This window comes from Actinobacillus equuli, assembly GCF_900636745.1.
GTDB classification, from domain to species: Bacteria; Pseudomonadota; Gammaproteobacteria; order Enterobacterales; family Pasteurellaceae; genus Actinobacillus; species Actinobacillus equuli.
The window spans coordinates 1,751,545-1,809,215 of the sequence record NZ_LR134310.1 but is presented as its reverse complement, the minus strand read 5'-3'; the positions used below and the strand labels follow the sequence as shown (position 1 = coordinate 1,809,215).

At 40.0% G+C, this 57,671-nt stretch carries 52 protein-coding genes and 1 riboswitch (2 of these 53 only partly in view); of the genes, 19 read left to right on the top strand and 33 right to left on the bottom strand.

All coding sequences use genetic code 11. The annotated features are described in order from the left end of the window. Positions 1-2,696, top strand: partial view of a YdbH family protein gene (locus tag EL121_RS08540; RefSeq protein WP_039196126.1) — the 3' portion only. The gene continues 34 nt to the left of window position 1, outside the view; the window shows 2,696 of its 2,730 coding nt (coding positions 35-2,730); its start codon lies beyond the left edge, outside the window; it ends in the stop codon at positions 2,694-2,696. Then, a complete protein-coding gene (locus EL121_RS08535; RefSeq protein WP_014991014.1) occupies positions 2,693-2,914 on the top strand; it encodes a YnbE family lipoprotein in 222 nt (73 codons plus the stop codon). Before EL121_RS08540 ends, EL121_RS08535 begins: the two co-directional genes overlap by 4 nt. A gap of 41 nt (positions 2,915-2,955) precedes the next feature. Here EL121_RS08535 and folK read toward each other — a convergent pair whose 3' ends face one another. The 4 genes from folK to thiB all read right to left on the bottom strand — a co-directional run bounded on the left by folK (position 2,956) and on the right by thiB (position 6,779). Continuing rightward, positions 2,956-3,426: a 2-amino-4-hydroxy-6-hydroxymethyldihydropteridine diphosphokinase gene (folK, locus tag EL121_RS08530; protein ID WP_039196124.1), complete on the bottom strand. Its 471-nt coding sequence runs from the start codon at positions 3,424-3,426 to the stop codon at positions 2,956-2,958. Positions 3,427-3,495: 69 nt separating this feature from the next. Next, positions 3,496-5,028, bottom strand: a complete 1,533-nt coding sequence (gene pcnB, locus EL121_RS08525) for a polynucleotide adenylyltransferase PcnB (RefSeq protein ID WP_039196122.1) — start codon at positions 5,026-5,028, stop codon at positions 3,496-3,498. Between the two features lie 131 nt (positions 5,029-5,159). After that, positions 5,160-5,609 (bottom strand): RNA polymerase-binding protein DksA, encoded by a 450-nt coding sequence (gene dksA, locus EL121_RS08520; protein WP_005624430.1) that lies wholly within the window; start codon positions 5,607-5,609, stop codon positions 5,160-5,162. A 210-nt stretch (positions 5,610-5,819) separates the two neighbouring features. Continuing rightward, on the bottom strand, positions 5,820-6,779 hold the full coding sequence (gene thiB, locus EL121_RS08515; RefSeq protein ID WP_039196121.1) for a thiamine ABC transporter substrate binding subunit: 960 nt from the start codon (positions 6,777-6,779) through the stop codon (positions 5,820-5,822). Between the two features lie 70 nt (positions 6,780-6,849). Continuing rightward, positions 6,850-6,942, bottom strand: a riboswitch (TPP riboswitch). A 281-nt stretch (positions 6,943-7,223) separates the two neighbouring features. Between thiB and EL121_RS08510 the strand changes: the two genes are divergently transcribed. Next, on the top strand, positions 7,224-8,210 hold the full coding sequence (locus tag EL121_RS08510) for an amidohydrolase family protein (RefSeq protein ID WP_039196118.1): 987 nt from the start codon (positions 7,224-7,226) through the stop codon (positions 8,208-8,210). A 103-nt stretch (positions 8,211-8,313) separates the two neighbouring features. On the opposite strand, the gene EL121_RS08505 is transcribed toward EL121_RS08510, so the two are convergent. After that, positions 8,314-9,696 (bottom strand): YadA C-terminal domain-containing protein, encoded by a 1,383-nt coding sequence (locus EL121_RS08505; RefSeq protein ID WP_052190371.1) that lies wholly within the window; start codon positions 9,694-9,696, stop codon positions 8,314-8,316. Positions 9,697-10,529: 833 nt separating this feature from the next. Here EL121_RS08505 and aspS point away from each other — a divergent pair. The 6 genes from aspS to ruvC all read left to right on the top strand — a co-directional run bounded on the left by aspS (position 10,530) and on the right by ruvC (position 15,332). Next, positions 10,530-12,299: an aspartate--tRNA ligase gene (gene aspS / locus EL121_RS08500; protein ID WP_039196116.1), complete on the top strand. Its 1,770-nt coding sequence runs from the start codon at positions 10,530-10,532 to the stop codon at positions 12,297-12,299. Next, entirely contained in the window at positions 12,300-12,713 is a 414-nt protein-coding gene (locus EL121_RS08495) for a hypothetical protein (RefSeq protein ID WP_014991009.1), read from the top strand. Beyond that, entirely contained in the window at positions 12,694-13,161 is a 468-nt protein-coding gene (gene nudB / locus EL121_RS08490) for a dihydroneopterin triphosphate diphosphatase (RefSeq protein WP_039196114.1), read from the top strand. The genes EL121_RS08495 and nudB overlap by 20 nt, the downstream gene beginning before the upstream one ends. Before the next feature lie 117 nt (positions 13,162-13,278). Beyond that, positions 13,279-14,019 carry a YebC/PmpR family DNA-binding transcriptional regulator gene (locus tag EL121_RS08485; RefSeq protein ID WP_005624439.1) on the top strand — a complete coding sequence of 247 codons (741 nt, stop codon included), beginning with the start codon at positions 13,279-13,281 and terminating at the stop codon, positions 14,017-14,019. Between the two features lie 126 nt (positions 14,020-14,145). Further along, positions 14,146-14,670, top strand: coding sequence for a hypothetical protein (locus EL121_RS08480; protein ID WP_039196112.1), 525 nt, complete (start codon positions 14,146-14,148; stop codon positions 14,668-14,670). Between the two features lie 83 nt (positions 14,671-14,753). Next, complete coding sequence (gene ruvC, locus EL121_RS08475) at positions 14,754-15,332, top strand: crossover junction endodeoxyribonuclease RuvC (RefSeq protein ID WP_014991005.1); 579 nt, start codon at positions 14,754-14,756, stop codon at positions 15,330-15,332. Positions 15,333-15,421: 89 nt separating this feature from the next. On the opposite strand, the gene EL121_RS08470 is transcribed toward ruvC, so the two are convergent. The 6 genes from EL121_RS08470 to metE all read right to left on the bottom strand — a co-directional run bounded on the left by EL121_RS08470 (position 15,422) and on the right by metE (position 27,877). Next, a complete protein-coding gene (locus EL121_RS08470) occupies positions 15,422-17,092 on the bottom strand; it encodes an ABC transporter ATP-binding protein/permease (RefSeq protein ID WP_039196110.1) in 1,671 nt (556 codons plus the stop codon). 73 nt (positions 17,093-17,165) lie between these two features. Beyond that, the gene (locus EL121_RS08465; RefSeq protein WP_039196108.1) at positions 17,166-19,907 is read right to left on the bottom strand and encodes a M16 family metallopeptidase; all 2,742 of its coding nucleotides are present in this window, start codon (positions 19,905-19,907) and stop codon (positions 17,166-17,168) included. Positions 19,908-20,028: 121 nt separating this feature from the next. Continuing rightward, complete coding sequence (locus EL121_RS08460) at positions 20,029-22,542, bottom strand: TonB-dependent receptor plug domain-containing protein (protein WP_231554681.1); 2,514 nt, start codon at positions 22,540-22,542, stop codon at positions 20,029-20,031. 30 nt (positions 22,543-22,572) lie between these two features. Next, positions 22,573-23,811: a transferrin-binding protein-like solute binding protein gene (locus EL121_RS08455; RefSeq protein ID WP_039196104.1), complete on the bottom strand. Its 1,239-nt coding sequence runs from the start codon at positions 23,809-23,811 to the stop codon at positions 22,573-22,575. 30 nt (positions 23,812-23,841) lie between these two features. Next, a complete protein-coding gene (locus tag EL121_RS08450; protein ID WP_039196102.1) occupies positions 23,842-25,284 on the bottom strand; it encodes a surface lipoprotein assembly modifier in 1,443 nt (480 codons plus the stop codon). Between the two features lie 319 nt (positions 25,285-25,603). Then, complete coding sequence (metE, locus tag EL121_RS08445) at positions 25,604-27,877, bottom strand: 5-methyltetrahydropteroyltriglutamate--homocysteine S-methyltransferase (RefSeq protein ID WP_039196101.1); 2,274 nt, start codon at positions 27,875-27,877, stop codon at positions 25,604-25,606. Between the two features lie 218 nt (positions 27,878-28,095). On the opposite strand from metE, the gene EL121_RS08440 reads away from it, so the two are divergent. Then, positions 28,096-28,497, top strand: a complete 402-nt coding sequence (locus tag EL121_RS08440; RefSeq protein ID WP_014990998.1) for a hypothetical protein — start codon at positions 28,096-28,098, stop codon at positions 28,495-28,497. A 92-nt stretch (positions 28,498-28,589) separates the two neighbouring features. Here EL121_RS08440 and EL121_RS08435 read toward each other — a convergent pair whose 3' ends face one another. Then, positions 28,590-29,132: a Slam-dependent surface lipoprotein gene (locus EL121_RS08435; protein ID WP_039196100.1), complete on the bottom strand. Its 543-nt coding sequence runs from the start codon at positions 29,130-29,132 to the stop codon at positions 28,590-28,592. A 440-nt stretch (positions 29,133-29,572) separates the two neighbouring features. Between EL121_RS08435 and EL121_RS08430 the strand changes: the two genes are divergently transcribed. Continuing rightward, a complete protein-coding gene (locus tag EL121_RS08430; RefSeq protein ID WP_039196098.1) occupies positions 29,573-30,502 on the top strand; it encodes a LysR family transcriptional regulator in 930 nt (309 codons plus the stop codon). A 92-nt stretch (positions 30,503-30,594) separates the two neighbouring features. On the opposite strand, the gene EL121_RS08425 is transcribed toward EL121_RS08430, so the two are convergent. From EL121_RS08425 to EL121_RS08410, 4 genes are all read right to left on the bottom strand, one after another. Then, positions 30,595-31,485 (bottom strand): Slam-dependent surface lipoprotein, encoded by an 891-nt coding sequence (locus EL121_RS08425; RefSeq protein ID WP_039196096.1) that lies wholly within the window; start codon positions 31,483-31,485, stop codon positions 30,595-30,597. Positions 31,486-31,629: 144 nt separating this feature from the next. Next, positions 31,630-32,703, bottom strand: a complete 1,074-nt coding sequence (gene rluB / locus EL121_RS08420; RefSeq protein ID WP_081978347.1) for a 23S rRNA pseudouridine(2605) synthase RluB — start codon at positions 32,701-32,703, stop codon at positions 31,630-31,632. A gap of 84 nt (positions 32,704-32,787) precedes the next feature. After that, complete coding sequence (locus EL121_RS08415) at positions 32,788-33,405, bottom strand: L-threonylcarbamoyladenylate synthase (protein WP_014990994.1); 618 nt, start codon at positions 33,403-33,405, stop codon at positions 32,788-32,790. A gap of 77 nt (positions 33,406-33,482) precedes the next feature. Further along, a complete protein-coding gene (locus tag EL121_RS08410) occupies positions 33,483-34,379 on the bottom strand; it encodes a Dyp-type peroxidase (RefSeq protein ID WP_039196094.1) in 897 nt (298 codons plus the stop codon). Positions 34,380-34,538: 159 nt separating this feature from the next. Between EL121_RS08410 and EL121_RS08405 the strand changes: the two genes are divergently transcribed. The 4 genes from EL121_RS08405 to EL121_RS08390 are packed head-to-tail and all read left to right on the top strand — an operon-like array spanning position 34,539 to position 38,549. Continuing rightward, positions 34,539-36,089 (top strand): anthranilate synthase component 1, encoded by a 1,551-nt coding sequence (locus EL121_RS08405; protein ID WP_039196092.1) that lies wholly within the window; start codon positions 34,539-34,541, stop codon positions 36,087-36,089. Positions 36,090-36,102: 13 nt separating this feature from the next. Further along, complete coding sequence (locus EL121_RS08400; protein ID WP_039196090.1) at positions 36,103-36,690, top strand: aminodeoxychorismate/anthranilate synthase component II; 588 nt, start codon at positions 36,103-36,105, stop codon at positions 36,688-36,690. A gap of 56 nt (positions 36,691-36,746) precedes the next feature. Then, positions 36,747-37,751: an anthranilate phosphoribosyltransferase gene (trpD, locus tag EL121_RS08395; protein ID WP_039196088.1), complete on the top strand. Its 1,005-nt coding sequence runs from the start codon at positions 36,747-36,749 to the stop codon at positions 37,749-37,751. Positions 37,752-37,793: 42 nt separating this feature from the next. Further along, entirely contained in the window at positions 37,794-38,549 is a 756-nt protein-coding gene (locus EL121_RS08390) for a class I SAM-dependent methyltransferase (RefSeq protein WP_039196087.1), read from the top strand. On the opposite strand, the gene EL121_RS08385 is transcribed toward EL121_RS08390, so the two are convergent. Both EL121_RS08385 and EL121_RS08380 read right to left on the bottom strand, forming a co-directional pair. Further along, entirely contained in the window at positions 38,536-39,474 is a 939-nt protein-coding gene (locus EL121_RS08385) for a LacI family DNA-binding transcriptional regulator (RefSeq protein ID WP_039196085.1), read from the bottom strand. The two genes, EL121_RS08390 and EL121_RS08385, sit on opposite strands and share 14 nt — an antisense overlap. Then, a complete protein-coding gene (locus EL121_RS08380; RefSeq protein WP_039196083.1) occupies positions 39,474-40,397 on the bottom strand; it encodes a hypothetical protein in 924 nt (307 codons plus the stop codon). The genes EL121_RS08385 and EL121_RS08380 overlap by 1 nt, the downstream gene beginning before the upstream one ends. A 193-nt stretch (positions 40,398-40,590) precedes the next feature. On the opposite strand from EL121_RS08380, the gene EL121_RS08375 reads away from it, so the two are divergent. Continuing rightward, positions 40,591-40,806: a YdcH family protein gene (locus EL121_RS08375; RefSeq protein ID WP_014990986.1), complete on the top strand. Its 216-nt coding sequence runs from the start codon at positions 40,591-40,593 to the stop codon at positions 40,804-40,806. 116 nt (positions 40,807-40,922) lie between these two features. On the opposite strand, the gene rplI is transcribed toward EL121_RS08375, so the two are convergent. Genes rplI through rpsF form a run of 4 tightly spaced genes read right to left on the bottom strand, consistent with a single transcriptional unit; the run spans position 40,923 to position 42,315 of the window. Further along, positions 40,923-41,372, bottom strand: a complete 450-nt coding sequence (gene rplI, locus EL121_RS08370; RefSeq protein WP_039196081.1) for a 50S ribosomal protein L9 — start codon at positions 41,370-41,372, stop codon at positions 40,923-40,925. Positions 41,373-41,389: 17 nt separating this feature from the next. Next, positions 41,390-41,617 carry a 30S ribosomal protein S18 gene (rpsR, locus tag EL121_RS08365; RefSeq protein ID WP_005598105.1) on the bottom strand — a complete coding sequence of 76 codons (228 nt, stop codon included), beginning with the start codon at positions 41,615-41,617 and terminating at the stop codon, positions 41,390-41,392. Then, positions 41,592-41,966 carry a primosomal replication protein N gene (gene priB, locus EL121_RS08360; protein ID WP_039196079.1) on the bottom strand — a complete coding sequence of 125 codons (375 nt, stop codon included), beginning with the start codon at positions 41,964-41,966 and terminating at the stop codon, positions 41,592-41,594. Before priB ends, rpsR begins: the two co-directional genes overlap by 26 nt. Beyond that, positions 41,941-42,315: a 30S ribosomal protein S6 gene (gene rpsF, locus EL121_RS08355; RefSeq protein ID WP_005598107.1), complete on the bottom strand. Its 375-nt coding sequence runs from the start codon at positions 42,313-42,315 to the stop codon at positions 41,941-41,943. The genes priB and rpsF overlap by 26 nt, the downstream gene beginning before the upstream one ends. Positions 42,316-42,606: 291 nt before the next feature. On the opposite strand from rpsF, the gene purD reads away from it, so the two are divergent. Further along, a complete protein-coding gene (gene purD, locus EL121_RS08350; RefSeq protein ID WP_039196078.1) occupies positions 42,607-43,893 on the top strand; it encodes a phosphoribosylamine--glycine ligase in 1,287 nt (428 codons plus the stop codon). A gap of 91 nt (positions 43,894-43,984) precedes the next feature. Here the strand turns inward: purD and pnuC are convergent, their stop codons facing one another. The 5 genes from pnuC to EL121_RS08325 all read right to left on the bottom strand — a co-directional run bounded on the left by pnuC (position 43,985) and on the right by EL121_RS08325 (position 48,975). Beyond that, positions 43,985-44,677 carry a nicotinamide riboside transporter PnuC gene (pnuC, locus tag EL121_RS08345; protein ID WP_039196076.1) on the bottom strand — a complete coding sequence of 231 codons (693 nt, stop codon included), beginning with the start codon at positions 44,675-44,677 and terminating at the stop codon, positions 43,985-43,987. A gap of 125 nt (positions 44,678-44,802) precedes the next feature. After that, positions 44,803-45,426, bottom strand: coding sequence for a YfgM family protein (locus tag EL121_RS08340; RefSeq protein ID WP_197050940.1), 624 nt, complete (start codon positions 45,424-45,426; stop codon positions 44,803-44,805). Positions 45,427-45,462: 36 nt separating this feature from the next. After that, positions 45,463-46,734: a histidine--tRNA ligase gene (gene hisS / locus EL121_RS08335; protein ID WP_039196072.1), complete on the bottom strand. Its 1,272-nt coding sequence runs from the start codon at positions 46,732-46,734 to the stop codon at positions 45,463-45,465. Positions 46,735-46,863: 129 nt separating this feature from the next. Continuing rightward, a complete protein-coding gene (ispG, locus tag EL121_RS08330) occupies positions 46,864-47,976 on the bottom strand; it encodes a flavodoxin-dependent (E)-4-hydroxy-3-methylbut-2-enyl-diphosphate synthase (protein WP_039196070.1) in 1,113 nt (370 codons plus the stop codon). Between the two features lie 9 nt (positions 47,977-47,985). Next, positions 47,986-48,975 carry a RodZ domain-containing protein gene (locus EL121_RS08325; protein WP_039196068.1) on the bottom strand — a complete coding sequence of 330 codons (990 nt, stop codon included), beginning with the start codon at positions 48,973-48,975 and terminating at the stop codon, positions 47,986-47,988. Between the two features lie 266 nt (positions 48,976-49,241). On the opposite strand from EL121_RS08325, the gene EL121_RS08320 reads away from it, so the two are divergent. Then, positions 49,242-50,798, top strand: a complete 1,557-nt coding sequence (locus EL121_RS08320) for a SulP family inorganic anion transporter (protein ID WP_039198930.1) — start codon at positions 49,242-49,244, stop codon at positions 50,796-50,798. A 147-nt stretch (positions 50,799-50,945) separates the two neighbouring features. On the opposite strand, the gene argH is transcribed toward EL121_RS08320, so the two are convergent. The 5 genes from argH to EL121_RS08295 all read right to left on the bottom strand — a co-directional run bounded on the left by argH (position 50,946) and on the right by EL121_RS08295 (position 56,542). Continuing rightward, entirely contained in the window at positions 50,946-52,322 is a 1,377-nt protein-coding gene (gene argH / locus EL121_RS08315) for an argininosuccinate lyase (RefSeq protein WP_039196066.1), read from the bottom strand. A 275-nt stretch (positions 52,323-52,597) separates the two neighbouring features. Beyond that, entirely contained in the window at positions 52,598-53,941 is a 1,344-nt protein-coding gene (locus EL121_RS08310) for an FAD-dependent oxidoreductase (protein WP_039196064.1), read from the bottom strand. A 131-nt stretch (positions 53,942-54,072) separates the two neighbouring features. Further along, the gene (locus tag EL121_RS08305; RefSeq protein ID WP_039196062.1) at positions 54,073-55,113 is read right to left on the bottom strand and encodes a Gfo/Idh/MocA family oxidoreductase; all 1,041 of its coding nucleotides are present in this window, start codon (positions 55,111-55,113) and stop codon (positions 54,073-54,075) included. Between the two features lie 109 nt (positions 55,114-55,222). Further along, positions 55,223-55,897 (bottom strand): UPF0149 family protein, encoded by a 675-nt coding sequence (locus tag EL121_RS08300; RefSeq protein WP_039196060.1) that lies wholly within the window; start codon positions 55,895-55,897, stop codon positions 55,223-55,225. 81 nt (positions 55,898-55,978) lie between these two features. Next, positions 55,979-56,542, bottom strand: coding sequence for a flavin reductase family protein (locus tag EL121_RS08295; RefSeq protein ID WP_039196059.1), 564 nt, complete (start codon positions 56,540-56,542; stop codon positions 55,979-55,981). A 211-nt stretch (positions 56,543-56,753) separates the two neighbouring features. Between EL121_RS08295 and hxpB the strand changes: the two genes are divergently transcribed. Beyond that, positions 56,754-57,404, top strand: coding sequence for a hexitol phosphatase HxpB (gene hxpB, locus EL121_RS08290; RefSeq protein WP_039196058.1), 651 nt, complete (start codon positions 56,754-56,756; stop codon positions 57,402-57,404). 77 nt (positions 57,405-57,481) lie between these two features. Here hxpB and EL121_RS08285 read toward each other — a convergent pair whose 3' ends face one another. Further along, positions 57,482-57,671, bottom strand: partial view of an ABC transporter ATP-binding protein gene (locus EL121_RS08285; protein WP_039196057.1) — the end only. 1,655 nt of this gene lie beyond the right edge of the window; 190 of the gene's 1,845 nt are visible here — the last part of the coding sequence; its start codon lies beyond the right edge, outside the window; the stop codon is at positions 57,482-57,484.

The window sequence follows — 57,671 nt, the reverse complement described above, 5'->3', positions numbered from 1 at the left end:
TTGTTGCACTGCTGATTGTCGGCGGTGCGACACTGCTTTCAGGTAAGCAACTTGCTACGGTAACGAATTGGTTACTACCGGACGGCTGGCAAATTCAAACGCCCGCCGGCGGTATTCAAGCTAATTTAGAAAATGCAAATTTAGCGAAATTTTCTCTCACCTATCAAAATTGTCCTTTAATTACAGTCGATAACCTTGCTGTACATTGGCACAACCAGCATAGTATCTCAATCGATAAAGCGATTCTTGATTATCAATGTTTAACTCAATTACCAACCTCGGATGATTCATCATCTACGTTCTCTCTTACGCCAATTCTAGCTTTGCTCCCCGAGGGCGAGGCGGAAATTAAAGCGTTACATTGGAGAAATTTACCTGATGATTTACATCCTCGTTTAGCGCAATTACTAACCACGCCGAGTTACAGCAAATTTGCATTTTTTCAGCAAAAATTGACCGTTTTAATCCGCCAACAAGCGGTCGAATTAACTGCAGAATTTACCAATCAAACGCTTTCCGGCAATTTAAGCTATCAACCGAGCGAACAGGAAAAACACAATTTACTGTTTTCCGCCCACGTGAACCCGAAAGATTTGTTCGCCATTCCATCACAATTTGAAGGCGATTATCACTGGATTCTACCGAAAGAAATCGTCGCAAATGAAGTAATTAGAGAAGGAAGCTCTCTACTCAGTTGGCAAACCGATGAACAAAATCAGTTAGTCGGCGATTGGGCTTTCGCTTCTGAAACTGCCCCGAAAAACCGCTTAAACTTCCCATTCCGTTTTGATTCACAAACCCTTGAAATTAAACAGGGTAAATTCTATTGGGATTGGCTGGAAGATTTTCCGCTGCAAGGCTTTATTAATGCAAAACTCACGCCAAACAGTTTTGCGAATGGTGATTATTATCCGATTAAAACCTACTTACGTTTTAACTTGCTATCGCAAAGTAAAAATGCCGGTAAAGGAAATATTGTATTGGAAAGCCGTGACGGTGAATTACAAGCTGACAGTTTAAATATGCCGTTTCAAATTACCGGTAATGTGAAATATGACGATTTCATTCTGTACAGTTCTTTACCGGTAGCATTTAGCGGTAAATTTGAGCATCTGAGTTTTAAATTTCAGCCAAAATCGCTGTTACGTTTGGTCGGGAAACAACGATTACTGGCAATTCATGAATTACGTTTTCCGCTTGCCGGTATTCAGATTAATAAGCATGGTGTAAATGGTCGCTTACATGCAGTATTCAAAGGTGAAAGCCCTGATTTTAAAAACATCAATCTGCATTTAGACGGTTTTGCCAAAAACTTCAAAATGGGACAATTAGACTTTTTTGAAGACGTTGCGGATAAAAATGCGGTACAAGATTTGTGGCAATGGCGAGTTTGGGGCGATACCAATATCCACACAATAGCCAGCAAACTCAATATTAGCGGACAAGGAAATTGGCACCAAAATTTGGTACAACTCAACAAATTAAGTGGTGAATTAGGCAAAATTCACCAGAAAGGCGTGTATATTCCTAAAACTGAATTACGTTTACTGGAACCAATTAAATTTGCTTATGAAAAATGGCAACTTAACGGCGGACTTCAAATCCAATCGCCTGAAATTAGTTTTGATTACGGCGGGAAAATTCCATCGCCGTCCGCAAAATTACAAGTGAACGGTGAAATTGAAAACTTGAACCTAAAAGGCGAACTGCAAGCAGAACAAATCAAACCGCTTCAATTATTCGCCCGCCGTAAACTGACCAAAACCGCAAGCGAACTGATTGGGCGATTATATTGGAAAGAACAACCGGCAAAAGTGTTCCAACCGTTAATTCCGTTTCGTCAACATTGGCTAATCACCAGCGGCACTGTTCGAGGCGAAACCGCTTTCAGCGCCAGTGCGGAAAAAGGTATTATTGCCGGTGGGCATTTTGCCATTCGTAACGCAGCGCTTTCCATGCCGAACGGTGAAGCAAAAGCAATTGAATTTAACCTGCCCTACCGCTTACAGGACAACGAGTTTGACTTTGGTTTGAAGCAGCCTATCGACTTAAAAATCGGGCAATTGAATATTGGTTTACCGATTGAGAATATTCATGTAAAAGTGTTTGGGCATTATCCTTATAGCCGTAAAAAGCCGTTAATGCTCAAACAGCTTTCAATGAATTTATTAGATGGTGCGTTGAGTGTTGAGCAATTTGCCTTGCCACAAACTCAAATTGCTTATTTAAAGCTGGCAAATATCAATTTCGAACGTATCCTCGAATTGGTGCAATATCAGCAAATTGAGCTCAAAGGCAAAGCCAATGCTACCTTGCCGTTTTGGTTGGAAGGTAAACCTTGTTATGTATGTGACGGCTTACTGACCCAAGCTGTGGAATCGAATTTAAAAATTCAGCCCGAATTAATGAAAGCAATTTCACAAACCAGCGGCTATTCCGAGCGACTATTACTCTATTTACTTAACGATACGAAAATTACCGATTTACGTAGCTTGATTAATGTTGGGCCGAATGGTGAAATGGCGTTAGATGCCAAATTAAAAATGCAGCTTAATCAGCAAGAAAAAGCCAAAATTAACTTTAATTATCATCATAAAGAGAATATCTTTAGCCTTTGGCATATGATCAATTCAGGTTCTTATGTCGAACAGAATCTTGAAAATTCTATTTACCAGCAACTAGATAAAAGAAAATGAGAAAAAGCCTACTTTTTGCAATTTTTTGCCTAAATTTGACCGCTTGTACGCCAAAAGTACAGCTTGAAACGCCGGCGGAAGGGATCACGATTAATATGAATGTGGTGGTTGATCACCGTATTGATGTGAAATTTGATGAAAAGTCTCGTGCCGTATTGCAAACCTCAGATAACAAAGCGGCTAAATCAGAAGCGGTGGTAGCAACACCGGCAGAATAGCTCCCATAAAAAAATGCACGGAACATTCCGTGCATTTATAATTAGAACGTCACCATTTGATGATGTTTAAATTGTTGGTAAATTTCCGCTAATTTTTCACCGCTTGGTAGTACCAAATCAGGGTTAAGATCATACATCGGTACAATTACAAATTCTCGATTTTTCATTTCGATATGCGGTACGGTTAAACGTTCGTTTTGAATCTGTTCATCGCCGTATAAGATAATATCCAAATCCAACGTACGTTCGCCCCAGCGGCGAATTCGTACTCGCCCTTGAGCATTTTCAATACTTTGTAGTTTATCAAGCAATGCTAATGCGGTTAAATCCGTCTCAAATTTTGCCACCGCATTTACATAATCCGGTTGATCTTGCGGCCCGACCGGCTTACTGCCGTAGAATGGACTAATTTCAAAATTAATTGCAAATGTTTTTAAAGATTCGACCGCTTGTTTAACTTGCGCAAGCGGATTATCTAAATTGGAACCTAAAGCGATATAAACCGTTTTCATCATAATGTCCGTTTCTGTCAATCTAGCTAAAAGAAAAGGCACAAGTTCTCACTTGCGCCATACTTCAATTTATTCAGCCGTGGCTTTCTTCGCCGGCTTTTTCTTTCTAAATGTCTTACGACGGCGTTTTTTCTTTTCTTCGCCTGCAAAATTCGGCAAATTTCTGACCGCTTTAAGCATTTCCGCACGTTGTGCGTCATTGCTAAATTGGTATTCATGCCACCACGCTGAAAGCTCAACTAAATCACCGCCTTCAATCTCAGCACGCATCACTAATAAATCAAAACCCGCACGGAATTTTACGTGTTCTAGCGTCTGCTGCGGACGTTTGCCCGAACGCTTAGTCATCTGGAATTGTAACGCCCAAATATCACGAATCACAGATGTATGACGGCGATGTAATGCAATTGCTTTACAGCTTTCGGCTAATATATCATTAGCCGCCAGCATCATCGCATCATGACTATTTAAGCCACCTTCATTTTTCAGCACTTCCATTTTCTCACGTAATGGATACCAAAGAAGGGCTGCAAATAAAAATGCTGGATTCACACGTAAATTATCACGAATACGATCATCGGTTGAATTAAGTGCTTTACTTAACATTCGCTCCGCATTCGAATCATTACGTTCGGTAAAAAACGGCACAAGTACTGGGAATAACTGCTCAAATAGCCCATATTGACGCATTAATTGATAAGTTTTAAAGCCTTGCCCTGATTGCAATAATTTCAATGACTCATCAAATAAACGTGCCGCCGGGATATTCTTCAATAAATGGGCTAATTCACGAATCGGCGCATCGGTCGGTTTATCCAAGAACATATCCAATTTCGCCATAAAGCGAACCGCACGTAACATACGCACAGGATCTTCTTGATAGCGCACAACCGGATCACCGATTAAACGTAATTTACCGGCTTTCAGATCCGCAATACCGTCAAAGAAATCAAAAATCAGGTTATGTTTCGGATCGTAATAGAGCGAGTTAACCGTGAAATCGCGACGCTGTGCGTCTTCACGTAGCGTGCCGTACACATTGTCACGTAACAGCATACCTTCTTCGCTGACTTTTGAGATTTTATCGCTGCTATGATTGCTATGATCCGCTCGGAAAGTCGCCACTTCATAAATATCACGCCCGAATACAATATGTGCCAAACGGAAACGGCGCCCGATTAAACGACATTGACGACCAAAGATTTTTTGAATTTCTTCTGGCTTTGCATTAGTTGCAACGTCAAAATCTTTTGGTTTATGTCCCAACAATAAATCTCGAATACAACCACCGACCACGTAGGCTTCAAAACCGGCACGCTGTAATTTTTCAACGATAGCTAGCGCATTTTTCGGAAAGTCTTTCGGCGTAATATCATAATGGCCGGCATTTACTGTAAATTTTTTGTGTAACAGATAAGAAGGCATATTTGTATTATTTGCCTTCTTGGCTTTTTTAGACGAGTGCGTTTTGTTTTCAATCGCTTTCGAAGCAGAGCGTTTAGTACGTGATTCTGCTGCTTTAGCGTTCTTGCCTTGCTTACGTCCTTCCGATTCAAACTCTACAAGCGGTTGCTTTTTAACGTTTTTTCGACGAGTAAACAACGATTTGATATAGTTAAAAATAATACACCTCTGAAATTAACAATCGATAATAGATAATTAAATCATAATAAAAATAATGGACAATATGAGATTGTCCATTATCAATTTCAATTATCCATTTCTAATTAAGCTTATAAGCCCATTTGCTTTTCACGGATTTCTGCAAGCGTTTTACAGTCAATACACATATCTGCCGTCGGGCGAGCTTCTAAACGACGTAGACCAATTTCTACCCCACAAGTTTCGCAATAGCCGTATTCATCTTCGGCAATGCTATTTAGCGTTTGCTCAATTTTTTTAAGCAATTTACGCTCACGGTCACGATTTCTTAATTCAAGACTGAATTCTTCTTCCTGTGTTGCGCGGTCTGCTGGATCGGCAAAATTTGCAACTTCTTCTTGCATTTGGCTTTTGGTGCGCTCAGCTTCTTCCATAATTTGAACATGCCACGCACGAAGAATTTTACGAAAATGCTCTTTTTGCGCATCGCTCATGTATTCTTCGTCTTTTTTAGGTTGGTAAGGTGTAACGCCTGCTAGAGCTAATAAACCTAATGAAGTGGTACCTGCCACTTGAGCCATAATTTCACTCCTTGTTGGATAGTGTTGCCCCTGTTTAGAATAAATTGATATAAAAAATTTTAGGGGATAATTCAAAAGGGCGTATAAATAACAAATGTAATCCCTTTTGGCAATCAGATTTTGCAAAAATTTTTGTAATTTTTACCGCTTAGCAGACAATAAAAACGGCTAAAGATTCCATTAGCCGTTAAAATAACCTAATTATTTCAATTACCAGCTCTGTTGCCAGCTTGCGATCCATTGTCTCACTGTCTCAGGAGACGGCTGTATAAAAGCTAGTTGTTTATATTCAGGTAACGCTTTAAATGCGGGATCTGCTTCTGTACTTATCACCGGTTTCATCACATTATGATAAGAAATCACATTTTGCGCTTGAGCTTGATGTAAAAATTGCAAAAATTGTTTGGCTAATGCTTTTTGCTTACTCACTTTGGTAATCGCAGCAACTTCCGTTTGAACCAAATGGCCTTCTTCAAATTGCGCAGCGACATACTTGTCAGTTTTTTCATGCCATTGATGATAAAGCGGTGAAGTCGCATAACTTAGTACCAAATCAGACTCGCCTTTTAAAAAGGCACCATAAGTTTCAGACCAGCCTTTACCAACAGTTACCGTATGTTTAGCTAAAGTTTTCCAAGCTTCTTCCGCTTTATCAGCGTACACGCTGTTTACCCAAAATAATAAACCTCGACCAACCGTACTGGTACGAGGGTCTTGATAAATCACTTTTAAATCTTGGCGTTCAACTAATTCTTTTAATGATTTCGGCGGCTGCGCTAATTTCTCCTTGTTATAGATAAAAGCATATTCGCTGTAATCATATGGAAAGAATACTTTATTTTGCCAAGGAAAATCCGCAACGGTTAATTCGTGCTCGGTGAAGAATCCCGATTTTTGCGCTTCTTCCATCGTAAAATTATCAATGCCTAGCATCACGTCCGCCTTGGTTTTTTTACCCTCTAAACGAATTCGATTAAACATCGTAATACCGTCTTCAAAGGGCAAAAATCTCACGTCACATTGACATTGTTTTTCAAATAATTCTTCAAGTTTTGGCGCTGGTCCCCACTTTGAAGTGAAAGAATCATAAGTGTAAACCGTCAAGACAGGTGTTTGCGCTACAGCCTGTGCCGCAAAACAGCAAGCCGATAATGCCAAAAGTTTTTTCATTGTCGTATATTCCTTCTAAAAATAAGCTAGAAGGATTTGAGTAAAACTAGCTACCTTAATATATGGTAAGCATAGCAAACGTCTCAAATCCCTACGCTGATACTAATCAGATCAGGTTCTATGGGTAATTTCTCAGCCTTGTAAAGCACCCCAATGAGAACGAGCGAATTGTAAGGTATGTATAAATATAATGCAAATTCAAAAAGCAAACGTTTGCTTTTTGTTCCTTTAGAAGATATACTACAGCCCTAGTGCCAAGAAAGGAACTAGATAGATTCATATGCTAAATTTTACAACATACTTAAACACTCATTTAGCCAAACATCATTTCATTATGGTGCTTGGCTCTTTTTTTGGCATTTCAATATATTTGTAGATCTCTTATTCGGAGATCTTTTTTTTACCTAAAATTCAGCAAAAATAAGTAGAGAGGAAAAGATTAACATGAGCCAATTAATTCGTACGCTCAAAAGCCATATTCGTGATGAAATCATTAAAAAAGGGGGATGGGTTAATGCCCATGCCCATGCAGACCGCGCATTTACGATGACGCCGGAGAAAATTACCATTTATCAAAATGCCAATCTCCAACAAAAATGGGATTTAGTTGACGAAGTAAAACGTAACTCAACAGTTGATGACTACTACCGCCGTTTTTCACAAGCAATCGAATTAATGATTTCACAAGGGGTTACCGCATTCGGTACTTTTGTGGATATTGACGGTGTATGTGAAGATCGTGCAATTATTGCCGCCCACAAAGCACGTGAAGTGTATAAAAGCGATATTACTTTAAAATTTGCCAACCAAACGTTAAAAGGCGTAATTGAGCCGACTGCGAAAAAATGGTTTGATATCGGTTCTGAAATGGTGGATATGATTGGTGGCTTACCATACCGTGACGAATTGGATTTCGGCAAAGGTTTGGAAGCAATGGATATTTTAATGGATAAAGCTAAATCGCTCGGCAAAATGTTGCACGTACACGTAGACCAATTTAATACGCCGAAAGAAAAAGAAACCGAACAATTATGCGATAAAGCAATCGAACACGGCATGCAAGGTCGAGTGGTGGCAATTCACGGTATTTCTATCGGTGCACACCCGAAAGAATATCGCAAAATGCTATACCAAAAAATGCGAGATTCACAAATGATGGTGATTGCCTGCCCAATGGCGTGGATTGATAGCGGTCGTAAAGAAGATTTACAGCCGTTCCACAATGCGCTTACACCGGCGGACGAATTGATTCCGGAAGGCATTACCGTGGCAATCGGTACTGATAACATCTGTGACTATATGGTGCCGTTATGCGAAGGTGATATGTGGCAAGAACTTAGCTTACTCTCTGCCGGCTGTCGCTTTACCAATTTAGAAGAAATGGCGAATATCGCCTCAATCAACGGTAGAAAAGTATTGGGTTTACTCTAATTTCCGGCTATTCACTCATTTTTATACTGATTGAGTACAAACAAGCGGTCAAATTTGCAAAAAAAAGCGGATACAATGTATCCGCTTTTTTATATTCCCCAAATTAGAATTGGTAACCGTAAGCCGCGCCTGCTAATACATCTTTTTTACCAGATACATTTGATGATGCGCTAAGTTTAAGAATATGTTTACCGTTATTACTTAAACGCGAATAACCTACGGCAATTGCTTGTTGTGCACGATAATTTGCTACAGAGGCTGCAAACATTGATTTACCTGAAACGTGCGGTTGTGGTAATAGCCCTATTGCACCAGCAGTTGCAATCCCTCTATCATAACGTTTTTCCATTGAATCAATACGTTGTTCTAAGTTCTGCACGCGGTTGCCTAGTTTTGCAACATCTTTTTCAACTTTACCAACACGTTGATTAGCAGCATTTGCAATGTTTTGCGCTTGATCTGCTTTATTTTCAATCCCTTTTGCTACTGTTACTGCTTCTGTTGCTTTAGTATTCGCTTCTTTAGCATCTTTCTGTGCTTGCTCTGCTTTGCTTTCAATGCCTTTTGCTACTGTTACTGCTTCTGTCGCTTTGGTTGCCGCATCTTTTGCTGTTGTTTCAGCTTTTTCTGCTTTAGTCTCTGCATTTTGAGCTAATTTTTCAGTATCTGTTAATTTTACATTAGCATCTTTTGCTAGAGCATGAGCCTCTAATGTCATTTTTTCCATATTACTTGCTTTAGCATTCATGTCTTTAGCTAATTTTTCCGTATCCATTACTTTTTTATCCATCGATGTTGCTAGAGCAATTGCTTTTTGAGCGGCTTTGTCAGCATCATTTGCTTTTTGTTCTGCTTGAGTAGCTTTATCATTAGCCTTGCTTGCTAGATCAATAGCAGTTTGAGCATTATGATTTGCTGTCTCTGCTTTGTTATCAGCAATTTTTGCTTTTTGTTCTGCTTGAGTAGCTTTATCATTAGCCTTGCTTGCTAGATCAATAGCAGTTTGAGCATTATGATTTGCTGTCTCTGCTTTGTTATCAGCAATTTTTGCTTTGAGTTCTGCTGTTTTTGCTATCTCTTCGGATTTTCGGGCAAACTCCTCAGCTACTGAAGAGTGGTCAGTTGCATCTGATACTGCAGCAAATGCTTTTTTAGCTAATTCCTCAGCCCCCATCGCTTTACCTATAGCATCATTTGCATCATCCTGTGCATCTTTAGCAATTTGTTCAACCTCTGCCAATTCTTTATTTAAATCTTGTACTTTTTTTTCTACATTATTTACTGTACCTTTGAGCGCTTTTGCTTCAGTTGATGCATCATCAGCAAGCCAGCCTACATAGTCTATTTGCTGTTTTAAGTTTTCTACATCCTTATTAAGTTTTTCTACCTCAGGTTGAGATGCATGCGCTGATACCGCTAACACCGCAGGCGAGAAAGATGAAAGAAGGCATAAAGATGCCAATAATTTACTTGCTTGAGTTTTCATTTGATTAATCTCCTTTTAGGGACCGATCTTAATAGAAAGGTCTTTTTTATTTTATGTAAGTTAAATATTAATATTATTGAAAAATTGTCTCAGAACAGAATATGGAAACATACCTTCAAAACGGTTGTTTCTTTTGAAGACATATTCAGGCATTTTCAAATACATTGATGTAACCAATGGAAATTGCCTCTTCAATGGCGTTATTTACAATAACATACCATCATTGACAATTTTATATACCAAGCACACAAATTGTCAATATATGTAAATCAAAAGAAACAAAGAGTATTTTGGTAAATGAAAAATTTTCGTTCGTGAAAAATATTGCTATCAATTTGTATTGACGGATATATGTAACATAATGTTTTTATTGATGTTTTTCATACTCACATAAAATGAAAAGATAAACCAATCGCAGACTGTATGAGAGATTTATCTAAATGCCGAACCCGTTATAGCTACATCACCGACAAATTGTTAAATCTGGTCCTATGAGTTTTACTCTGGCTAAGTAAAACATATAACTCATAGCTATCCTTGCGGTAAATAGATTAGGGTAATAGTGTAGCGCTATTGCAATATGCCGATAAATTTAGGATGGTTTGCTGACTGCTAGTCACATAGAATGACGTATGAACGAAATTCTCCGCTAGACCATAGAAGGAAGGAAACACAAACATTTATGTCAATTTTGTAAAATCAAATCAAAATTAGACCGCTTGTCTGCGTTATTCTCTCCAATTTTTAGTAAAGTTCCGCTATAATCTCTACTATTTTTACTCTGCAATTATTGATTTTGTTGAGTTTCGATTAGTTTTATAAAGGATATTTTTATGATGCGTTCTCATTATTGTGGTGTTTTAAACCGCTCGCACGTTGGTCAAACCGTAACATTAAGCGGTTGGGTTCACCGTGTGCGTAACCTCGGTCGTTTTATTTTTATGCAAATTCGTGACCGTGAAGGTATCGTGCAAGTTTTCTTTGACGAGAAAGACGAAGCGCTTTTCAAAATCGCTTCAAGCCTACGTTCGGAAGCGTGTGTGCAAATTCAAGGTGAGGTGATTGCACGCGATGAATCACAAATCAACAAAGAGATGGCGACCGGTGAAATCGAAGTCTTAGTGAAAAATGTGGTTGTATATAACAACTCGGAAGTTTTACCGCTGGATTTCAACCAAAACAACACAGAAGAACAACGTTTAAAATATCGCTATCTTGATTTACGTCGTCCGGAAATGGCGGAAAAACTTAAAACACGTGCGAAAATCACCAGCTTCGTACGCCGCTATATGGACGACAACGGTTTCCTTGATATCGAAACACCAATGCTAACTAAAGCAACACCGGAAGGCGCGCGTGACTATTTAGTGCCAAGCCGTGTACACAACGGTAAATTCTACGCCTTACCGCAATCACCGCAGCTATTCAAACAGTTGTTAATGATGTCAGGTTTTGACCGTTATTACCAAATCGTAAAATGTTTCCGTGATGAAGATTTACGTGCCGATCGTCAGCCGGAATTTACCCAAATCGATGTGGAAACTTCATTCTTAACCGCTGAAGAAGTACGCGAATTAATGGAAAATATGATTCACGGCTTATGGTTGGATCGCTTAAATGTCGATTTAGGCAAATTCCCAATCATGACATGGCAGGAAGCGATGCAACGTTTCGGTTCAGATAAACCGGATTTACGTAACCCATTAGAATTAGTGGACGTGGCGGACATTTTAAAAGACGTTGAGTTTAAAGTATTTAACGAGCCGGCAAATTCAGCAGACGGTCGTGTAACCGTGCTTCGTGTACCGAACGGTGCAACGCTTACTCGTAAACAAATTGACGAATATACGCAATTTGTCGGTATCTATGGTGCAAAAGGCTTAGCGTGGGCGAAAATCAATGATGTGAATGCCGGCATGGAAGGTATCCAAAGCCCGGTAGCAAAATTCTTAAACGAAGAGGTTTTCAAAGCATTAATCGAGCGTACTAACGCAACTAGCGGCGATATCTTATTCTTCGGTGCGGATAAATGGCAAGTCGTTACCGACTCAATGGGTGCTTTACGTCTGAAAGTTGGTCGTGATTTAGCATTAACCGATCTTTCAGCTTGGAAACCGCTTTGGGTGATTGATTTCCCTATGTTTGAAAAAGACAGCGAAGGTAATCTTTCTGCAATGCACCACCCGTTCACGTCTCCAAAAGGTTTAACGCCGGAAGAATTAGCGGCAAATCCGGTGAATGCGGTTGCAAATGCTTATGATATGGTTATCAACGGCTACGAAGTAGGCGGCGGTTCAGTACGTATTTACGATCCGAAAATGCAACAAACCGTATTCGGTATCCTCGGCATTAACGAACAAGATCAACAAGAAAAATTCGGTTTCTTACTAGACGCATTAAAATTCGGTACACCACCGCACGCCGGTCTTGCATTCGGTTTAGACCGTTTAACCATGCTTATCACCGGTACAGAAAATATTCGTGATGTGATTGCATTCCCGAAAACTACCGCAGCAGCGTGTTTAATGACCGAAGCACCAAGTTTTGCAAACCCGCAAGCATTGGAAGAGCTTGGTATTGCGGTAAAGGAAGTAGCTAAATAAATGAAAAAGCCATTAACAATAATGCTTACGTCATGGCTAATGATGGGTACAGCTGTCTTATTGATAGTAAACCACTTATCTAGTTTATATGGCTCATTTACAATCCCTATTTTACAAGACAACATCTTCTATACTCTTTCAGATGTACTGTTTAATATCAGTAATGCATTCTTCCTTTTACTAGGAAGTATCGCTTTGTTAAAAAAGAAATATTGGGGAAAAATACTGTTATTGGCTTATCTCATTCCAATGGCTCTAAAAAATGGTGTAGGCGTAATTGCAGGAATCCATCACTTAGGCATGACTCCTGAGCTTATTATCCATTTTTCAGTATTTGCATTATTCAGCTTCGTTATTTTTTTATTATTCCGACCTAGTGTGAATAATTATCTAAATGAACTACAAAAATCCTAACTCCGTTTTAGTTGTGATTTATGCAGAAAATTCGGGAAGAGTCTTAATGCTGCAACGCCAAGACGATCCCGAATTTTGGCAATCGGTCACTGGTTCGCTTGAACCAAACGAACAGCCGTTTGAAACGGCAATTCGTGAAGTGAAAGAAGAAATTGGCATTAATATTTTAGCGGAAAAACTGGTGCTGACAGATTGCAACGAATCGGTAGAATTTGAGATTTTTCCGCATTTTCGGTATAAATACGCGCCTGATGTCACGCACTGCTCGGAACATTGGTTTTTACTTGCCTTAACGCAAGAACAACAACCGATATTAAGTGAACATTTAGCGTTTAAATGGGTGAGCGTTGAAGAAGCCACCCAACTAACAAAATCACCGAATAATGCGGCGGCAATTGCAAAATATTTAACTCCCCTCTTTAGAAAAGAGGGGCAGGGGGAGATTTGATAGTAATGTCAAATTCTCTTACGAGTGTAAGGTTATTCTGCCAAATCTCCCCTAACTCCTCTTTGCTAAAGAGGGGGACTTTTTCAAAACATAAATTTAAAAGAAGGAAACAACAGAATGGCAGGTCATAGTAAGTGGGCTAACATTAAACACCGTAAAGCGGCACAAGATGCGCAACGCGGTAAGATCTTTACTAAATTAATCCGTGAATTAGTTACTGCAGCTAAATTAGGCGGCGGTGATGTTTCTGCAAACCCTCGTTTACGTTCTGCAGTAGATAAAGCGTTATCAAACAATATGACTCGTGATACGATCAACCGTGCAATTGAGCGTGGTGTAGGTGGTGGCGATGACACCAATATGGAAACCAAAATCTATGAAGGTTACGGCCCGGGTGGTACAGCGGTGATGGTTGAATGTTTAAGTGATAACGCAAACCGTACCATTTCACAAGTTCGCCCAAGTTTCACTAAATGCGGTGGTAACTTAGGTACAGAAGGTTCTGTTGGTTACTTATTCAGCAAAAAAGGTTTAATTTTAATTGCTTCAGGCGATGAAGACGCTTTAACCGAAGCAGCAATCGAAGCGGGTGCAGACGATATTCAACCGCAAGAAGACGGTTCATTCGAAATCTATACCGCTTGGGAAGATTTAGGTGATGTACGTGACGGCATTGAAAAAGCCGGTTTCAAAATTGAAAATGCGGAAGTTACGATGATTCCATCGACTACGGTTGAACTTGATGCAGAAACTGCACCAAAATTGCTTGATTTAATTAACCGTCTTGAAGATTGTGATGACGTACAAAACGTATATCACAACGGTGAAATCAGCGACGAAGTTGCTGCATTGTTATAAATTACAATATATAGCCAACCTTTTAGGTTGGCTTCTTTTTTACTTAAATTGAACTAACTTCAATAACCAGCATCTAATGGATGCATTTAAAACGTGTGTGTTTATCTCTAACATAAGGAATATAAAATGAAATTAATGAAATTTGCTTCGGCGTTATCTTTAGCGACCCTCTTAGCGGCTTGTTCAACAGCAGGCGATGTAGCTTCAAGCGTAACTGAAGGTGTATCAAATGCCGCTTCAGCGACAACAAATGCGGTAAAAGAAGGTGCGACAGCCGTATCTAACGGCGTTTCAAACACAGTAAATACTGTAAAAAATAAATTAACTGCGTCTTCTAAAACCGTGGTTTATCAATGCCAAAACAGCAAAACTGTGGTTGCAACTTATGATTTCGAAGGTGAAAAAGCAACCGGTTTAACTTTAACTGTGAATGATGTGGCGGTAAAAGAGTTAATGCGTGATGAGAAAAATAAAGACTTTGCTTCATTCGCCTCAAAAACGCACGTATGGAACTTAGATGAAACCTTCTCACTTTCAACCTTTAATAAAACCGAAGCGGGAATGTTATTCAAAAAAGGTAAAAATGCAGATGAAATCCTTGCAAAAAACTGCGAAGTTAATCAAACTGCAACTGCAAAGTTAAATAAATAACAGATTGATTCGTTTAGATAAGCGGGCGGATTTGTAAAATTTTTTGCAAATCTGCCCGCTTGTTTTCATTCATTGGACAAGCTATGCCGATTATTTTAGGAATTGACCCCGGTTCACGGGTTACCGGTTATGGTGTGATTCGTCAAACTGGACGCCATTTAGAATATTTAGGAAGCGGTGCAATTCGCACTTCCGTCGATGATCTACCGACTCGCTTAAAACGCATCTATGCAGGCGTGACCGAAATCATCACCCAATTCCAACCTGATATGTTTGCAATTGAACAAGTGTTTATGGCGAAAAATGCCGATTCCGCACTCAAACTCGGGCAAGCTCGTGGTACAGCGATTGTCGCAGCGGTAAATCACGATTTACCTGTGTTTGAATATGCCGCCCGTTTAGTCAAACAAACCGTAACCGGTATCGGCTCGGCGGATAAAATCCAAGTACAAGATATGGTCACCCGTATGCTTCAACTTTCGTCCAAACCGCAAGCCGATGCCGCCGATGCCCTTGCGATTGCGATTACTCACGCTCACTCGATTCAACATTCGTTAGTGGTTGCAAAACAAAGTAATCAGAAAGTGAGTAGTGACAAGGAACAAATTCTCGCCTTGATGAAAACCCGTTATAGTCGTGGACGATTCCGCCTAAAAGGCTAATTTGCAAAATTTTTGCCATTTTTGACCGCTTGTTGCCCCCATAAAAAAGCCTCTCTTTTCATTGAAAGAGAGGCTTTGGATTCATTGCACTAGGCTTTATATAAAGTTAAATCAATTTCTTGATTAGCAAAATGTGCTAATTCTTGTTGATGAGTTATAAAAATCACCGAAGCGTTCGGAAGCTGCTGCTTAATTAATTTAAACATTTGAGCCGCAGATTCCGCATCTAAGCTACTGGTTGCTTCATCTAAATAAATCACTGCCGGTTTATTCAGTAAGATACGTGCAAAAGCGATACGTTGCTGTTCCCCACCTGAAAAAACATTATGCCAAGCATGAACTTCCATTAGACGATTCTGCCATGCACTTAGCCCTACTAGCTCTAAGACCGTATTAATTTCAATATCGCTATAACAATTTTTGTTCGGATAGCTTAATACGTCCGCTAAAGTGCCTTCGTTTAAATAACTGCGTTGCGGCACAAGCAAACTTGGTTTATTCGGTTGCTTATACTCGCCCTCATAATAATCCCAAATACCGCTTAATACTCGCAATAAAGTCGATTTACCTAAACCGCTTTTACCCTTTAAGCGAATCCATTGGTTATGATCAATTGCCAGAGATAAATCACTAAACAAGCGGTTATTTTCCGGTGTGTAAATGGCAAGCTTTTGCGTATCTAGCGCTTTATCGCTGACGGCAATTTCTGCTTTAACACGCTTTTCCAATTCATCCATTTCTTGCTTTAATTGGGTTAAACGTTTAATCGCCGAACTCCATTCAGGTAAGCGTGAATAAGCGAAAATAAACCAGCTAAACGCATTAATTACGACACTAAAAGCACTGCGGATTTGCATAATGCCACCAAAGGTAATCACTTTCATCATCAACAATGGAATAGAGAACACCACCGGTAATAAGTTCGAAACACGATCGTAGCCCACCGTGAATAACCCTAACTGTAATTCTTTAGTCATCAGGCTACGCCAGTTAGTGACGATAGCTTTAAACTCATTGGCGAGCGTGATTTTTTCCGCTTCTTCCCCTTGGTAAAGTGCAATCTGTTCCGCATTATCTTGCTTGCGAATTAAACTGGTACGGAAATTCGCTTCAAACATTTGTTGTTGATAATTTAAGCCGTGTAACTTACGTCCGATAAAATGGGTAAATAGCGTACCGAATATCGAATACACAACCGCAACCCAGACTAAATAACCTTTCACCACAAAAGTATGCCCGAATAGTGTAAATTCAGGACTACCGGATAAATTCCATAACACCATAAAGAAAGCATATAGCTGAATGATGTTGAAGATAAAAGAAATCGTTAATTCAATGGTCAATTCGATAAATAAGTGAATATCTTCCGCAATCCGTTGATCCGGATTATCCATTTTTTTACGATGTGCCAAGCGATAATAAATTTGCTTAGAAAACCACTGATTCAAAAACTGTTCCGTCATTGCCTGACGCCAACGAATAATCAACAATTTACGTAACCAAGTACGATAGACATTCGCCAAGACGAAAACGGCAACATAAATAAAATATTCACCTAAAAGTGAATAAGCCTTTTCCACCTCAAGCCCTGCAAGCGTATCGTAAAACACTTTTGACCACTCGGTGATTTTAACGTTGATATAAGTAAAACCGGAACCAATACCAATAATAACAATCGCCATCAGCCATGCTTGCCAATTCGATTTGTTAATCCAATACGGCTGACATAATGCGTATAAATTTTTAAAAAATTGCGTCATGAAAATTCCTGAAAATTCCGAGAAAAGCTAAAAAAATAGGCGGAAACTATGCTCCGCCTATCATCTCTTCACACTATTTTTTCGGCGTCGTCACAAACAGCTTTTCACTATTCGGGTTATAAATATTTCCCGCCATTGCTTTTACTTTTTCTACGCTGATTTCATCGGTAAGTTGCTGCATATCCGAGAGATATTGCGGATTACCGAATTGCTCATCGCTTAAAATTAAACGTGAAAGCCATGTTCTTGGTTCATTCAAGCGACCTTTTTCCGCTTGTACGAACATCGCTTTAGCTTGTTGTACATCCTCTTCTGTAATTTGGTTTGCTAGATCGCTTAATACTAAGCGAGCTTGTTCCACCAATTTATCCGTGAGATCCGGATTTGCGACAAAACTTAATTCCGATTCAACTCGCTGCGTTTCCGGATTGAGCGTACTGTCGAAGCGTAAGCTATACACGCCAAGTTGTTGATCACGTAACGTATTCTTCAACTTAGTAGTTGCAATATTGCGTACCAGCGAAACTAACATTGCATCTTTACCCTGCCATTGATGCGGGGTAAAACTCCATAAACGGACATCGTCTTTCGGCTCTAGATTCATTGCAAATTCTGCCTGCGCTTTGCCGTCAACCGGTAAAGTTTGGGTCGAATTCAACCGCTTGTCACGAGGGAGATCCGCTAACAATTCGGCAACTAATTTCTTCACGTCCGCTTCATTCATATCATTCATTAAATAGAATGTTGTCGGCGCACTCACCATTTTCGCCCATTGCTCATTCAGCTCTTTTTCGGTCAGTTGTGCTAATGAAGCCTTATTTGGCAAAGTATCGTCCACTTTTTCAAGATTAAAGCGTAGTTTCGAGATCGCTTTTAAACGTTCGGTTTCATCGCTTTTCTCATTCTGCACATCAATCGTTCTGGCAATAGATTCTTTGGTTTCGTCTAAACCTTCTTTAACCTTAGTTTCCTTTTGGTAAGCGTAATAGAGACGAAGTAATTCCGCTAATTTGCCATTTTCCGCCGAACCGTCAAAACTTAGTTTAGTTGCGGTTTGCTTAATCGATAGATTAATTTTGTTAAGCTCTTTCCAACGTACCAGTTGCTCAATTTCCCAATCAAGCGGTGCGTTTTGCTCAATTAATTGCGAAGCGATTTGGCTTTGCCAAATACCTAAACCTTGCGCTTTAAAGCCGGCTGAACTTTGTGCCATAAATAAGGTGCGATCTTTAGCGAGAGGTGATTTAAGCCACACCACTTTATCACCATTTGAAAGCATCCAATATTTTACTTGTTGCGCATCAAAGCTTTGCTCACTGATGATTGTACCTTTACCGACTACCGTCTCTAATGACATTGGCACAATTTCTTTCTCTTTTTGCGGAGCGGCAATTTCCGATTTCTCTACTTGTGCTTGTAACTCATTCACGATTGCTTCCGTAATCGGGGCAATTTGTGTTTTACGAGGCGGTTGATAATTCACCAAGCGATCTTTCGCATTAAACCAATCTTGAATACGTTGGTTTACTTCTTCTACCGAGATTTTTTTTAACATCGGTTCGGTTAAATTGGCAATTTCCGGCTGAGTCAAAAACGGCTTATCAACTAACACCGTATCTACCATCACTTGCATCCATTTTTGGAAATCACGATTGCCGTCATGTTTTTTCGCATTTTCAATTTGCGCAAAGATCGGTGCTTTTTGCTTATCCAATTCTTCCTGAGAAAGCGGGAAACGCTTAATACGCTCAATCTCTTCGATAATTTGTTTTAAACCAAGCTGATGAGCTGTCGGCTCAACGCTAGCAAAAATCGCAAGTGCGACACTGTTTTTGCCGATATCCGATTTACGAGGAACCACTGCTGATACTCCTTTCGGCAATACATCCGCTTGGTTACGCAAACGTTGAATTAACGAAGAAAGTGCAAGGCGATCTAATAAACGTTGATAACGACCGTCTTCCGTCTGAGCTCGGCTCTTACTTTCGTCAAAACGGAAAATATACGCAATTTGGCTTACCCCACTGCGAGGGTCTTGAATTTTGTTAATTAATAAACGCTCTTTTAAAACCGGCTCAAGATAATCACGCTTAGGTAACGCTTTCGCTTTTACCTCGCCAAAATAGCGCTGAATTTCTGTTTTGGCTTTTTCCGGCTCAACATCGCCTACCACCAATAAGTTCATATTGTTTGGCACATACCAGGTTTGGTAGAACTGCTGTAACTGCGTTGCCGGCATTGATTGAATGCTTTCCTGTGTACCGATCACGCGATGACGAGCATAGCGAGAATCCGCTCTCACCGCAGCAGTACGTTGCTCATTCATTGTTGCGCCAACGCCTAAACCTTGTCGCCATTCTTCCATAATAATTTTGCGCTCATCATCCAAATCTTCTTGAGTCAAATTTGCGTGAAACACCATTTGTGATAAAGAATAGAAACTCTGCTCCAAGCCAGATGTTGCCGGAGGTGTTAATAAATAAGTTGTACTGTCAGTGGTCGTCACCGCATTATAGTTTTTGGCGCGTACCCATTTTTGCTCGTGTAAATAAGGCATCAAACCATTTGGATGTGCGTGAGTCCCTCTAAACACCAAATGTTCTACCATATGCGCCACACCGGCTTGATCATCATTTTCATCCACACCACCTGCATTTACGCGTAAGCGGATTTCTAGATGCCCTTTTTCATCATGTAAAGGGAGAATCGTATATTTCAAACCGTTTTCTAATTGACCTTGAATCGGTTCACTTTTTTCCGCATAGCTTGCGCTCGATGCCATAAATAGGGCGAGCGCCGTTAAAATAAAACGCATTTTTTTAACCTTCTAAAAATGAAAATCCTCTCGCTTAGAAAGCGAGAGGGAGAATAGGTTGCAAGCGGTCAAATTTTAGCAAAAATTTGCAAAATTTTCTGAAAATTTAACCGCTTGTTCACTACCAGTTGTAGCTTACCCCAGCCCAGAAGTTACGTCCTTGCTTATAAACCGAACTTTTCTTACTAGATTTGGATAAAGATTTGCGGTTTAACACATTATTCACATCAAGAGTAAATTCAAGGAATTGGGTCTGTGTGAGTGGCTGTTTATAGATAAAACGCCAATCGAGATTAAATTCATCTCCCATTTCGAGATCTTCATAAATATCTGCATTACCGACATAATTACCACAAATCAAACTTCTTTCACCATCTGAATATTGCCCATTGCAGAGTATCGTCGTATCAACTTCACGAGTTTTACGCCCTTTAGTAAAGCTAAAACGTTGATTCCAATTCAGATTAAGTGTTGGAAATTCCGTATTAACGTTAAGGAATGCACTCCACGGCGTGTTAAAGTCATTTGGTGGCAAGTCATCGGCATCAATTAATTTACCGTTGTAAATAGCTTTCGTTTTTAAACTCACATCATTGTTGTAAGTTTTGTTGCTCGATTTACTACGGCTAATTCGCAGACCTAAATCCCAATTTAATTTTGCATATTGCCATTCGTAACCTTTAACAGGCGCAACGCTTAATGTGAAAGTATCATTTTCACTTCTGCCGTTATTGTTCATTACACGATACATCTCACCCGAGAAATAACGGTTTGCACTCGCAAATTGGTTTTTGCTTTGGCGATTTACCCATTTGAATGTCCAGCGAGTGTCCCAAACACGTTGTGATAACCCCAGCACTTTTTCATCGCTGTAAGGCGTTTTAAGTTTGCGTGGTTGTAAATAGCGGTTTGGCGCAACGCCTCGCCCTTCTGGTGTCCATTCGCCAATCGTACCATCGGCATTAAATTCTCTAACATCTTTGCCGATAACATCTAGCCCTTGTCTTAAGCGAGAGGAAAGCAATGACCCCTTATAATAACGGTTTGCGCCCGCAAAAATGATCGTGCTTTGATCGTCAAATAAATCGTAAGAACCTGATAAGCGGTAATCGATATTCGTGTTATCTAAGAATCGGTTATAACTTAAACGAGAACCAAGAGAGAGTTCTAATCGTTTCCATTTGAGTTGATCTTGCAGGTAAAGTGCAAACTCATCATCTCTTACTTTTACCGTATGCTGATTATAATTTAAACGTTGGTATGCAAACTGATCGCCTTCAAGACAAGCCTCTGCATCGTTACAAACCACATTCGGCGCTTTACGGTAATAGTAAGCATGATAACTGGTATCTCGACCTGATTTCGCTTTGGCGATTTCTGCAATCCAACCAAAACTTAATTTATGCTCCATTCCGGCAAAATCGAATGCATTGCCTTCGTAATCTTGCTTAAGCGTATAAATTTCTTTTTCGAGTGAACGTTTACCATAGCCACCGTATTGAGAATATGTACCGCTAGTCCAATAGAAATTATCCGATGACATATAACGGTGGTAATCATTCACATCATATTCTGTGCGGTTGCCCGTTTTTTTATAGCCAATGTAGGATTTTACTTTCGCCCAATCTAAGGTTTTTTCCCACTCAAGATTTGCTTGTACACCGCCACCGATATTTTCGAAAGCGCCATTTTCAGTGTCAGATTTAAACTGCTTCGCATAATTTGGTGAATACATCACTGTCGCACGCCATAAATCACCATTTTCAGGCAAATAAACCGCACGCAAAATGTAGTTTTCATTGATACGAGATTGTTTTTTCTCAATCGGTGTATTCGGGCTTGCCAGATAACGCATATCAGGGTGAGCGTTTTTCATCGTGGACTGTAAGCGGTCATAAGAGAATAAAATCGCCAAATTATCGCTGAGTTTTTCACTCGCATTTACACCGAATTGGTGCTTCACAAAACGAGGTTGATAATCTAAACGGCGGGCTTTTTCAAACGCATCTTCCTGACCCTCTTGAATATAGAAATGCGTCCAATCATCACGAGTGGTGCGGTAATAGATTTTCCCCGTGCGTCTTTCAAAATTCGGATCTTTTAATTTGGCGTCAAGCACACCACCAGTAAAATTACCGTATTTCGCCGAAACATTGCTGTCAAAAACTTCAAGTGATTCTAATAAACTCGAATCAATCCACATTGACTGAGAAGAACCATTCGGTAAATCATAAGGATTTGCACCAACCGCTTCACCGTTACGCATTTGGTTGCCGATTGGGTTCATATTGTCATTGTTCGACATTCCGTCCAAAATGAAATTATTGTTGTAATATTTTTCGCCGTGGAAAGAAACCTCATTCGGGCGGATCTCGCCTGCGTTGGTAGATAAATCCGCATTATTTGAAAAACGAACATTCGGGTTTGATTTTAGTAAATCGGTAATCCCACCATTTTTTGAGGCTTGGCGTTTAATTTGTTCAGCGGTAATTTTTTGTGTACCGACTTGCTGACTGAATGATTGCCCAACGACAACCACCTCTTCTAACTCAGCGGTTTCTTCAGCATAGGCAGCATTAGTTAATGCCAGCAAGATACTGGAATACAATAAGGAATGTGAAAAGCGTTTCATCATGTGTTCTCTAAAAAAAGCCAAAATTCGTGATTATTTTTTCCCTGCAAAAGCACCTTGCGCCGAAGAGGCTTTTTCTGTGCTATTTGTTTCAAAAGTACCGATCACTTCTTCCGCATTTTTACCTACGAATACACCTTTATAAGTACCTTCTGCATTACTTGCGATCGCACCGAATTTTGCTGAGCCGCTAAAGCCTACTACGCCGTTCTCAACACTGATCTTTCCTTCATTTAACGCCACATTTTCCGTTACTTTTTCCACACCTTTTAAATTAACCGTTTTTTGGAAAACCGAACCGCTTACCTTGTCATTTTCCACTTTTAAGATGAAATCTCGCGTCATTACTGCCGGCACATTTTTTGCACTATAAGACGCTTTACCTGTATAGGTTGCATTTACGACTGCCGCACGATCTGTAGTTAAATCGCTCTCTTTTGCTAACACAATAAAAGCATTATTCGGCTGTGGATTCTCATTATCATAGGTTTCACGAATAACCGCATAACTTGAATAAGCTTGATTGTAATTAACTACGACACTGCCTCTTGCTACCTCTTTATGGCAAGTTGAGGTTTTTGCATTACTACAAGAGGCTGGCGCATTTGAGCCTTGTTTTTGTAATTTTGCTAATAATGCTTCTCGTGCCTCGCTATTACCATAATCATGCACAATAGAATTCACATTGTTATAAGATATTGCAGTGGTAAGTGCTTTATTTATCGCAATTTTCTTTTCTTGTTCGGCTTTTTTTGTCTGTTCTGCTGCTTTCTCTTTTTTGATTAAATCCGCTACCGCCGATTGAATTTGATTAAAGACATTAGCTGCTTCTAAGTTTAAAGTACTAGCCTGATTCGCAATGTTCATTACATTATTCGCCTCGTCTGTGGCGGTAGATAATTGCGTACTTGCACTTGATACACGTGAAGCGGCATCTTTCGCTACTTTTTTTGCATCTTCTGCTGCCCCATTCGCATTTTCTAGCAAACCACTAGCGAGTATTAAGACTTGTTGTGCTTCTGCTGTCGAATTAGCAGCTTGTGCTTTAACTAAAGCTAATTGAAGATCAGCCAATGCCTTTTTTATTACTTCAAGGTGTTCTTGAGCTTGTAATTTATCTTCTAATAAATTTTGTACCGCCACTTGGCTTAAGCGAGTACTTTGATCAATTCCGGGCTGATCACTTCCCCCTGATGAACACGCCGTTACCCCGATAGATAACAAAATTGCCGCAGCTGTATTTAATACTTGCTTATTTAAAATATTTTTCATTGAAAGTACCTATAAAAGTAGAGTTATTAACTAAAATGTTTTTTCCAGTAATACGTTTACACTTTTATCCGAGTAAGAATAAAGGCTTGCGAAATTACTACGTTGTTTTTTCCAGTGATAATTGAGCTTTGGGGTAATCCCCCATAAGTGCCAATCTCGTTTCCAAACGGTTGCATTGATATGATAGATTCGGTCTTCACGCCGTTTGTCGAAATGAAAAGCTGAACCGAGCAAAAGATTATCCTTATACTCTCGCGTAGAAGCTGAAAAGCTTAAACGAGAAGATATTCCCCAACGCCATTCTTGCCCCCAACCGATGCGGGCTGTTTTTAAGTCATAGCCATAATGACGAACTCTTGTACGTTCTTGAGCGTAATCCGTACCTAAATAAAAATAAGAACGAGGGCTAGCGCGCCATAATATGGTTAGTGAAGCAAGTTTACTTTTACCATTTAAACTTGGGCTATTTGAATAGAAATTCCCGGCATATTCCGCAGCCGTTGAGAATTGCCAATTTGACGTTAGCCAACGGTTAAATTCTATTCTGCCACCGTTACTGCGCTTGTATCGATGACCGCCATACCATTGCTGTTCATAAAACGGCAAAATCGCAAAGCGTTGCTGTGAGCCTTTATGTACATAGCCTAACGATAAACGATTAGTAATATCATCATAATCATGCTGATCCCAGTAACTTTTGCCGTATAAACTATTTTCGATATGAAAATAATGGGCATTCCATAAATTGATATCACGCTCTAAACCAAAGTAATAACCGATACCCTGTGCTTTTTGCGGCAACATACTCTCGCCTTTTATAAAGGCGGTATTTTCAATATATCGTTCGCCTGAAACATTATTTACATTGTCTTCACGCAAATAATTAGCGCTTAATGAAAGCTGCCACGCATTACGTTGTTCCAGCGTTTGTAAATAAAGATGAATCAATTGTTCAATATCAATGGGAAGTTGCGGCTCGCTCAGAGCTTTTTCAAACTGCTCTTTAGCCGCCTTGTCCTGTTGAGATTGGAATAACACAATAGCAAGCTGTATACGGACAGGTGTAAGTTCCGGTTTTAGTGCCAATATGTCACGATATAACTTGCTTGCCTTCGTATATTGTTGCTGGGTTTTGGCAATTTGCGCCTGTGCAAAAAGAATTAAAATAGGATCGGTATTCGGAAATTGACGATAAATCGTCAATAAGTATTCAATAGAAGAAAGGTTACCTGTTTCTATTGCACGATTGAGTAATTGTTCGCTCAATAATTTATTTTTGGACAAATCTCGAACAGAAAATTGAATATTTTCTGTCGAATTTATGACGAATTCAGGTAATTTTTGGGATTCTTTAAGTAATTTAGCAATTTCCACATTCTTTTCAGGTGTATTAATTTGTTGCTCAGCATAAGCAACATCAACGCGTGCTAAATAGACTAAAACTGCACATGAAAACGCTAAATTTTTAAACATAGATTAAAGTCATTAAACGCAACATAATGCGTTTATATTTCTGTTCCAATTGAAACCTTATAATTATTCCGATACTAACAATTTTGTCATCGCTATTCAATAAGAACTATTCGTAAATGCATTTAAGTTTGATCCTTTTAAATATCTGTATAATTTATAACCCTAAATATATACATAAAAAATAAAAGGCTTATTATTTTTATTGATTAAAAGCAATTTAATACAACTTATTAATTAATCAAAAGCGGTCTAATTTGCAAAATTTTTTACAAATTAGACCGCTTGTTTTGTTGATAAATTAAATGCTATTTTTGTTGAATTATTCGGCTAATTCCACACGTAATTTTTTCGTTACCTCAACCATTACTTGTAATTGTTCGATAGTTTCTTTCCAACCACGCGTTTTTAAGCCACAATCCGGATTCACCCATAAACGTTCTTTCGGAATTACCTTCAATGCTTTACGTAATAAATGCTCGATTTCGCCGGCTGTCGGTACACGAGGGCTATGAATATCATAAACACCCGGACCGATATCATTCGGATATTTGAAATCGGCAAACGCCGTGAGTAATTCCATATCCGAACGTGAGGTTTCAATCGTGATCACATCCGCATCAAGCCCTGCAATCGCCGGTAAAATATCGTTAAATTCCGAATAACACATATGGGTGTGGATTTGAGTATCGTCTTTTACGCCCATATAACTTAAACGAAACGCTTCTCCCGCCCATTGTAAATAGGCATCCCAATCCGCCCGTTTAAGCGGTAAGCCTTCTCGAATCGCAGGTTCGTCAATCTGAATCACTTTAATACCGGCTTTTTCCAGATCTAATACCTCGTCAGAAAGTGCCACACCAATTTGCTTACATACGGTAGAACGAGGAATATCATTACGTACAAACGACCATTGTAAAATCGTCACCGGGCCGGTTAGCATGCCTTTCATCACTTTATCAGTCAGGCTTTGAGCATATTGCGACCAACGCACCGTCATCGGTTCAGGACGAGTGACATCGCCATAAATCACCGGCGGTTTTACACAACGAGAACCGTAGCTTTGTACCCAACCGAATTTAGTGAAAGCAAAGCCGTCCAGTAACTCACCGAAATATTCCACCATATCGTTACGTTCCGCTTCGCCGTGAACTAATACGTCTAAGTCCAGCTCTTCTTGCTTACGAACCACAAATTCAATCTCTTTTTTCATTGCTGCTTCATAATCGGCAAGAGAAAGTTCACCTTTTTTGAATGCGGCACGGGCGTGGCGAATTTCCAATGTTTGTGGGAAAGAACCGATATTGGTGGTTGGAAGAAGCGGTAAATTTAGCCATTTATTTTGCAATTTAATTCGCTCGGCAAACGGTGACTGGCGCTTATCCGCATTTGCAGGTAAATTCGCTAAACGTTGCGCGACTTCCGCTTTATGAATCACTTTGCTGTTCGCTCTTGCATCTGCTGCTGTTTGGCTATCATTCAGCTGTTCTGCAACCGCTGACCGCCCCGCATTTAATGCCTGTTTTAAAACCTGCAGCTCTGCCACTTTTTGTAATGTAAAAGCTAACCAGCGATACAATTCAGGGTTAGTTTGCTGTAATTGCGTTTCTACCGCTAAATCATAAGGTGTATGCAATAGCGAACAGCTCGGTGCAACCCATAAACGCTGATTAAATTTCGCTTTTAATGGCTCCAACACATCCAATACACGATTTAAATTCGCTCGCCAAATATTACGCCCGTCAATCACACCGGCAGAAAGCACTTTCGGATAATCTTCAAATACACTGAGTTGTTCCGGCGCACGTACCAAATCAAGGTGTAAACCGTCTACCGGCAACGCTTTTAATAAAGCAGCGTGTTCCGCCACCGAGCCGAAATACGTTGCCAATAATAGCTTCGCATTCACTTTAGCTAACTGAGCGTAAACGTCTTGATAAGCCGCAAGCCATTCTGGAGGTAAATCTAATGCCAATGCCGGTTCATCAATTTGAATCCATTCCACACCTTCAGCGGCGAGTGCGGTTAAAATCTCAAAATAAACCGGCACAAGTTGCTTGAGCAAATCAAAGCGGTTAAAGGCTTCACCTTTTTCTTTACCTAGCCATAAAAATGTTAGCGGGCCGACGATCACCGGTTTAACCTGATGTCCGGCAGTTTTCGCTTCACGAATTTGATTCACATAATGCGTAGGATTCGCCTTAAACGTGGTATTTTTCTGAAATTCCGGTACAAGATAGTGATAGTTAGTATCAAACCATTTGGTCATTTCAATCGCAAACTGCTCTTTATTACCACGTGCTAATTGGAAATATTGATCAAGAGTCAAACTTTGGCTGTCAAAACCAAAACGAGCCGGTATCGCACCGGTTGCTACTTGTAGATCTAAAATGTGATCGTAAAACGTAAAATCGCCGACCGTGACAAAATCCGCATCGGCTTGTGCTTGATGCAGCCAATTTTTTTCACGTAACGCTTTTGCCAGATCTAATAAATCTTGTTCGGCTAATTCTTTACGCCAGTAGCGTTCCTGCGCAAATTTTAATTCACGTTTTGCCCCTACACGTGGGAAACCTAAGATATGTAATGTTGTCATACTGCACTCCTGCGATCTGTTTGTTATTCAGCTAACTTAGCGATTAATCCGCTAAGCTGTGTCAAAAATAATGCAAGAACCTTAAACATTATGCAACTTCATAATTTTCAATTTAATTATGAATATTTTTAATAAATAACTAAGTTATAGACTACGCATAAGGTATGCCCTTTATGGTATGCTTAATCATATCTCAAGACATTTTTTAGGGAGGAAAAATGAAAAAATGGCTAGGACTTTGCGCCCTTTTAGCACTTAATACCGCTTATGCTGATGAATGCTTATATTCATTAACAGGGAAAAAACTAAAAAGCGTACAATGTGATGTGGAACGGCTCGAACAAGGGATCGTACATGGTAATCAATATTTCACCGATCAAATTACCATCAATCATAATCGATTCTATGTTTCCGCCTATGAGTTAACATACGAAATTACTGGTGCGGAATACGGGCTAATTAGTAAAAAAATGCCGGACAAAATACCTGAGCCGGATAAAACGAAAACCGTCTTCTTTTCTTTAGATGAAAATATGCAATGGGCGGATCATTACAGTTATTGGAGTTGTTGGCAAAAAGAAATCGGCAAAGAAACGGTTTGCGCAAAAACTACTCAGTAAAAATAAAGCGGTCTAATTTATTTCATTATTTGCAAATCATTTTTGTTGCAAAAAAAGAATAAAATTAGACCGCTTATACATTTAATTAGCTATTATTGGCTAGCGCCAAATACCGCGCCCCAAGAAGTATCACTACCAATGTTAGACACATCTCTAATCATACCGCCAAGCTCTTTAGCATTTTCACCGTAGAATTTGCCTTCTACATTCGCTTTCGTTGGGAAACTATTTGAATTTGCCGCACCGGCAAAGCTATTACCAGAAATATCTGCCGTAATATTCACTGCTTCAAGCGTATCAATATTTAAAGAACCATTCAGTTTTTTCGCACCGAAATCAACGTTAAATTGTGACGTTCCTTTTAACCAATCATGTTCATCAAATTGCACTGTATTACCGGCAATAATTGCATGACCATTATACGTTGCCGTTCCACTTGTCGGCATTGAAGTTGTTGCCGAACCATTATAGAACATATAACTATCTACTTCCGGACCATCACTATCGAGAATACCAAAGCGCACGGCACTATATTTATCACAGCAAGTTTGTAACAGCCCGTCATTTAACCAAGGATCCTGCGAAATGCCTGATCTTTTATAATCAACTTGAATTAATTTACCATCTACATTCAAATATTCAGTATTTGGGTCATTTATCTCTATTTCCTAATGCGGACTTATTCGAATGAATATTATTACTATCACCGCTACTTCCACAAGCACTCAATACCAATCCGGCTAATACAGTTAAACTTAGTTGTGCAATTTTTGCATATATGCTCCTAATATATCCTTATAAGAAATTTTTTAAGTATATAAATCAAGATAAATAAACCAGAAATATGTAAACTATATTTAACTTATTTTAAAATAGTAGGATACAGCTTGAGAATAATAAACAGCCGTTCAGGAAAATGATACAAATATAAGATAGACAAATATAATTTTATTTAGTTTCATAAATTAAATCATTTACCTTTCAATTATAATGAAAAAAATTTACTTATTAAAAACAATAATTTATATTATACTCATCCTACTACTTAATTTTATAAATACTTTCTTAATTGTAAATGAAACCCATATTTCTTGAACTTCGCCATCTAAAAACATTACTTGCCTTAAAAGAAAGCGGGAGTGTCTCGCTTGCAGCCAAACGAGTCCACTTAACACAATCTGCGCTTTCCCACCAAATTAAATTATTAGAAGATCAATATGAACTCACATTATTTGAACGTAAAACACAACCTTTACGTTTTACACCCGCTGGAGATCGTTTAGTAAAATTAGCTCATGAAATTTTACCTAAAGTGGCGGAAGCAGAACTCGATCTTGCTCGAGTAAAACAAGGTGAGGTTGGAGAGTTGAGAATTGCGGTTGAATGCCACACTTGTTTTGACTGGTTAATGCCAGCAATGGATACTTTCCGTCAAAGCTGGCCATTAGTCGAATTAGATATTGTCTCCGGCTTCCATACTGATACTGTCGGTTTATTATTAACACATCGTGCAGATTGGGCTGTTGTCGCGGAAGCGGAAGAAACTGAAGGAATTATTTATCGCCCACTTTTTTCTTATGAAATGGTAGGGATTTGTGCTAAAGATCACCCATTAGCTCAAAAAGATATTTGGGAAGCGGAAGATTTTATTGACGAGACATGGATTACTTATCCGGTTCCAGACGATATGTTAGACTTATTGCGTAAAGTTTTGCGTCCGGCAGGAATTAATCCTACCCGTAGAACCAGCGAATTAACTATTGCGATCATTCAATTGGTGGCAAGTAAACGAGGTATTGCAACCTTACCTTACTGGGCAGTGAAACCTTATTTAGATCGAGGTTATGTTGTTGCCAAAAAGATCACACAACAAGGGCTATACAGCAATCTTTACGGTGCGTACCGAGAAACTGATCAAAATTATGCTTATCTGAATGATTTCCATAATACGGTAAAATCACAAAGTTTTGCCACTTTACCAGGTCTTATGGTTTTAGAAGACTAGCTTTTATTTCATATAAATAAAAAAGCGGTGAAATTTGCAAGATTTTTTACAAATTCCACCGCTTAATATTTACGATAACAAATAATTAAAAACTACTGTTTAACAGCTCCAAATGCACCGCCCCAGCTAGAGCTATTTACCTTATTATCTCTTGTTTCTGGAGAACTCTCAAATACACCCGCTAATTCTTTAGCATTTTCACCATAGAATTTCCCTTCAACTACTGCTTTAGTTTCCTTGTATTTATCAAAGGTTGCCGTCCCCGTAAAACTGTTCCCTAAAATCTGACTATCTACTTTAATATTCTTATGTTCTAATTTGTCAAAAGTTAAAGTACCCGTTAATGTCTTAGCTGCAAAGTCGGCTTCAAATTTTGATGAACCAAAAGCTGTTTTCTCATCAGTAATTGCCGCTAATAAATAAGCATCACCTTCATACTTAAATTTACCAGATGCTGGTATATTAGCTGAAACATTACCATTATAAAACTCATAAGATTTATTTACTCTTCCATCATATACACCAAAACGGACATCACTATATTTTTCACAGCATACAACTAACTCATCGTCTTTTACTTTCCAATTACCTTGAGTTGTTGTAGCCTCAGAAAATTTAATTTCAATATCATCTACCTTAATAGAAGTAAGATTAGGTTCTTCAAGCTTTACTTTAGTTAATACAGGGACTCTCCTTGAAGCACCATCGACAATAAATACGCCACCACTTTCTTTAGTATCCAATTTTAAGGGCATTTCTGCCTTAGGTTGTTCCGCTTTTGGTTCCGTCTTAGGTTTCTCCGCTTTTGGCTCTGCCTTCGGTTTCTCTGCTTTTGGCTCTGCCTTCGGTTTCTCTGCTTTTGGCTGTTCCGCTTTAGGTTTCTCATTTTGCGGTTTAGCCGATGAGCCAGAACCACCACTACTACAAGCACTAATTACGACGCCCGCTAATAATGTCAGCGCCAGTTTTGTCATTTTTTTCATATAAACTCCATAGGTAACTAAAAAAACGAGTATATTATACACAAAAAATTACAAAACAAATAATTTTTACTAAAATCAACTTAAATATAAAAACAAAAACGGTCAGACCTTATCAATCCGACCGTTTCTTTTATCTCTTATTTGTTATGCTTTCGCACGATATTTAGAATGCTGTTTTACCGCTTTACGAATTTGGCGAATATTGGTACGACGGCGATTTTTCGTCACATCTACCTTGGTTTCGGTTTCCGCCGGTAAGCCAACAAGCTCACGTAAATAGTTTACTTGCTCCAAGCCCATTTCTTCCCAACCGCCGCGAGGTAACCCTTTTTCCAATTTGATATTACCGTAACGAATACGAATTAGGCGGCTAACCTCAACACCTTGCGATTCCCATAAACGACGTACTTCACGGTTACGTCCTTCGGTTAAAGTCACATCAAACCATTGGTTCAAACCTGTGCCGCCAACGGTTTTAATCTGTTTAAAGTTTGCCGGACCATCTTCTAACTGAACACCTTTACGTAAACGTTGCAGCATTGCTTCATCAATATTACCAAACACACGCACGGAATATTCACGCTCTACTTCTCGGCTCGGGTGCATTAAACGATTCGCTAACTCACCGTCTGTAGTAAACAGTAATAAACCTGAAGTATTAATATCTAAACGACCGACCGCAATCCAACGTGCACCAGTTAAACGAGGTAAGCGATCAAATACGGTTGCACGGCCTTCCGGATCAGAACGGGTACATAATTCACCTTCCGGTTTGTAATACATCAATACGCGACAAATTTCTTTTTGTGCCGGAATTAGGCTGATCAAATTACCGTCAATACGAATTTTAGTAGCACTGCTTACTTGCACACGATCGCCTAAGCTGGCGATTTTACCGTCAACGCTCACACGCCCCGCTGCAATAATCTCTTCCAACTCGCGACGAGAGCCCTGACCGGCACGCGCTAGAATTTTCTGTAATTTTTCGCCGGCTACTTTCGCTTTTTTCTCTGCTGTCTCAATAACAGAAGCGGTCGGTTTTACTGATTTTTTTACTAATGGTTTAGACGTTGGACGGGTACGTCTTTCAGATTGTTCATCAAATTTTTTAGATGATGAACGCTTGTCTCCGCTACGTTTATCAAAACGCTTTTCGCCTTGCGAATGTTTAAAAGACGTTGAACGTTTATCGGTTTGTTTTTTTTGAAATGTTGTCATTAAAATTCCTTAAATTGTCGCTCTCACGAGCGTCTGAAATATGGATTTCTCCACTTTTCCTATACACGATAGGAGAAAATGCGATTAGTTAAAAGGCGTAATATCGCCCGATCCTTCACGAATAATTCGAGGACTATCTTCGGTTAAATCAATCACGGTTGTCGGCTCTTGACCTAAATAACCGCCGTGGATAATTAAATCCACACGATGCTCTAAATGTTCTCGAATTTCATCCGGATCCGATTCGGTAATTTCCGTATCAGGTAACATTAACGAGCAAGATAAAATCGGCTCACCTAGCGCTGCAATTAATGCCAAAGCGATCGCATTATCCGGTACACGAATCCCAATCGTCTTACGTTTAGTCATTAATCTACGCGGCACATCTTTAGTTGCCGGTAAAATAAAGGTATAAGGATTTGGGGTGTTATTTTTGATTAAGCGATAAGATTGATTAGTGACTAATGCATAAGTGGAAAGCTCTGACAAATCACTACATACCAAGGTAAAATTGTGATTTTCAGGCAATTTACGAATCGCAACAATGCGATCCATTGCGTGTTTTTCACCAATTGCACAGCCTAAAGCATAACCTGAATCTGTCGGATAAATAATAACGCCACCATTTTTAATAATTTCTACCGCTTGATTAATCAAACGTGCCTGAGGGTTATCAGGATGAATATAAAAAAATTGGCTCATAGCGTAATATCCTTCGAAAAAAATGTTGGTGCATTATACACCAACATTCTTATATTCTCTAAAGAATTATACCGTTCTTAGAGTGCTGCTAATTGCTCTAGCGACGGCGCAAAATAATAACTACCGGAAACCGGCTTAGTAAAGCCTAACAAGCGGTCTGTTTTGCCGTCTAATTCACCAAACATACTTTTAAGCTGTTGGTCGATATTGTGTAAACGTTTCGCAAAAGCAATGAAATATAGACCATGCTCGCCGCTCGCTAAACCGTACGGCAAACTGTGGCGTAAAATTTTTAAACCTTTGCCATTTTCTTTTAAATCCACACGCCCTACGTGAGAATTTTCCGGCACATCCTCAAGCTCAACACTGTCCGCTTTTGTTCTGCCGATCACTTGTTCTTGACGCTCCGTGTTCATCTTATGCCATTTTGCCAATTGATGAACATAACGTTGACTCAACACATAACTACCACCGGCATCCTCACCGTCTTCAATTAAAGCGACTTCACGCAGTTTTTCATCGGTTTGCGGATTCTCAGTGCCGTCAATAAAGCCGGTTAAATCACGCTCTTCCACCCAACGAAAACCATGGGTTTCTTCCACAATTTCTGCCACTTCTTTTAATTGTTCCACCACCATCAAAGCGATAGAAAAATTAATATCCGGACGATTAGATTGGATATGCACTAAAAAATCACGTTGGGTTGCCGGCGCATACTCTCGCTCTGCTTTGCCTAGCGCAACAAAATCCTTTAATTCAGTAACGGAATTAACCTTTAGCTGGCTCCAAAGCGCTTTACCAAAAGCAAGGGTAAGCCCTAATGCCTCTGTAGCAAACTGCTGCTGAATTTCTTGAAATTGATGCTGAATGGTATGAATTCTAGAACGAAACGTTTCAATATTTAACACATTCGCTTCAATGAAAATGCCTGATTTACGATGGGTTAATGTAATGCCGGATTGTGGAGTTGCCATAATGTATCTCATAGGTAAGAAATAATCGTTATTGTACAAAAGCAAGTAAATAAAATCAGCCGTTTTAGTCAAATTCCCAGTATTAAAAAAATCACTTGACTTATCATTTTTATACTAGTTTAATAGTACAAAATTAAAAATAAAACAAGGAATCGTGAAATGAATCTAAATACTCAGCAAACACAACTTCCCTATTATGAAGATACAACCGTAGCGTTTTATCACCTATGCGATAATAAACCACATACACTTTTATTAGACTCAGCAGAAATCCACAGTAAAAATAGCTTAAAAAGCCTATTATTCGCCCAATCCGCATTACATATTTATTGCGATGCTCAAACCGTCACTTTTGAGGCGTTAACTGAAAACGGTAAAGCTGTACTTCCCCATATTCAAGCAGCGCTTGCTCAGTTATCTCCGGCTCCAAATTGCAAAGTTTCAACGGAATTTAACCGCTTGTCGGCAACCTTTCCACCCATTGCACAAAATTTAGATGAAGACAGCAAACTTAAAACCAGCACCGTGTTTGACGGTTTACGTTGTGTGAGCCAACTTTTTGCCGATAAAGCGAATCCGATCTATTTAGGCGGTTTATTTAGCTACGATTTGGTTGCCCATTTTATTCCGATGGACGGCATTCAATTACAAGATGATGGCTTACGTTGCCACGATTACAGCTTCTATCTTGCCGAACAATTAGTGTTTATTGACCACCAAAAACAGGAATCAGTGTTGCACACTTTCTGCTTCGATGAAACCCAACAAAGTCGCTTACAGCAACAAGCGGTCGAATTTAGCCAAATTCTTGCAAAATATCAGCCTTGTGAATTGCGTTTACCGATTCAAGCGGCAAGTGGTGAAGTAAAAACTAATATTGAAGATGAAGACTTTAAACAGATCGTTCAAAAACTCAAACATCATATTCATATCGGTGATGTGTTCCAAATTGTGCCTTCACGCCGTTTTAGCTTACCTTGCCCAAATATTTTAGCCGCTTATCGTCAGCTCAAAATCAATAATCCAAGCCCGTATATGTTCTTTATGCAAGGCGAGAACTTTACTTTATTCGGTGCATCGCCCGAAAGTGCGCTGAAATATTCTCAAGCTAATCGCCAATTAGAAATCTATCCGATTGCCGGCTCTCGTCCACGTGGCTTTGATGCTAATGGCAATATCGATCCGGAATTGGATTCACGCTTAGAATTGGAATTGCGTTTAGATCAAAAAGAATTGGCAGAACATTTAATGTTGGTCGATCTGGCTCGTAATGATGTCGCTCGTGTTTGCCAAGCCGGTACACGTAAAGTGGTTGATCTGATGCAAATCGATCGCTATTCACAAATTATGCACCTTGTCTCTCGAGTGGTTGGCACATTGCGTACCGATTTAGATGCACTACATGCTTATCAGGCGTGTATGAATATGGGGACTTTAACCGGTGCGCCTAAAATTAAAGCGATGCAGTTAATCTATCAAGTGGAACAACAAAAACGCCATAGCTACGGCGGTGCGGTCGGTTACTTAACTTCGCACGGCGATTTAGACACCTGTATTGTGATCCGCTCCGCATTCGTACAAAGCGGTATCGCTTACGTACAAGCCGGTTGCGGAGAAGTATTGGATTCGGATCCGCAATCGGAAGCGGATGAAACACGTCACAAAGCGAAAGCCGTATTAAAAGCAATCGCACAAGTGAATACTAAATAAGGACGGATAAGCTATGGCACATATTCTTTTTGTTGATAATTTTGACTCGTTTACCTACAACCTTGTCGATCAATTTCGTGAATTAGGTCATCAAGTGACGATTTTTCGTAATGATTACCCGTTAGAAGACTTTCTAAACAAAGCACAAACTACCGAAAATTGTATTGTGGCACTTTCGCCCGGCCCCGGCACACCGGCAGAAGCCGGCAATATGTTAGCAATTATTAAACAGCTCAAAGGCGTTGTACCGATGATTGGTATTTGTTTGGGTCATCAAGCAATTATCGAAGCATTAGGCGGACGTATCGTGCATACCGGTACCGTTTTACACGGCAAAGTGTCTAAAATTGAACACGATAACCAAGCAATGTTCCACGGCATCAATAACCTGATGCCGGTTGCCCGTTACCATTCATTGATGGGGGATAATCTACCGGATGAATTAGAAATCAATGCTCGCTTTAATAATATCGTGATGGCGGTTCGCCACAAACAATTACCGATTTGCGGTTTTCAATTTCATCCTGAATCCATCCTGACCGTAGAAGGTACCAAATTATTAAAACAATCTGTCGAATGGTTGCTTTCCACACAACATTAAGCAAAAAAATTTAGAAAAATAACCGCTTATCAGCATAACAAAAACAGGATAACACTATGCAACTCGACAACATTCTTAGCCAATTATTTGAAAATAAAATACTCACAAAAGTAGAATCGCAATACTTTTTTGAACAAGTGATTCAAGGTAACCTTTCTAACGAACAACTCGCCGGCGCATTAATTGCGTTAAAAGTACGAGGCGAAACAATCGAGGAAATCACCGGAGCAGTTGAGGCCGCATTCGCCAATGCAACCGCATTCCCAACTCCCGATTATGCTTTTGCCGATATTGTCGGAACCGGTGGTGATGGACAAAACACAATCAATATATCTACCGCCAGTGCGATTGTAGCGGCGACCTTAGGCTATAAGGTAGCAAAACACGGTAGCCGTAGCGTTTCCAGTAAAACCGGCGCCAGCGATGTGCTATCCGCATTAGGGATTAATGTGGCGATTTCACCCCAAACCGCACGCCAAGCGTTAGATGAAAATAATCTCTGTTTCTTATTTGCACCGCTTTACCACGCCGGTTTTAAACACGCCGTACCGGTACGCCAAGCGTTGAAAACTCGCACGCTATTTAATATTTTAGGACCGTTAGTCAATCCGGCGCACGCTAAACGCCAATTACTCGGCGTTTATTCACCGGATGTGTTAAAAATTTATGCGGAAACGGTACGCACCTTAAATCATCAACATTCGATTGTGGTGTACGGTTCCGGTTTAGATGAAGTGGCGGTACACGACGAAACTTTAGTGGCTGAAATTGAACAAGGCGAAATCCATTATTTCACACTGACACCGGAGGATTTTGGGATTCAACGCCATTCAATTGAGGCATTAAAAGGTGGTGAGCCGGCTGAAAATGCAAAAAAAATTACCGCTTTATTACAAGGCAAAGGCGAAGCGGCACATATTGATGCGGTTGCGGTAAATACCGCTATGCTTATACGTACTTTCGGCGAACGAGATTTAAAAGCCAACGTACAACGTGTCAAAGACTTGCTGAGAACAGATAAAGCCTATCAGACCTTGCAAAATCTCGCCCAATACCAGTAACATATCGCCCACATTTGTGGGCTTTTTTATAGGAATAAACAGTTGAAAAAAAGTATTTACGATACCCCGATTTTCTTTGAACGTTATCAACAATTACGTGAAAACCCAATCAGTATGAATGAAGTGGTGGAAAAGCCGACTATGTTTTCACTTTTACCGGATCTTACCAATAAAAAAGTGTTAGATTTGGGCTGCGGTACCGGGGTGCATTTGGCGCATTATTTAGAATTAGGTGCGAGTAAAGTTGTCGGGCTGGATTTATCGGAACTAATGCTAAAACAAGCGGAAAGCTGTTTAGCAAAAAATTGGCAAAAATCGACCGCTTTCTCACTGCACTGCTTGCCAATGGAACAATTAGATAAAATTCCAGAAGATAATTTTGATGTGGTCACCAGCTCGTTTGCGTTCCATTATATTGAGGACTTTGCCGATTTACTTGCAAAAATTTCCGCAAAAATGACCGCTTGCGGTACACTGATTTTTTCCCAAGAACACCCGATTGTCACTTGCTATAAAGACGGCTATCGTTGGGAGAAAAATGAGCAAAAACAACAAGTTGCTTATCGTTTAAATTATTATCGAGATGAGGGTGAGCGAGACAGAAGTTGGTTCCAACAAGCATTCAAAACCTATCATCGCACCATGGCAACAATCTGCAATCAGCTGATTCAAGCCGGTTTTGAAATCGTTCAAATGGAAGAGCCAATGCTGGCGAATCAACCGCAATGGCATACCGAATTTAAAGATCTACAACATCGTCCGCCATTACTGTTTATTAAAGCGGTTAAGAAAGGTTAACCGGTACTTTGCGTTGCTCGGTGGTTGTTTTGCCGCCGAGCTGCGTTAATAACAACTCCACCGCCCATTTTCCCGCCTGGGGATAACCAAAATCCAGCGTAAGCAAGTTGGTTGCAAAACACTGCAATAATACATTTTGCCCGATACAAGCAAGCGGTAAATTTTGCTGATTTTCTTGCAAATATTTTAATGCACTAATCGCTAGCGAGCTGCTGGCGCACAATATCGCTGATACCGGTTTACGCATTAATTTCGGCATCTGCAAATAACCGCTTTCAATCGTCAATTCCGCTTCCACTAAATTAGCGGGAATCTGATGAGAATCACAGAAAGCCAAATAACTACGATTGCGATCATGACCGGTTGTTTCATCTTGATCATTTACGCCTAAATAGGCAATGTTGCGATGCCCCTGCTGATACAATTTCGTCATTAATGCACTAATCGCATTCTCATCATCATAATATACCGCCGGAATATTAGGATAAGCTCGTGCAACTGTCACCAGTGAACCTCGCCATTGCTGAACAATTTCAAGTGAAAGTTGTGAAAAACCAAATAGAATAACACCATCCACCTGACGTTGACGGAATAATTCAAAATGGCGAGTTACTAATTCAGGTTGAAATTGGCTCTCAACAATCAGAGGAGTAATATTTTTAGCGTATAGCTGCTGTAAAATCGTGCTTAAAGTTTGAGATTCAGCAGTGGAGTTAAGGCGTGTAACAATAATACCAACAACGGGAGACGATGCTCCTCGCATTGCTCTGGCGCTTTGATTGGGCTGGAATCCTAATTCATCAATGACTGCTTGCACTCGTTCTCGAGTCTGAACACTCACCTTAGGGTCATTATTCAGCACTCGAGACACAGTGGATTTACCGACATTACAACGTGCGGCAATATCTTTAATCGTTAATTTCATTAGGATACAGGTAGTTGGAAAACAGGAGTAGGATCAGATTCCGGTAAGACTTCCTTCTCCGGATTTTCTAATTCTTCCTTCGTTGGTTCTGTCTTCTGCTCGACCGGCTGAGGTTCTGCTTCTGGCGTTGCTGGTGTTTCAGTTTTTTCTTGAATCGGTTCTACAACTGTTTCGGGAACTGCTACCGCTGTTTTATTTTGTGTTTTTTCAACTTCACTATTTGCCGGTTTAACTTCTGCAACTTTTGCAATATCTACTTTTTTAGTCGATTTCGGTGACTCCAATTTTGTCGATTGTGACTCAGAATCCACCGCTTGCTCGGTTGATGCCGGCTGATCTGTTAATTCAGCTTTGGTTGATAATTTCTGTTGTTTCGGTTCAATTGAAATTTCTTCTAAACTTTGACGATATTCTGCTGACTGGTGTACTTCTTGCTCTGCACCTTCTACTTTCTTAGCGATTAGCTTATAGCTGAACTCAACTTTCGGATCTAACCAAATAGCCAGCATTGCATCATTAAATTCTGCGTTAAAATCCTGCTCAATCACCTGATCATTTAATACAAAATAACCTCGATCAGCTAACGCAATATAGCTTAATGCATCATCCGGTTTTAAATCCGGTAAGATTTTACGAAGACGATCGATCACTTCATCTTGTTCAGGAAGCGTAATACCCAAATTAGCCCATGATTTCGCCACTGAAATCGCAAAATCTCGCCCATCAACCGGCTTACTGTATTTCAATGTCAACATGACCGGACGCTCTGTATTTTTATATTCGCCCGTTTCTGTAAATAGGGAAATATTATAAATTTTGAACGGTCCCCAAGTGTAATCCACATCATTGATTTTTTCCCACTTAGCAACCGCAGTGCTGCTCAATACTGCGAAGAAAAAAGATAAGAGAGCTTTGTAGCGCATTATTATTGTCCCCACTAAACAAAAGAGGCTGTATTATACCTGAGCCAAATATAGAGTAAATTCATCAATCTCTGTTTCACGAAAATTTTGTGATCGACTTCAAAGATTTAAAATAAAGTTATCCCAACTTAGCTAAAAAAGAGTAGTATCAAGTTAAACCTAAGGTTCAACTAAGACATTATAGGAGTTGTATATGTTCCCAGAATTTCGTGAGCTAATCACCAAATTAAAAAATAGCGACGCTCATTTTACTCGCTTATTTGAGAGACATAATGAGCTAGACCAACGTATTAAAAACATGGAGTCAAATATAGAGCTTGCAACCAATGATGAAGTAGAATTACTCAAAAAAGAGAAATTACATATAAAAGATGAGCTTTATGCTATTTTAAAGAAAAAATCAGCTTAATAAATTAATCACAGTGCCCACCTTTAAAAGGTGGGCATTTTAATAGCCATTGAATTTCAATAGTTATCAAAAACAAAAAAACCCAGCCTAAGCTGGGTTTCTCGATAATCAAAAGATTATTCAGCAACTACGTTAACAGTTACAGTTGCATTCACTTCAGCGTGTAAGTGAACTTTAACTTCGTGTTCACCAGTTGTGCGAAGTGGACCTTCACCTAAACGAACTTCTGATTTAGCTACTTCAACGCCTGCTGCTGTTAATGCATCAGCGATATCTTTTGCAGAGATAGAACCGAATAAACGACCATCATCACCTGCTGTTGCAGATACTGATACTGCTGCGATTTCAGCAATTTTAGCTGCACGAGCTTGTGCTGCTGCTAATGCCGCTGCCGCTTTTGCTTCTAATTCAGCACGACGTGCTTCGAAGTGAGCGATGTTTGCTGCTGTTGCCATAACCGCTTTACCTTGTGGGATTAAGAAGTTACGTGCAAAACCTGATTTAACAGTTACTTGGTCGCCCACAGAACCTAAGTGAGCAACTTTATCTAATAAAATAACTTGCATTGTACTCGACCTCTCTATTACTGATGGTTGTCAGTGTATGGAAGTAACGCTAAGTAACGAGCGCGTTTGATTGCGCGAGCTAATTGACGTTGATACTTCGCACGAGTACCAGTGATACGGCTAGGAACAATCTTGCCGCTTTCAGAAATGTAGTTCTTTAATGTAGCGATATCTTTGTAATCGATCTCAACAACATTTTCCGCTGTGAAACGGCAGAACTTACGACGACGGAAATAACGTGCCATTTGGCTTCTCCTGATCTATAAATTCAATATGTTCGGCGTGAACGACTAATTGGCTTAAACCGTTATAGTCTTTGTGAGTATGGATAAATCCGTGAACTCTAATTTTATCGCCGAGCTTTATTTGTTGGGTTATTAAACTAAATTGACTGCCATTTAAAACCACTTGGATTTTACACCACGCTTGACGTTCTAAATTTACTTCAGTCTGGATTGAACGATGTTCAAGCCAAAAACGATAATTCGGAACCCCTAACGGGTTTTGGCTTTGCTTAACCATTGAAGCGACCGAACCGCTCAAAATTAAGCAATTATCAATTGGCGAATTACTCGCCAGCTTCCTCTGATTCAACTTCAGCTACCGCTTCAGCAACTTTGCTTTCTTTCGCTTTCACCATTGGTGAAGCTTCAGTTACTGCCGCTTTAGTGTGAACGATTAAGTTACGAAGAACTGCATCGTTATAACGGAAGTTAGTTTCTAACTCGTCGATTACACTTTGAGGTGCTTCTACATTCATTAACACGTAGTGTGCTTTGTGAAGTTTGTTGATTGGGTATGCTAATTGACGACGACCCCAATCTTCTAAGCGATGAACTTGACCGCCAGCTTCTTTTACAGATGCTGTGTAACGCTCAATCATTGCTGGTACTTGTTCGCTTTGGTCCGGGTGAACCATAAAAACGATTTCGTAGTGACGCATTGACTATCCTTACGGGTTAGCAGCCTCCAACTTTAGCCAGTCACCAACTTGTGGAAGCAAGGATTAAAAAACAAATGTGACTGAACGGCGGAATTATACGTAAACTTGTTGGTTTTGCAAGCAAAATTTATTGTTAATGCTGTCTTTTAAGCATAATTTAATAATGTGATTTATCACTTAAATATGAAAATAGGTTTTATCAGATAAAAATACGAATAATAGTTCAGTATTTTGTGATCTTCTAGTACAATTGCGCAAACGTTTGCTTTTGTTAATTTATAAGGAATCCAAATGAATGTATTAATTATTGGTAACGGTGGTCGTGAACACGCTTTAACTTGGAAAGTTCGTCAATCGCTTTTAGTCAAAAAAGTTTTTGTCGCACCGGGGAATGCCGGTACCGCACTGGAAGAAGGTATCGAAAATGTGGCAATCGCCGCAACCGATGTTCCTGCATTAGTGGCTTTTGCGAAAGAAAACCAAATTGGCTTAACGATTGTTGGACCGGAAGCACCGCTCGTTATCGGTGTAGTTGATGCATTCCGTGCGAACAACTTAAAAATCTTTGGACCTACCCAAGCTGCCGCACAATTAGAAGGTTCAAAAGCATTTACTAAAGATTTCTTAGCCCGTCATCAAATTCCAACTGCTGAATATCAGAACTTCACAGAAGTTGAGCCGGCACTAGCTTATTTAAAACAAAAAGGTGCGCCGATTGTAATTAAAGCGGACGGTTTAGCTGCCGGTAAAGGCGTAATTGTTGCAATGACGCTCGAAGAAGCGGAAGAAGCGGTAAAAGATATGCTGTCAGGCAATGCATTCGGTGACGCCGGTAGCCGTGTGGTTATCGAAGAATTTTTAGACGGTGAAGAAGCAAGCTTTATCGTGATGGTAGACGGTAAAAACGTTGAGCCGATGGCAACCAGTCAAGATCACAAACGTGTTGGCGAAGGTGATAAAGGTTTAAATACCGGTGGTATGGGCGCTTATTCACCGGCACCGGTTGTCACACAAGAAATTCATAATCGTGTTATGCAAGAAGTCATTTACCCAACAGTAAGAGGTATGGCGGCAGAAGGTAATCCATATACCGGTTTCCTCTATGCAGGTTTAATGATTATGCCGAACGGACAACCTAAAGTGATCGAATTCAATTGCCGCTTTGGTGATCCGGAAACACAACCGATTATGATGCGTTTAGAATCGGATCTTGTGCAACTTTGTTTAGCCGCTTGCGATGAGAAACTTGATACGATTAAATCGAAATGGTGTGAACAAGCGGCATTAGGTATCGTGTTAGCTGCTGAAGGCTATCCGGGCGATTATCGTAAAGGTGATGAAATCAGCGGTATTCCAACCCAAGCACAAAAATCACAGAAAGTCTTCCTTGCCGGTGTTGAGCAAAAAGACGGTAAATTAGTGACAAACGGTGGTCGTGTTTTATGTGCAACCGCATTAGGTCATTCTGTATTTGATGCGCAGCAGCAAGCCTTAAAACTTGCCGAACAAATTCAATGGCAAGGTCGTTTCTATCGCCGTGATATTGGCTACCGTGCCGTAGCAAGAGAAAAAGCATAATTTGCTTTTAGACTCATAGCAAAAAATCAAGCGGTCTAATTTGTAAAATATTTTGCAAATTAGACCGCTTGTTATTAGCTAGCTAAGAATATTAGCGATGAGCATTTTTCTCTAATTGCGTCCAATTATAGAAACCGTAAAGCGAGTTAAGCAGATATGCACCATACATTAAATACATCGCCGGTGTTTCCGCCCATAAAGCGATTGATAACACATTAAGTACAATCCACAATAACCATTGTTCACGATAACGTAAAATCATCAGTAATTGTGCCGCCACCGTGGTGATAGTTGTCACTCCATCTAAGCCGGTTGAACTACCGCCCGCTGCTTTAAGTGCTTGAATAAAAAGTAAAGTACCGATACTAATCGTTGCTAATAATACGATCCAACCTTTGACAGTTAACGATTTAGCAATCACCGCACCACCGCCTTGGCTGTCTTTTTGCATATTCGCTTGCCAAACGAAGTAACCGATAAATTGTGCCGGTAAATAAACATAAAGTACGCTATTCATTTCACCGATAAAATTATTGCCCCACGCCACATAAAAGTAGGTGTAAGCGAAAATCAATCCGAATAAATAGTTACTCACTTTACCTTTACTCACCAACACGACACAGATGATACCGGCAATCCCCGAAATCATTGCCAAAATAGAATCCGGCGCTTGTACATAAGCCCAAACTTGTGCGGCAATAAAGGCTACAAGCCAAATAACTTCAAAAGGTTTCCAACCGGAAAGTTCTTGCTTAATAAAATTTGAAACGTTTTGTGTATTCATATGACCTCCAATGTAATGATACTGAGGAAAGTGTAAGTCAAATTAGCATAGAATGTAAAATATAAATTACATTCTCATGCATCAGATAAAAAAATAGGACTGTCTAGACAACAGTCCTATTTCGATTACAGATTATTTAAACGCACATCAATTAACACTTTATCTTGTGCCGGTGCAATCTCTTTTGCTTTTTCATAAGCGCTCTTTGCAGCATCTTTATCGCCTTTAGCAACAAGAATATCACCGCTTAACACAAGCTTACGTTGTTCCCACACTTGATCTTGGATCTGAGCGAGCATTGCTAACGCCTGATCGTAATGTTTTAGCTGGTAATCCACCGCAGCTAAACGGAAACGAATTACTGTTTGTAATGTTGAATCACTTGTTATCGCCAATGCGTTCTCTAATACACTTTTCGCACGAGCAAAATCCGCTTTATCAACGGCTTGTTTTGCTTCTTCTAACTGTGCGAAAACGGCATAACTTGAATCTTTATGATCCGCGATAAACTTTTCTACAAGCGGTGCATTTTTGCTCGGATCTTGCAAATAACTTTCCATAATATTTTGGTAAGTTGCAGAAGTTTGTTGTGCCGTTTCAATTTGGTGATTTTTCCAAAAATTCCAACCGAAAGTTGCAGCACAGGCAATAATGATCGCAACCAAAATCGGTGTACCATTTTCTTTAAACCAGCCTTTTGCCTCTTCAAACTGCTGCTCTTCCGTTTTATTTAAATAATCGCTCATAATAATGATTTCTCCATTTACCCCAAACGGGGGAATAACTTAAAAACGTTTAGTAAGTTCTGAAATAAGATCTGCTTGTGCAATAGTAATTTGTTCCGCACCGCTTTGTAGATCTTTTACAACCACTTTTTGCTCAGCGACTTCGCTTTCACCGATAACTAATGCGATTTGTGCTTCTACTTTATCTGCACGCTTGAATTGCTTTTTGAAATTACCGCCGGAGCAATGTGTCATCACGCGTAATTGCGGTAATTCCGTACGAATTTGTTCTGCAATTTGGAAAGCATTTAAAGTTGCGCCTTCGCCTGAATAAACTACATACACATCAACTGCTTTCGGTAAGCTGATCTCTTTATTCACTTCTTGAACAAGTAGAACTAAACGCTCTAAGCCCATTGCAAAACCAACACCTTGCGTTGCGTGGCCGCCAAGCTGTTCAACCAAGCCGTCATAACGACCACCGCCACATACCGTGCCTTGAGAACCTAATGCTGAAGTTACCCACTCAAACACGGTTTTATTGTAGTAATCTAAACCACGTACCAGTTTTGGATTAACTTCATAAGCAATACCCATTGCGTCTAATAGACTACAAAGCTGCGCAAAATGTTCACGACTGTCATCATCCAGGTAATCTAATAATTTCGGTGCGTCATTCAGTACTTCTTGTAACGCTTGGTTTTTGGTATCAAGAATACGTAACGGATTTTTAACTAAACGCTCTTTTTCTTCATCACTCATTAAAGCGGTATGATTTTCCAAGAATTTTACCAATGCCGAACGATAATTCGCGCGTGCTTCAAGCGAACCAATTGAGTTTAGTTGTAAAGAAACGTGTTGATCGATACCCAATTCTTTCCATAAACGCGCAGTTAAAATAATGAGTTCCGCATCAATTTCCGGATTTGGAATACCAAAAATTTCTACACCGGCTTGGTGGAATTGACGATAACGACCTTTTTGCGGACGCTCGTGACGGAACATTGGTCCCATATACCATAAGCGTTGTTCATTATTATAGATCCAGCCACGTTCAATCGCTGCACGTACACAACCGGCAGTACCTTCCGGACGAAGAGTTAATTGTTCGTCATTATCCCAGAATGTGTACATTTCTTTTGAAACCACATCCGTTACTTCGCCAATCGCACGTGCGAAAAGCGGCGTACTTTCTACAATCGGCATACGCACTTCAGAATAGCCATAACCGGCTAATACATTACGTACTTTATTTTCAATCCACTGCCATAATGGTGATTCTGTTGGGGAGCAATCGTTCATCCCACGAATTGCTTGAATATTTTTAGCCACTTTATTTTCCTTTTATTACGCTAAAACCACGGACAACACAAAATAGTACGGCTGGTAAATTTTTGAAGAAAATTGACCGCTTGTTTTGCACAATATCCGTAAAACCTGTGTAACCCGTGGTTACTAAAATTAAATTTGTTCGATTTGAATTCGATTGTGTTGCTCTGCAACACGAGCACGAATTTTAGCTTCTAGTTGATCGATTAATTTCTCATTATCGAAACGCTCTTTTTGGCGCACGCCATCAAGATAGAAACCGCTCATTTTATTGGAACCGGTGACACCGAGATCCGATACAAGCGCTTCACCCGGGCCGTTTACCACACAACCGATAATAGAAACATCCATTGGAGTTAAGATATCTTCTAAACGTTGTTCTAACGCATTCACTGTTGCAATCACATCAATTTCTTGGCGTGAGCAAGTAGGGCAAGCGATAAAGTTAATACCGCGAGAACGAATACGTAACGATTTTAAAATATCGAAACCGACTTTGACTTCTTCAACCGGATCAGCGGCAAGAGACACACGTAATGTATCACCGATACCTTCCGAAAGTAATAAACCTAAACCAATTGCCGATTTAACCGAGCCGGCACGCGCGCCACCCGCTTCGGTAATACCTAAATGCAACGGCTGTACGATTTGTTTTGCTAAAAGGCGGTAAGATTCAACCGCTAAAAATACATCGGATGCTTTTACACTCACTTTAAAATTATCAAAGTTAAAGCGGTCTAAAATATCTACGTGACGTAATGCCGATTCTAATAACGCTTGCGGAGTCGGCTCACCGTATTTCTCTTGTAAATCACGTTCAAGTGAACCGGCATTTACGCCGATTCGAATCGGAATATTTTTATCTTTCGCACAATCTACCACTGCACGAATACGATCTTCATTACCAATATTACCCGGATTGATACGCAAACAATCAACACCGTATTCCGCCACTTTTAAAGCGATACGATAATCGAAATGAATATCCGCCACGAGCGGTACATTCACTTGTTGTTTAATCACTTTAAATGCCTCTGCCGCATCCATTGTCGGCACGGAAACACGTACGATATCCGCCCCGACACGCTCAAGTGATTTAATCTGTGCAACCGTTGCTTCGACGTCAGTTGTACGGGTATTTGTCATCGATTGTACCGAAATCGGCGCATCACCACCGACTGCGACATTACCAACCCAAATTTTCTTCGATTCACGACGTTTAATTGGCGATTGATGAATTGACATTTCCAATCCTTATTGTGCTAAAGGTAAACGAATTCGAGCTACACGACCATCAATTTTTAATGGTACTTCTTGACCTTTATAGTAAAGTTTTACATTTGCCGGAGCGCCAATCGTTAAACGGTATTGTTCGTTACCGTTAAAGGTTAACACTTCTCCGTTGCTATATAATTTTTCCGCTAAGCTTCTTTTGCTTTTGGTATTTTTTACGGTAATCCAGCTTTCTTTGCCAATGACTTCAATACGTAATTCATCATTACCGATCGCCGTTTGCTCACTTGCTTCCTCAGTCAAACCTGCTTCAGGGTTAGTTTGTTGTAATACGTTAACCGCTTCTGTAGGTTGTTCTACCGGCGCAATTGCCTCAGATTGAACGGTTACCGGCGCATTCTCAACAACCGGCGTACTTACTACCGGCGCTGTAACTTCAGGCACCTTGGTTTCTTCTACCGCTGGAATAACTTGCTCAATCGGCTGAACTGACTGTGGTGCTACTGGTTGCGGAGCCACTGTCACCGGAACTGATGAAACCGGTGCAATTTCTGCAGGAGTAGAACTAATCACGAATTGATCACGATTTTCTTGTTCTTTTTGATAATCTTGCCACCACCAAAGTAACGTCATCCCTGCTGCGGCTAATAATACCAGTACGGTTAAATACTTCATCCATTGTGTTTGTGACTTTTGCACTGCTTTTGGCGAAGGCGTTTTAACCGCTTCTTTTGGAATAATCACTTCACCATAATTAACGCTTGAAACTAATTCTTCCGGTAAACGAAGAAAACGTAAATAATTACGCACATAACCACGTACGAAAGTCGGTGCTACATTTTGTAAAATGAAAATATCATTCTCTAATGCTTCAATATGTGATTTTTTCAAATTTGTTTTTTTAGCAACATCTTCAATACTTAAATTTAAGGCTTCACGTGCTTGTTTTATTCTTTGCCCCAGTGAACGAACATCTTGATTTTCTTGCGTCGGATTAATTGATTCAGTCATAGCTAAGCTCTTAGTTAAAAATTACAAAAAATTATTCGAAAGTTTAAAGATGTAACGCTTGTTTTGCAATCTTAACAAGCAAATTCAGACAAATTTTTTTTAACAAGCGGTTAAATTCAGTCATTTTTTTGCAAATCTTAAAATAAATTTAAACTTCTCTGACATAAACCAAAGTTTATCGAAACAATACGGCGTAAAATAACGTTTGAGTTGTTTTATCAAAAGCAACGGCTTTTCTCAAAATAGATTTACATATGGTATTCGCAATGATTTCCGAAAGAAATAAAGAACGATTGTTTAAGCAAAATTTTGCCTCCGGTTTAGTTGTATTTTTAGTCGCTTTACCTTTATGTTTAGGTATTGCGCTTGCATCGGGCGCTCCACCATTGTCGGGGATTATTTCGGGAATTATCGGCGGTATCGTCATTGGTTTTCTGAGCACATCACATATTAGTGTTGCCGGGCCTGCGGCCGGGTTAGTTGCCATTGTTCTGGCGGCGATTAATCAACTCGGTAGCTTCGAACTGTTCTTGTGTGCCGGTATTGTAGCGGGTGCTATTCAGCTCTCGCTCGGTTTTTTGCGTGCCGGTAGCATTACCAACTATATACCGGTAGCGGTTATTGAAGGGATGTTAGCCGGGATCGGTATTCTGATTATTTTCTCGCAACTGCCCTATGCGTTAGGCAATAAACAGGTTTTCGCAGAACTGACTCAACACCATTTAAATATTCATTTAGGCGCATTACTGATTGCGCTTATTTCACTGTTTATTATGTTGGCTTGGGATAGTTCCCCTCGTTTGAAACAATTAAAAATGTTACCTTCCGCACTTGTTGCCGTTATCGTCAGTATCGGTATTAACCAACTATTTATCGCAACTAGTAGCCATTTAGCTATTCCGGCTAATCAGCTCGTGCAATTACCGATTGCTCAAAATTGGCAAGAAATGCGCCATTTAGTCCGCTTGCCTGATTTTAGCGGTTTTGGCTCATCTGTCGTATGGGTAACCGGTGCAACCATGGCAATAGTAGCCTCAATCGAAACTTTACTATCGATTGAAGCCGCCGACCGTTTAGACAGCAAACGCCGCATTACCGATACTAATCAAGAATTACGTGCCCAAGGCGTAGGGAACATCGTCTCTTCCGTATTAGGCGGCTTGCCGATTACCGCAGTAATCGTGCGTTCTTCTGCAAATGCCAATGCCGGTGCAACCCATAAACTCTCCAGTATTATTCATGGTATTTTGCTGTTTGTTTGTGTCTTGGCAATTCCGAGCATTTTAAATCAAATTCCGTTAGCAACTTTATCTGCAGTATTAATTTTGGTCGGTTATAAATTGGCTCGCCCAACTATTTTTAAACACTTTTGGCACAAAGGAATTTATCAATTTATTCCGTTTGTTGCGACAGCGGCGGCAGTGGTGGCGTTTGATTTACTCAAAGGGGTCGGATTGGGCCTAGTGATTAGTATTATCTTTTTATTACAAGGTAATATGAAGCGAGCTTACTACTTAAGTCGTGAAGAATTGGAAGACGCAAGCTACATCAAAATGCAACTTTCCGAAGAGGTTTCTTTCTTAAATAAAGCGGCAATTAAAAAGACTTTAAAAAATATTCGCCCGAATTCCAAAGTGATTATTGACGCCTCTCGTACATCTTATATCGCTTCAGACGTATTAGAATTGATTGAAGATTTCGCCAATATTACCGCACGAGAAAATCATATTCGTGTTTATTTAAAAGGCTTTAAATCCGATTACAATAACCAAGAAATCGACCACGCCAGCCACGTCAAAGTGGAACACGGTAGCCGAATTTAGATAAACACTGAATCTGAACCACGGAAAACACCGAATACACAGAATAAAAGGGAATTGCCGTGCGTAGGCTGCAAATAAACAAGCGGTCTGATTTTGCAAGAATTTTACCAAATCAGACCGCTTGTTCTTATCCAAATATCAATTCAATTACGCACCTAAATTTACTTTAGCCGCTTCAATCGCTTCACGTACACGTTCCGGATTCACCCCGCCTTTCGCACTACGTTTTTCTAAACAGGATTCTAACGAAAGAATCGGGTAAACGTCTTCATCGATCACTGGGTGGAACTGTTTAAATTCCGTCACGCTTAATGCTTCTAACGGTTCACGTTTGCTGATCGCATAGACTACCGCTTCACCTACAATATGATGCGCTTCACGGAATGGAATGCCCTTCGCCACTAAATAATCCGCAAGCTCGGTCGCATTCGAATAACCTTGCTGCGCCGCTTCACGAGTACGTTCCACGTTCACATTGATATCTTCAAGCACTAAGGCACCAATCTCTAAACAAGCCTGCCAGGTTTCCATCGCATCAAAAATGCCTTCTTTGTCTTCTTGCATATCTTTATTATATGCAAGCGGTAAGCCTTTTAAGGTGGTGAGCAAGCCTGATAATGCGCCAAATACACGTCCTGATTTACCACGAATTAATTCGCACGCATCCGGATTTTTCTTTTGCGGCATTAATGAAGAACCAGAGGTGACACGATCCGATAATTCCAAGAATGCCGATTCACCGCTATTGAAGAAAATGAGATCTTCAGCAAAACGTGATAAATGCACCATACTGATCGAGGCGGTTGAAAGTAGTTCCAACACGTGGTCACGATCCGAAACCGAATCCAAACTGTTACGTGTACCGATCGCAAAACCGAGATCCTGCGCAAGTACATCACGATCGATTGAATACGCCGTGCCGGCTAATGCGCCTGAACCTAACGGACAAGTGTGCATCCGTTTATAAGCATCGGTTAAACGGCTGAAATCACGTTCTAACATTTCGTAATACGCCATACACCAATGGGCAAAAGTAATCGGCTGCGCACGTTGTAAATGGGTGTAGCCCGGCATTACCGCATTTTGATTTGTTTCGGCGGTTTCGACCAATTTGTGCTGTAAGTTACGGATACGCTCTTGCAATACGACCGCCTGAACCTTACACCACATTTTCATATCCACCGCAACTTGGTCGTTACGGCTACGACCGGTGTGGAGTTTTTTACCTAAATCACCGACTTTTTCGATCAGTTTTGATTCAACCCAGCTATGAATATCTTCCGCATCATCACGTAAAATAATCGCAATATTCGGCTCGATTTCCGCACGTAATTCTTTTAACGCCGCCACTAATTGTTGGTGTTCTTGCTCGGTTAAAATGCCAACCGAAGTAATCGCTTTCGCCCAACCGATTGAACCGTCAATATCTTGTAATGCTAAACGATAGTCAAAACGTAACGAGTCATTGAAAAATTTAAATTTTGCATCAGCTTCTTGTTTAAAACGTCCACCCCAAAGTGCCATATTGTGTTCCTTTTCGCTTCTTTAATCTTACTAAAAGATGTCCTGTACATCTGAATAGGGATATTTTGCATAAATATGCAAAATTATTCAATAATTATTTATTGCAAGCGGTTAAATTTCCCCATTTTTTTACCATTTGTACTATTTATATACAAAGATTTATAAATGTAGGCGAGTTGGGTACAGAGATCAAGCCTTTTCGCAGTCATCTACAAAAACAAAAGCGGTGGAATTTGCAAAAAGTTTACAAATTCCACCGCTTGTTATTTAAAGAGCTAAGCGAATAAATCGTTTAAGCCTTCAATAATTGTCGGGTGAGTAAAGATCTGGTTTTTGATATAGCTTGCCGGAATTTTGTAGTCCATCGCCATTTTAAACAGATTGATGATTTCATGCGCTTCCGCACAGAATAACGTTACACCTAAAATTTCGTCCGTATCCGCATCAATAATGGCTTTCAACAAACCATCTGTTTGACCCAATACTTTGGCTTTTGGAATCATTTCGGCTTTCATTTTCTTCACAATTACATTGCGTCCCGATTTTTGTGCCGCACTTTCGGTTAAACCGATATGCGCAAACGGTGGCTCGGTAAATACCGCTGTCGGGAATACCGCACGATCATCACGGCTACGTTTACCTTCCGCAAATAATTGGTCTCGCACAATGCGGTAATCATCTAATGAAATGTAGGTAAACTGTGCTGAACCGGCAACATCACCCATCGCCCAAATATGTGATTTACCTGCAACACGTAAGTGTTCATCGGTAATGATTACACCTCGCTCATTGAGCTTAATACCGGCATTTTCAAGCGCTAAACCTTGCGTATTAGCACGGCGACCGATCGCTACTAATACTGCATCAGCAATAAATTCGCCTTGATTGGTGACTACGGTAGTCGAATCTGCATTTTCAACAAAACGTTCCGTTTGCACACCTAAATGCACTTGGATACCTTTACGATTCAATACATCAAGCATCGCTTCCGCCATATCACGATCTTCACGTGCCAAGAAAGTATCGCTATTTTCTAAAATAGTGACTTGGCTGCCAAATGCTTGATACATAAAAGCAAATTCCAATGAAATATAACCGCCGCCAACGATCACAAGGCGATCCGGACGCTCAGTTAAAGATAGAATTCCCGTACTGTCATAAATTCTCGCGCTATCCGCCCCTTCAATCGCTAAACGGTTTGAACTTGCACCGGTATTGATAAAAATTTTATCGGCACGTACTTCAAACTCGCCGTCACGACCGTTTAATAACACGGTATGTTCGTCTTTAAAACTCGCTTTGGCGGTAATAATACGCGCATTTTCAAGGCTATCTAACTTAGCAAAATTTGCCGCACGCAATTTACCGATTAAGCCGTTTTTTGCCGTCATTGACTGATTAAACACAGTGACTTTATCCGCCACATTTTGCCCTTTTAGTCCTTCTACCAATAATTTTTTAGAAGGGATACAACCGATATTGATACAAGTGCCGCCATACATTACTTCACTTTGTTCCACCAAAATTACCGACTGCCCAGCCTTAGCTAAATCCGCCGCTAGGGTTTTACCCGCTTTACCAAAACCAATGACTAAATTCTCTACTGAGAGCTGCTCCATACAATATCCTTAAATCTATCATTAAACGAAGTTGTTATAAGTCATAATATATAATTAAAGCCTTACAAAAAAAGCGGTCGAATCTGCAAAATTTTTTGCAAATCCAACCGCTTGTAAATCTTCCGCTTTACTTATAGCGTAATCTTCTGACCTTTGTTCGCACTTTCAAATGCCGCTTCGATAATACGTAAAACTAAAGTAACTTCTTCCAATTTTACGATCGGTTCTGAGCCAGTAGTTAGCACTTGGTATAAATCATCCACCAAATTTTGATAGCTGGCTTGGGCATTCGGGTACGGCTTACGAATTACTTCGCCGTCAATTTCAGTATGTAACACGCCCCATTCAGTTTCTGGCTCGGCATTCCAGTTGCCAATTGGCTGCACACCTTTGCTTAAATGCGCTTCTTGGCTGTCTGTCTCTTGCTTCATATAAGAGCCGTTTTTACCGTGCAATACGAATGCCGGGCTTGGCTCTCGTGCATATTTAGACGCTTGTAAGGCAACTTTTAAGCCGTTTGCATAATAGAGATGTAAATCGAAATTATCGTCCACTAAAGCCTCATTATGCTGATAACGAATATCGGCGAATACCGCTCGCGGCTTACCAAACAGATAAATCGCTTGGTCAATCAAATGCACACCTAAGTCATAAACCAATCCGGTACCACGATCGCCCGCTTCTTTCCATACCTTCACATTTTTACCTTTGGCATAGCGTTCGAAGCGAATCTCACAATCCACTACCTCGCCCACTAAATTTTTAGCCAAGACTTCTTTTGCAGTGGCAATATGGCTGTCCCAACGGCGATTTTGATAGACGTATAACACCACATTTTGCTGTTTAGCCAACTGTTCTAGTTCTAATGCTTCTGCGGCACTTGCCACAAGTGGCTTCTCGACTAAAACGTGTTTACCGGCTAATAACGCACTTTTCACCATCTCATAGTGCGTTTGATTTGGCGTGGTAATCACCACTAAATCCACTTCATCACTCAATAAGGCATCAAAGCTACGTACGGTTTCGACTTCAGGTAGCCAAAGCTGAGCATTATTTGTGGTACGTTCAAAAACTTTCACAATTTGAAAGCGAGCATCTTGTTTAAAAAAAGGCACATGAAAAACTCGGCTGGAATAGCCGGCACCGGCAAGCGCAACATTTATCACTTTCATTATTTTCTCCTAAATATAATCTTGAATCTATTCTAAAAGAAAGCGGTTAAATTTACCGCTTTTTTTGCAAAAAAAGCCGTATCTTGCATAACAAGATACGGCTTAGTGATTATTTATTCATACAACATTTTTTGTATTTTTTACCGCTTCCGCACGGGCAAGGCTCGTTTACGCCCACTTTATTTTGATTCACATACGGTTGCGGCTTTTCAAGTAATGGAGCTTCTTCATTAACTTGTTCAAAAACTGCTAATGCGGCATTACGAATCGCTTTTTCAATTTTGCGCTGCTCTTCCAACGGTGGCATTTGCTCCACATAGCTTGATTTAGCGTGTTGTTCAATTAACTCAAAATGCGGCTGAATTTCCGCCGAGAGATTTTGCCAGCTCGCCGCCATTGTGCCGACAATATAACCGCCACACCAAGGAGAAACTACCACTAATTTACGGCGACCAACACGCTCTTCCCAAAAAATCGGGTGATATTCTTTTTTGTCGTTGAGAAGTGTTTGTGCCAATGAATTGTAATGACGAGAAACCAACTCAATAAATTGCTTCGAACGTTTGTCTTCTAAATTAGGTACATCATTATTAAACAAAATCGGTAACCAATCAGTCATTGCCGGCACGTTTACCGACGATAAAATTGCAGTTAAAAAACCGTCCAATTCCGAAACGTTTAATAAAATCGCATCTTCATCGCCTTTATTGGCATACGAAAATAACAGCTCATCAAGTTGCTCAAATTCTTCACTGGTTAAAGGTGCAGCTAATTTATCGCTCATTGTCTCTCCTACTGATAAAATTTAAGGGGCGTATTATGCTACTTTTTGGCGAGCTAGTCATTAGCCGCTAGCATGAAAGCGCTATTTCACTTCCAAACTTTCGCCAATCAAATAAAACTGCCCTCCGGCAACGTAGTGCAGTGTGCGTAAGTCATTTTCAGCTTGGTCAAAAATCCAATGGTTATCTTTAAACACACGATCATCTGCATACGCTGCTAATACTTTTCCGATAAAAAGATCATGCTCTTGCTGATTCTCTTGGCTTCGAATCAATTCACATAAAATCCAACCGGCGCAACCTTTTACCAACGGAATATCAAAACCGTCTTGATAAAAAATCTCAACATTATCCAATTTATGAGGGTCACTATGACGTGAAGTCGAACCGAGTTTCAGCACTAATTCCGCTTGATTTGCTACCGGAATTTGAATTGCAAATAAACCGCTTTTCTCAACCAAACCTCGTGTAAAAGCTTGCTTATCCAATACGGTCGTAACCTTAGAAAGCGGGCCGTAATCCAAGGCACAAGACCAAGCCACCGCCATGACATTTTCAATGTTATCCGCTTTTGCTGAAACTAACGTTGTCGGGCCGATATTGAGTAAACGATATGATTTTTCAACCGGAACAGAAACAATCGCCATATTTTCTCCTAGTAAATAAGCTAATTAATAAAACGTAAGCTATATTGTACACACGGTTTCAGCATAAAACATACTGATTTTAGCATCGTAAAAAATCAGGCAAATCTCACCGCTTTTTGATCGTTGCTAAGAGAAATGAAATAAGTATTTCAATCTAATAGATTAAAGCTTGTACAATATTTAGCGCTATGTTTACAAGTAAGGAAAAATTATGAAAAAAGCATTTATCTTTGATATGGACGGTGTGCTGATTGACTCAGAACCCTTATGGCAACAGACAGAGTTAGATCTTTTACATCACTATGGTATTCCGATTACCGAACAAGAACTTGCCTGTACTCGAGGAATGCCATCCGCGCCAGTATTACGATATGCCAGTGAATTGTACCAAAAGCCTTTGGATATCGAAAAAGTCGCTCAAGAACTATTAGATGCGGCAATCAGTAATATTTTAAAAGCGAAACCGCTGATGAATGGCGTACCGGAAACCTTGGAATTACTTGCACAAAATGACATAAAAATCGCTATCGCTTCCGCGTCACCACGCTATATGTTGGAAAACATTGTTAAAAGCTGCGGCATTGCCGATTATTTCAGTTATATCGCTTCCGGAGCGGAGCTGCCTTATAGCAAGCCTCATCCGGCAGTATATTTACAAGCGGCACAAGGCTTAGGAATCGCTCCCGCCGAATGTGTTGGGATTGAAGATTCTAAAACGGGCATGATCTCAGTGAAAGCAGCTTCGATGAGCTGTATTGTGATCCCAAATCCACTAGAATTTCATGAAAATTACTGGGCATTAGCGGACTTTAAATTGGCAAAAATGAACGAGATTAATCAGTCGTTTTTAGCACAGCTTTAATGACTGGCGCATAAATGACAAGCGGTCGGATTCTGCAAATTTTTTGCAAATTCCGACCGCTTGTTACAAGTGAATTGTTAGTGAATATCTTCAGCTAAGAAACCACCGCTTTGGTGTGCCCAAAGTTTGGCGTAAACACCGTTTTGTGCCAGTAATTCTTCGTGGCTGCCTTGTTCCACAATTTCACCTTTATCCAATACAATCAGTCTATCCATCGCCATTATGGTTGAAAGACGGTGAGCAATTGCCACTACTGTTTTGCCGTCC

Coding starts and splice junctions, on each gene's coding strand:
- EL121_RS08535 (WP_014991014.1), top strand. CDS start 2,693: ATGAGAAAAAGCCTACTTTTTGCAATTTTTTGCCTAAATTTGACCGCT.
- folK (WP_039196124.1), bottom strand. CDS start 3,426: ATGAAAACGGTTTATATCGCTTTAGGTTCCAATTTAGATAATCCGCTT.
- dksA (WP_005624430.1), bottom strand. CDS start 5,609: ATGGCTCAAGTGGCAGGTACCACTTCATTAGGTTTATTAGCTCTAGCA.
- thiB (WP_039196121.1), bottom strand. CDS start 6,779: ATGAAAAAACTTTTGGCATTATCGGCTTGCTGTTTTGCGGCACAGGCT.
- EL121_RS08510 (WP_039196118.1), top strand. CDS start 7,224: ATGAGCCAATTAATTCGTACGCTCAAAAGCCATATTCGTGATGAAATC.
- EL121_RS08505 (WP_052190371.1), bottom strand. CDS start 9,696: ATGAAAACTCAAGCAAGTAAATTATTGGCATCTTTATGCCTTCTTTCA.
- aspS (WP_039196116.1), top strand. CDS start 10,530: ATGATGCGTTCTCATTATTGTGGTGTTTTAAACCGCTCGCACGTTGGT.
- EL121_RS08495 (WP_014991009.1), top strand. CDS start 12,300: ATGAAAAAGCCATTAACAATAATGCTTACGTCATGGCTAATGATGGGT.
- nudB (WP_039196114.1), top strand. CDS start 12,694: ATGAACTACAAAAATCCTAACTCCGTTTTAGTTGTGATTTATGCAGAA.
- EL121_RS08485 (WP_005624439.1), top strand. CDS start 13,279: ATGGCAGGTCATAGTAAGTGGGCTAACATTAAACACCGTAAAGCGGCA.
- EL121_RS08480 (WP_039196112.1), top strand. CDS start 14,146: ATGAAATTAATGAAATTTGCTTCGGCGTTATCTTTAGCGACCCTCTTA.
- ruvC (WP_014991005.1), top strand. CDS start 14,754: ATGCCGATTATTTTAGGAATTGACCCCGGTTCACGGGTTACCGGTTAT.
- EL121_RS08470 (WP_039196110.1), bottom strand. CDS start 17,092: ATGACGCAATTTTTTAAAAATTTATACGCATTATGTCAGCCGTATTGG.
- EL121_RS08465 (WP_039196108.1), bottom strand. CDS start 19,907: ATGCGTTTTATTTTAACGGCGCTCGCCCTATTTATGGCATCGAGCGCA.
- EL121_RS08460 (WP_231554681.1), bottom strand. CDS start 22,542: ATGATGAAACGCTTTTCACATTCCTTATTGTATTCCAGTATCTTGCTG.
- EL121_RS08455 (WP_039196104.1), bottom strand. CDS start 23,811: ATGAAAAATATTTTAAATAAGCAAGTATTAAATACAGCTGCGGCAATT.
- EL121_RS08450 (WP_039196102.1), bottom strand. CDS start 25,284: ATGTTTAAAAATTTAGCGTTTTCATGTGCAGTTTTAGTCTATTTAGCA.
- metE (WP_039196101.1), bottom strand. CDS start 27,877: ATGACAACATTACATATCTTAGGTTTCCCACGTGTAGGGGCAAAACGT.
- EL121_RS08440 (WP_014990998.1), top strand. CDS start 28,096: ATGAAAAAATGGCTAGGACTTTGCGCCCTTTTAGCACTTAATACCGCT.
- EL121_RS08430 (WP_039196098.1), top strand. CDS start 29,573: ATGAAACCCATATTTCTTGAACTTCGCCATCTAAAAACATTACTTGCC.
- EL121_RS08425 (WP_039196096.1), bottom strand. CDS start 31,485: ATGAAAAAAATGACAAAACTGGCGCTGACATTATTAGCGGGCGTCGTA.
- rluB (WP_081978347.1), bottom strand. CDS start 32,703: ATGACAACATTTCAAAAAAAACAAACCGATAAACGTTCAACGTCTTTT.
- EL121_RS08415 (WP_014990994.1), bottom strand. CDS start 33,405: ATGAGCCAATTTTTTTATATTCATCCTGATAACCCTCAGGCACGTTTG.
- EL121_RS08410 (WP_039196094.1), bottom strand. CDS start 34,379: ATGGCAACTCCACAATCCGGCATTACATTAACCCATCGTAAATCAGGC.
- EL121_RS08405 (WP_039196092.1), top strand. CDS start 34,539: ATGAATCTAAATACTCAGCAAACACAACTTCCCTATTATGAAGATACA.
- EL121_RS08400 (WP_039196090.1), top strand. CDS start 36,103: ATGGCACATATTCTTTTTGTTGATAATTTTGACTCGTTTACCTACAAC.
- trpD (WP_039196088.1), top strand. CDS start 36,747: ATGCAACTCGACAACATTCTTAGCCAATTATTTGAAAATAAAATACTC.
- EL121_RS08385 (WP_039196085.1), bottom strand. CDS start 39,474: ATGAAATTAACGATTAAAGATATTGCCGCACGTTGTAATGTCGGTAAA.
- EL121_RS08380 (WP_039196083.1), bottom strand. CDS start 40,397: ATGCGCTACAAAGCTCTCTTATCTTTTTTCTTCGCAGTATTGAGCAGC.
- EL121_RS08375 (WP_014990986.1), top strand. CDS start 40,591: ATGTTCCCAGAATTTCGTGAGCTAATCACCAAATTAAAAAATAGCGAC.
- rplI (WP_039196081.1), bottom strand. CDS start 41,372: ATGCAAGTTATTTTATTAGATAAAGTTGCTCACTTAGGTTCTGTGGGC.
- rpsR (WP_005598105.1), bottom strand. CDS start 41,617: ATGGCACGTTATTTCCGTCGTCGTAAGTTCTGCCGTTTCACAGCGGAA.
- rpsF (WP_005598107.1), bottom strand. CDS start 42,315: ATGCGTCACTACGAAATCGTTTTTATGGTTCACCCGGACCAAAGCGAA.
- purD (WP_039196078.1), top strand. CDS start 42,607: ATGAATGTATTAATTATTGGTAACGGTGGTCGTGAACACGCTTTAACT.
- pnuC (WP_039196076.1), bottom strand. CDS start 44,677: ATGAATACACAAAACGTTTCAAATTTTATTAAGCAAGAACTTTCCGGT.
- ispG (WP_039196070.1), bottom strand. CDS start 47,976: ATGTCAATTCATCAATCGCCAATTAAACGTCGTGAATCGAAGAAAATT.
- EL121_RS08325 (WP_039196068.1), bottom strand. CDS start 48,975: ATGACTGAATCAATTAATCCGACGCAAGAAAATCAAGATGTTCGTTCA.
- EL121_RS08320 (WP_039198930.1), top strand. CDS start 49,242: ATGATTTCCGAAAGAAATAAAGAACGATTGTTTAAGCAAAATTTTGCC.
- argH (WP_039196066.1), bottom strand. CDS start 52,322: ATGGCACTTTGGGGTGGACGTTTTAAACAAGAAGCTGATGCAAAATTT.
- EL121_RS08310 (WP_039196064.1), bottom strand. CDS start 53,941: ATGGAGCAGCTCTCAGTAGAGAATTTAGTCATTGGTTTTGGTAAAGCG.
- EL121_RS08305 (WP_039196062.1), bottom strand. CDS start 55,113: ATGAAAGTGATAAATGTTGCGCTTGCCGGTGCCGGCTATTCCAGCCGA.
- EL121_RS08300 (WP_039196060.1), bottom strand. CDS start 55,897: ATGAGCGATAAATTAGCTGCACCTTTAACCAGTGAAGAATTTGAGCAA.
- EL121_RS08295 (WP_039196059.1), bottom strand. CDS start 56,542: ATGGCGATTGTTTCTGTTCCGGTTGAAAAATCATATCGTTTACTCAAT.
- hxpB (WP_039196058.1), top strand. CDS start 56,754: ATGAAAAAAGCATTTATCTTTGATATGGACGGTGTGCTGATTGACTCA.